The sequence below is a fragment of the Dankookia rubra genome, from assembly GCF_004355005.1.
Classification (GTDB): domain Bacteria; phylum Pseudomonadota; class Alphaproteobacteria; order Acetobacterales; family Acetobacteraceae; genus Paracraurococcus; species Paracraurococcus ruber_A.
In genome coordinates this window covers 167726-223630 of the sequence record NZ_SMSJ01000003.1, presented here as the reverse complement: position 1 = coordinate 223630, position 55905 = coordinate 167726, and the positions used below count along the sequence as shown (strand labels likewise).

Annotated in this window: 50 protein-coding genes and 2 tRNA genes (2 of these 52 only partly in view); 38 read left to right on the top strand and 14 right to left on the bottom strand. The window is 72.2% G+C overall.

The window, feature by feature from the left end:
• The 3 genes from E2C06_RS04140 to E2C06_RS04130 all read left to right on the top strand — a co-directional run.
• Window positions 1-253 carry the 3' portion of an enoyl-CoA hydratase/isomerase family protein gene (locus tag E2C06_RS04140; protein ID WP_133287296.1) on the top strand. 554 nt of this gene lie to the left of the window's left edge, so the window shows 253 of its 807 coding nt (coding positions 555-807); its start codon lies off the left edge, out of view; it ends in the stop codon at window positions 251-253.
• Between the two features lie 117 nt (window positions 254-370).
• Window positions 371-1477, top strand: coding sequence for an NAD(P)/FAD-dependent oxidoreductase (locus E2C06_RS04135; RefSeq protein ID WP_133287295.1), 1107 nt, complete (start codon window positions 371-373; stop codon window positions 1475-1477).
• Between the two features lie 261 nt (window positions 1478-1738).
• A complete protein-coding gene (locus E2C06_RS04130) occupies window positions 1739-2032 on the top strand; it encodes a hypothetical protein (RefSeq protein ID WP_133287294.1) in 294 nt (97 codons plus the stop codon).
• A gap of 133 nt (window positions 2033-2165) precedes the next feature.
• Here the strand turns inward: E2C06_RS04130 and E2C06_RS04125 are convergent, their stop codons facing one another.
• Window positions 2166-2990 (bottom strand): substrate-binding domain-containing protein, encoded by an 825-nt coding sequence (locus tag E2C06_RS04125; RefSeq protein ID WP_456305169.1) that lies wholly within the window; start codon window positions 2988-2990, stop codon window positions 2166-2168.
• Window positions 2991-3075: 85 nt separating this feature from the next.
• Between E2C06_RS04125 and E2C06_RS04120 the strand changes: the two genes are divergently transcribed.
• Window positions 3076-3957, top strand: coding sequence for a helix-turn-helix transcriptional regulator (locus tag E2C06_RS04120; protein ID WP_165982203.1), 882 nt, complete (start codon window positions 3076-3078; stop codon window positions 3955-3957).
• A 3-nt stretch (window positions 3958-3960) separates the two neighbouring features.
• On the opposite strand, the gene E2C06_RS40200 is transcribed toward E2C06_RS04120, so the two are convergent.
• Window positions 3961-4095 carry a hypothetical protein gene (locus tag E2C06_RS40200; protein ID WP_277751784.1) on the bottom strand — a complete coding sequence of 45 codons (135 nt, stop codon included), beginning with the start codon at window positions 4093-4095 and terminating at the stop codon, window positions 3961-3963.
• Between the two features lie 347 nt (window positions 4096-4442).
• Between E2C06_RS40200 and E2C06_RS04115 the strand changes: the two genes are divergently transcribed.
• From E2C06_RS04115 to E2C06_RS04050, 15 genes are all read left to right on the top strand, one after another.
• Window positions 4443-5192 (top strand): sugar transferase, encoded by a 750-nt coding sequence (locus tag E2C06_RS04115; protein WP_241671108.1) that lies wholly within the window; start codon window positions 4443-4445, stop codon window positions 5190-5192.
• Window positions 5193-5316: 124 nt separating this feature from the next.
• Window positions 5317-6837: a flippase gene (locus E2C06_RS04110; RefSeq protein ID WP_165982202.1), complete on the top strand. Its 1521-nt coding sequence runs from the start codon at window positions 5317-5319 to the stop codon at window positions 6835-6837.
• Window positions 6837-7916, top strand: coding sequence for a glycosyltransferase family 4 protein (locus E2C06_RS04105; protein WP_133287291.1), 1080 nt, complete (start codon window positions 6837-6839; stop codon window positions 7914-7916). The genes E2C06_RS04110 and E2C06_RS04105 overlap by 1 nt, the downstream gene beginning before the upstream one ends.
• Window positions 7913-9031 carry a glycosyltransferase gene (locus E2C06_RS04100; RefSeq protein ID WP_133287290.1) on the top strand — a complete coding sequence of 373 codons (1119 nt, stop codon included), beginning with the start codon at window positions 7913-7915 and terminating at the stop codon, window positions 9029-9031. Before E2C06_RS04105 ends, E2C06_RS04100 begins: the two co-directional genes overlap by 4 nt.
• On the top strand, window positions 9028-9900 hold the full coding sequence (locus tag E2C06_RS04095; RefSeq protein WP_133287289.1) for a glycosyltransferase family 2 protein: 873 nt from the start codon (window positions 9028-9030) through the stop codon (window positions 9898-9900). Before E2C06_RS04100 ends, E2C06_RS04095 begins: the two co-directional genes overlap by 4 nt.
• Window positions 9901-9902: 2 nt before the next feature.
• Window positions 9903-10766 (top strand): glycosyltransferase family 2 protein, encoded by an 864-nt coding sequence (locus E2C06_RS04090; RefSeq protein WP_133287288.1) that lies wholly within the window; start codon window positions 9903-9905, stop codon window positions 10764-10766.
• Window positions 10767-10769: 3 nt separating this feature from the next.
• The gene (locus E2C06_RS04085; RefSeq protein ID WP_206664424.1) at window positions 10770-11567 is read left to right on the top strand and encodes a YdcF family protein; all 798 of its coding nucleotides are present in this window, start codon (window positions 10770-10772) and stop codon (window positions 11565-11567) included.
• A 76-nt stretch (window positions 11568-11643) separates the two neighbouring features.
• Window positions 11644-12267 (top strand): sigma-70 family RNA polymerase sigma factor, encoded by a 624-nt coding sequence (locus tag E2C06_RS04080; protein WP_206664423.1) that lies wholly within the window; start codon window positions 11644-11646, stop codon window positions 12265-12267.
• Window positions 12264-12686, top strand: a complete 423-nt coding sequence (locus E2C06_RS37370) for a hypothetical protein (protein WP_165982201.1) — start codon at window positions 12264-12266, stop codon at window positions 12684-12686. The genes E2C06_RS04080 and E2C06_RS37370 overlap by 4 nt, the downstream gene beginning before the upstream one ends.
• Before the next feature lie 47 nt (window positions 12687-12733).
• Window positions 12734-13147 (top strand): periplasmic heavy metal sensor, encoded by a 414-nt coding sequence (locus E2C06_RS04075; protein ID WP_165982200.1) that lies wholly within the window; start codon window positions 12734-12736, stop codon window positions 13145-13147.
• A gap of 7 nt (window positions 13148-13154) precedes the next feature.
• On the top strand, window positions 13155-14582 hold the full coding sequence (locus E2C06_RS04070) for an efflux transporter outer membrane subunit (protein ID WP_133287286.1): 1428 nt from the start codon (window positions 13155-13157) through the stop codon (window positions 14580-14582).
• A 31-nt stretch (window positions 14583-14613) separates the two neighbouring features.
• Window positions 14614-15879, top strand: a complete 1266-nt coding sequence (locus tag E2C06_RS04065) for an efflux RND transporter periplasmic adaptor subunit (protein ID WP_133287285.1) — start codon at window positions 14614-14616, stop codon at window positions 15877-15879.
• Window positions 15876-19088, top strand: a complete 3213-nt coding sequence (locus tag E2C06_RS04060; RefSeq protein WP_133287284.1) for an efflux RND transporter permease subunit — start codon at window positions 15876-15878, stop codon at window positions 19086-19088. Before E2C06_RS04065 ends, E2C06_RS04060 begins: the two co-directional genes overlap by 4 nt.
• 1 nt (window position 19089) lies before the next feature.
• Window positions 19090-22185, top strand: coding sequence for an efflux RND transporter permease subunit (locus E2C06_RS04055; RefSeq protein ID WP_133287283.1), 3096 nt, complete (start codon window positions 19090-19092; stop codon window positions 22183-22185).
• Window position 22186: 1 nt separating this feature from the next.
• Complete coding sequence (locus tag E2C06_RS04050; protein WP_133287282.1) at window positions 22187-25276, top strand: efflux RND transporter permease subunit; 3090 nt, start codon at window positions 22187-22189, stop codon at window positions 25274-25276.
• A gap of 125 nt (window positions 25277-25401) precedes the next feature.
• Here E2C06_RS04050 and E2C06_RS04045 read toward each other — a convergent pair whose 3' ends face one another.
• A complete protein-coding gene (locus E2C06_RS04045; RefSeq protein WP_165982199.1) occupies window positions 25402-26772 on the bottom strand; it encodes an MmgE/PrpD family protein in 1371 nt (456 codons plus the stop codon).
• 67 nt (window positions 26773-26839) lie between these two features.
• On the opposite strand from E2C06_RS04045, the gene E2C06_RS04040 reads away from it, so the two are divergent.
• Window positions 26840-27382, top strand: a complete 543-nt coding sequence (locus E2C06_RS04040) for an MOSC domain-containing protein (protein ID WP_133287280.1) — start codon at window positions 26840-26842, stop codon at window positions 27380-27382.
• Between the two features lie 12 nt (window positions 27383-27394).
• Here E2C06_RS04040 and E2C06_RS04035 read toward each other — a convergent pair whose 3' ends face one another.
• A complete protein-coding gene (locus E2C06_RS04035; protein ID WP_165982198.1) occupies window positions 27395-28045 on the bottom strand; it encodes a YidB family protein in 651 nt (216 codons plus the stop codon).
• Window positions 28046-28136: 91 nt separating this feature from the next.
• Between E2C06_RS04035 and E2C06_RS04030 the strand changes: the two genes are divergently transcribed.
• Window positions 28137-30344 carry an ATP-binding protein gene (locus E2C06_RS04030; protein ID WP_165982197.1) on the top strand — a complete coding sequence of 736 codons (2208 nt, stop codon included), beginning with the start codon at window positions 28137-28139 and terminating at the stop codon, window positions 30342-30344.
• Between the two features lie 3 nt (window positions 30345-30347).
• On the opposite strand, the gene E2C06_RS04025 is transcribed toward E2C06_RS04030, so the two are convergent.
• A complete protein-coding gene (locus E2C06_RS04025) occupies window positions 30348-31505 on the bottom strand; it encodes a deoxyguanosinetriphosphate triphosphohydrolase (protein ID WP_133287277.1) in 1158 nt (385 codons plus the stop codon).
• 131 nt (window positions 31506-31636) lie between these two features.
• Between E2C06_RS04025 and E2C06_RS04020 the strand changes: the two genes are divergently transcribed.
• Together E2C06_RS04020 and xth are read left to right on the top strand one after the other, a co-directional pair.
• On the top strand, window positions 31637-31987 hold the full coding sequence (locus tag E2C06_RS04020) for a HesB/IscA family protein (protein ID WP_133287276.1): 351 nt from the start codon (window positions 31637-31639) through the stop codon (window positions 31985-31987).
• A 45-nt stretch (window positions 31988-32032) separates the two neighbouring features.
• Window positions 32033-32803, top strand: a complete 771-nt coding sequence (gene xth / locus E2C06_RS04015) for an exodeoxyribonuclease III (protein ID WP_133287275.1) — start codon at window positions 32033-32035, stop codon at window positions 32801-32803.
• 30 nt (window positions 32804-32833) lie between these two features.
• Here xth and E2C06_RS37365 read toward each other — a convergent pair whose 3' ends face one another.
• The 3 genes from E2C06_RS37365 to ilvD form a co-directional block, all read right to left on the bottom strand.
• Complete coding sequence (locus E2C06_RS37365) at window positions 32834-33007, bottom strand: hypothetical protein (RefSeq protein WP_165982196.1); 174 nt, start codon at window positions 33005-33007, stop codon at window positions 32834-32836.
• A gap of 92 nt (window positions 33008-33099) precedes the next feature.
• Window positions 33100-33297, bottom strand: a complete 198-nt coding sequence (locus tag E2C06_RS04010; RefSeq protein ID WP_133287274.1) for a hypothetical protein — start codon at window positions 33295-33297, stop codon at window positions 33100-33102.
• Between the two features lie 106 nt (window positions 33298-33403).
• Entirely contained in the window at window positions 33404-35122 is a 1719-nt protein-coding gene (gene ilvD, locus E2C06_RS04005) for a dihydroxy-acid dehydratase (RefSeq protein ID WP_133287273.1), read from the bottom strand.
• Between the two features lie 219 nt (window positions 35123-35341).
• On the opposite strand from ilvD, the gene E2C06_RS37360 reads away from it, so the two are divergent.
• Window positions 35342-35875: a hypothetical protein gene (locus tag E2C06_RS37360; protein ID WP_165982195.1), complete on the top strand. Its 534-nt coding sequence runs from the start codon at window positions 35342-35344 to the stop codon at window positions 35873-35875.
• An 89-nt stretch (window positions 35876-35964) separates the two neighbouring features.
• A complete protein-coding gene (locus E2C06_RS37355; RefSeq protein WP_165982194.1) occupies window positions 35965-36948 on the top strand; it encodes a Bug family tripartite tricarboxylate transporter substrate binding protein in 984 nt (327 codons plus the stop codon).
• A 6-nt stretch (window positions 36949-36954) separates the two neighbouring features.
• Here E2C06_RS37355 and E2C06_RS03995 read toward each other — a convergent pair whose 3' ends face one another.
• The 4 genes from E2C06_RS03995 to E2C06_RS03980 form a co-directional block, all read right to left on the bottom strand.
• Complete coding sequence (locus tag E2C06_RS03995; RefSeq protein WP_133287271.1) at window positions 36955-39657, bottom strand: valine--tRNA ligase; 2703 nt, start codon at window positions 39655-39657, stop codon at window positions 36955-36957.
• Window positions 39658-39709: 52 nt separating this feature from the next.
• Window positions 39710-40324, bottom strand: coding sequence for a DUF2497 domain-containing protein (locus E2C06_RS03990; protein WP_241671107.1), 615 nt, complete (start codon window positions 40322-40324; stop codon window positions 39710-39712).
• On the bottom strand, window positions 40324-41784 hold the full coding sequence (locus tag E2C06_RS03985) for a TolC family outer membrane protein (protein WP_133287270.1): 1461 nt from the start codon (window positions 41782-41784) through the stop codon (window positions 40324-40326). Before E2C06_RS03985 ends, E2C06_RS03990 begins: the two co-directional genes overlap by 1 nt.
• Window positions 41785-42025: 241 nt before the next feature.
• A complete protein-coding gene (locus E2C06_RS03980) occupies window positions 42026-42682 on the bottom strand; it encodes a protein-L-isoaspartate O-methyltransferase family protein (protein WP_133287269.1) in 657 nt (218 codons plus the stop codon).
• A gap of 140 nt (window positions 42683-42822) precedes the next feature.
• Here E2C06_RS03980 and E2C06_RS03975 point away from each other — a divergent pair.
• From E2C06_RS03975 to E2C06_RS03960, 4 genes are all read left to right on the top strand, one after another.
• Window positions 42823-42896 (top strand) — tRNA-Cys (locus E2C06_RS03975).
• Between the two features lie 70 nt (window positions 42897-42966).
• Window positions 42967-43041, top strand: a tRNA-Asn gene (locus E2C06_RS03970).
• Between the two features lie 76 nt (window positions 43042-43117).
• Window positions 43118-44770, top strand: coding sequence for a hypothetical protein (locus E2C06_RS03965; RefSeq protein ID WP_133287268.1), 1653 nt, complete (start codon window positions 43118-43120; stop codon window positions 44768-44770).
• A gap of 57 nt (window positions 44771-44827) precedes the next feature.
• Window positions 44828-46945 carry a molybdopterin-containing oxidoreductase family protein gene (locus E2C06_RS03960; RefSeq protein WP_133287267.1) on the top strand — a complete coding sequence of 706 codons (2118 nt, stop codon included), beginning with the start codon at window positions 44828-44830 and terminating at the stop codon, window positions 46943-46945.
• Between the two features lie 119 nt (window positions 46946-47064).
• Here the strand turns inward: E2C06_RS03960 and E2C06_RS03955 are convergent, their stop codons facing one another.
• Together E2C06_RS03955 and phnF are read right to left on the bottom strand one after the other, a co-directional pair.
• Window positions 47065-48210 (bottom strand): alpha-D-ribose 1-methylphosphonate 5-triphosphate diphosphatase, encoded by a 1146-nt coding sequence (locus tag E2C06_RS03955; protein ID WP_133287266.1) that lies wholly within the window; start codon window positions 48208-48210, stop codon window positions 47065-47067.
• Window positions 48211-48212: 2 nt separating this feature from the next.
• On the bottom strand, window positions 48213-48959 hold the full coding sequence (gene phnF, locus E2C06_RS03950) for a phosphonate metabolism transcriptional regulator PhnF (protein ID WP_133287369.1): 747 nt from the start codon (window positions 48957-48959) through the stop codon (window positions 48213-48215).
• Between the two features lie 93 nt (window positions 48960-49052).
• Here phnF and phnG point away from each other — a divergent pair, with 93 nt between their 5' ends.
• The 9 genes in view from phnG to E2C06_RS03905 are tightly spaced (at most 58 nt apart) and all read left to right on the top strand, a layout consistent with a single transcriptional unit that may run on beyond the window.
• Window positions 49053-49529: a phosphonate C-P lyase system protein PhnG gene (phnG, locus tag E2C06_RS03945; protein ID WP_133287265.1), complete on the top strand. Its 477-nt coding sequence runs from the start codon at window positions 49053-49055 to the stop codon at window positions 49527-49529.
• Between the two features lie 22 nt (window positions 49530-49551).
• Window positions 49552-50139, top strand: coding sequence for a phosphonate C-P lyase system protein PhnH (gene phnH, locus E2C06_RS03940; RefSeq protein WP_133287264.1), 588 nt, complete (start codon window positions 49552-49554; stop codon window positions 50137-50139).
• Window positions 50139-51218, top strand: a complete 1080-nt coding sequence (locus E2C06_RS03935; protein WP_133287263.1) for a carbon-phosphorus lyase complex subunit PhnI — start codon at window positions 50139-50141, stop codon at window positions 51216-51218. The genes phnH and E2C06_RS03935 overlap by 1 nt, the downstream gene beginning before the upstream one ends.
• Complete coding sequence (locus E2C06_RS03930) at window positions 51215-52135, top strand: alpha-D-ribose 1-methylphosphonate 5-phosphate C-P-lyase PhnJ (protein WP_133287262.1); 921 nt, start codon at window positions 51215-51217, stop codon at window positions 52133-52135. Before E2C06_RS03935 ends, E2C06_RS03930 begins: the two co-directional genes overlap by 4 nt.
• On the top strand, window positions 52132-52905 hold the full coding sequence (phnK, locus tag E2C06_RS03925; protein WP_133287261.1) for a phosphonate C-P lyase system protein PhnK: 774 nt from the start codon (window positions 52132-52134) through the stop codon (window positions 52903-52905). The genes E2C06_RS03930 and phnK overlap by 4 nt, the downstream gene beginning before the upstream one ends.
• Window positions 52902-53600, top strand: a complete 699-nt coding sequence (gene phnL, locus E2C06_RS03920) for a phosphonate C-P lyase system protein PhnL (RefSeq protein ID WP_133287260.1) — start codon at window positions 52902-52904, stop codon at window positions 53598-53600. The genes phnK and phnL overlap by 4 nt, the downstream gene beginning before the upstream one ends.
• Window positions 53597-54736 (top strand): alpha-D-ribose 1-methylphosphonate 5-triphosphate diphosphatase, encoded by a 1140-nt coding sequence (locus E2C06_RS03915; protein ID WP_133287259.1) that lies wholly within the window; start codon window positions 53597-53599, stop codon window positions 54734-54736. Before phnL ends, E2C06_RS03915 begins: the two co-directional genes overlap by 4 nt.
• 22 nt (window positions 54737-54758) lie before the next feature.
• A complete protein-coding gene (locus tag E2C06_RS03910) occupies window positions 54759-55454 on the top strand; it encodes a DUF1045 domain-containing protein (protein ID WP_241671106.1) in 696 nt (231 codons plus the stop codon).
• Window positions 55455-55512: 58 nt separating this feature from the next.
• Window positions 55513-55905, top strand: partial view of a gamma-glutamyltransferase family protein gene (locus E2C06_RS03905; RefSeq protein WP_133287258.1) — the start only. Its footprint extends 1392 nt past the window's final position; 393 of the gene's 1785 nt are visible here — the first part of the coding sequence; the start codon lies at window positions 55513-55515; its stop codon lies beyond the right edge, outside the window.

Below are 55905 nucleotides of genomic sequence, written 5' to 3'. Positions count from 1 at the left end.
GATCGGCTACCTGACCGACCTGGTCGCCCCGGGCGAGCTCGACGCGCGGATCGACGCCATCGCCGGCCGGCTCGGCGAGCTGGCGCCCCTGGCGGTGCAGGGCGCCAAGCGGGCGATCAACGAGATCGGCCACCAGGCGCTCGACGTCCCGGCGCTGGAAGCGCGGATGAAGGTGGCGAAGGACAGCGCGGATATCCGCGAGGGGCTGGCCGCCTTCCGGGAGAAGCGGAAGCCGGTCTTCACGGGGCGCTGAGCGGAGCGTCGGTGCCACTCGCCCCCGCGGCGTGTGTGGGCCCGGCCCGGCGATGACGTGGCGCCGGTGACGTCGCCGAAGGGCGCACCAGATATCCGCCAGTCAGGCGAGGAAACGATGGACAAATTCGATTGTGTCGTGGTCGGCGCCGGGGTTGTCGGTCTCGCGGTGGCCCGCGCCCTGGCGCTTGCGGGGCGCGAGGTGCTGGTGCTCGACGCCGCCGAGGGGATCGGCACCGAGACCTCCTCGCGCAACTCGGAGGTCATCCATGCCGGCATCTACTACCCCGCCGGCAGCTTGATGGCGCGAGCCTGCGTCGAGGGCAAGCACCGGCTCTACGACTATTGCCGGGAGCGCGGCATCCCGCACGCCAATTGCGGCAAGCTGATCGTCGCCACCGACGAGGCCGAGGCCGACAAGCTCGGCTCCATCCAGGCCCGCGCCGCCGCCAATGGCGTGCCCGACCTGACCCGGCTGACGCGCGACGAGGCCTTGGGGCTCGAGCCGGAGCTGCATTGCACCGCGGCGCTGCTCTCGCCCTCGACAGGCATCATCGACAGCCACGCCTACATGCTGTCCCTGCAGGGGGATGCCGGGAATGCCGGTGCGGTCTTCGTCTTCCACGCCCCCGTGCTGGGCGGGCGGGTGACGGAAGACGGCGTCGTCATCCAGGTCGGCGGCGATGAGCCGATGGCGCTGCGCTGCCGCAGCCTGGTGAACGCCGCCGGGCTGCACGCGCCGAAGCTGGCGCGCAGCCTGCAAGGCATGCCGAGCCAGCTGGTGCCCACCGCCTATTACGCCAAGGGCAACTACTTCACCCTGACCGGGCGCAACCCCTTCTCCCGCCTCATCTACCCGGTGCCGGTGCCGGGCGGGCTCGGCACCCACCTGACCATCGACCTCGGCGGCCAGGCGCGCTTCGGGCCCGATGTCGAATGGGTGCAGGAGATCGACTACGAGGTCGACCCGCGCCGCGGCGACAGCTTCTACGCCGCCATCCGCCGCTACTGGCCGGCGCTGAAGGATGGCGTCCTGGCGCCCGGCTACAGCGGGATCCGCCCGAAGATCGTCCCGCCCGGCGCGCCGGGGCAGGATTTCACCATCATGGGGTCCGCCGCGCACGGGGTGCCGGGGCTGGTGCACCTGTTCGGGATCGAAAGCCCCGGGCTCACCGCCTCGCTCGCCCTGGGCGATATGGTGCGGGATGTCGTCGTGGCTGGATGAAAGCCGGGGCAGGAAGGAAGGCCTGGCCTGCGGCCCCTGGCAGCGAGGCGCCGGATGGCCTCCGGCGGCCGCGGGGTAGGAAGGTGGAGCCCGCATGCGCTTGTTACGCATGCTTGAGGCGAAGCTCGCGTAAACGTCAGAAAACCGCCGAAAAGATGCGAAAACAGACCTATATTCGCCATGTGTTTGTCATATGGTGCGGCAATACTCCACCGGACAGGTTCGAAGCGTCGGACCGGGTGACCGCACAGGAATAAGCACGTGGCGCAGGGCCTTGATTTTCTTACTTATCTGACGGGCGAGCCGGGGCCCGGGGTTACCTCGCCGCGGGTCGGCGATGCGGTCGAGCTGCGGATGCTGAGCGGCGGCCAGGCGGTCGGTGCCTTCTCCGCTGCCGGCCAATGCCTGGGCCGGCTGCCCCCCGCCGAGCGCAACGCCTTCGCCGAGCTAGTGTCCAAGGGTCGGCTCTCCTATCCCGGCCGCATCTCCGCGCTGGTCCCCCGGCCGCGCCTGCAGGGCGCCGGGCGGATCCATATCCGGGTCAGCGCCGGCTGACGCGCGGCGACCGGGCCAGAGGCTCGGCTCGGGCGGCAGGACAGGTCGGAACGCGCCGGGCTCCCCGCGCCAGGATCGACATGCACCGCGATCGGTGACGCCGGCAGTCCGGAGGCCCGGCCGCTGCCTTGCCTCAGGTGCCCGGGCGGCCGGCATTGGGGAAGAAGAGCGATTCCCCCTCGATCCGGTAGGCGGCGATTGCCGCCTGGCCCGGCGGGCCGACCAGCCAGGCGACGAAGCGCTCCGCCTCGGCCGATTTCACATGCGGGTGCCGGGCCGGGCTCACCGCGATCACGCCATACTGATTGAACAGCCGCCGGTCGCCCTCGACCAAGACCCGGAGGTCCTGGCGGTTGCGAAAGGCCAGCCAGGTACCGCGATCAGCCAGCAGGTAGGCCCTCTGCGCCGCCGCGGCATTGAGCGCCGGGCCCATCCCCTGCCCCACCTCCCGGTACCAGGCGCCGCGCCCGGCCGCGGCGTCGATCCCGGCGAGATGCCAGAGCCGCAGCTCCGCCGCATGTGTGCCGCTGCGGTCGCCGCGGGAAACGAAGGGCACGCCAGCGGCGGCGATCCGCCGCAGCGCCGCGGCACTGTCCCGCAAGCCGGCGATGCCGGCCGGGTCGGCGGCCGGGCCGATGACGACGAAGTCGTTGTACATCACCGCGTGGCGCGGCCCGCCCCAGCCCTCCGCGACGAAGGCCTCCTCGGCCGCCCGGTCGTGCACCAGCAGCACATCCGCGTCGCCGCGCCGGCCGACATCCAGCGCCTGCCCGGTCCCGAGCGCCACCACGCGCACGCCGATCCCGGTCGCGGCGGTGAAGGCCGGCAGCAGGTGCGCGAAGAGGCCCGACTGCTCGGTGCTGGTCGTCGAGGCTAGGGTGATGAAGCGTTCCTGCGCCGCCGCCGGCAGGGCGGGCAGCAGGAGCAGGAGGACGAGCAGGCCGTGGCGCATGGTCATGCCGCCCAGATGCGGCCGCCAGCCAGCCGCGACAACGCCGGCGGCGCTTGACCCCGCGGCGTTTCCTGCCGGAATTTGCCGCCCGATGCCGGACGTCCTGACCCTGCGCGAGGCTGCCGCTTGGCTGCGCCTCTCCGAACGATCGCTCTACGAGCTGGCCCGCCAGCGCCGGGTGCCGGCAGCGCAGCTCGGCGGCAAGTGGCTCTTTCCCCGCGCCCTGCTGGAACGCTGGCTTGCTGGCCAGGCCGACCCGCCCGGCATCGCTTGCGGCATCGCCCCGCCCGCCATCCTGGCCGGCAGCCATGACCCGCTGCTTGACTGGGCGGTTCGGCAATCCGGCTGTGGCCTGGCGCTGCGCGGCGGCGGCAGCCTGGACGGGCTGGAGGCCCTGGCCCGCGGCGAGGCCGCAGTCGCCGCCAGCCATCTGATCGACCCCGATACCGGCGCCTTCAATGAGCCGGCGGTGCGCACGGCGCTCGCCGGCCGCGGTGCGGTCGGACTGGTCTGGGCTTGGCGCGAGCAGGGACTGATCGTCCGGCCGGGCAATCCGCTCGGCCTTGGCAGCGTCGCCGACCTGGCCCGGCCCGGGCTTGCGGTGATCGGCCGGCAGAGCCGCGCCGGCAGTCATGCGTTGCTGCTCCACCTGCTGGCGGAAGCCGAGCTGCGGCTCGACGATGTCGGCTTCCTGCCCGCGCCGGCCATGGCCGAGGATGAGGTGGCGGCAGCGGTGGCGGATGGCCGCGCCGCGGCCGGCTTCGGCATCCGTGCCGCCGCCGCGGCCCGAGGCCTCGGCTTCGTTCCGCTGCTGCGGGAACGCTTCGACCTGGTGATGGACCGGAGGACCTATTTCGAGCCGCCGATGCAGGCGCTTCTCGGCTTCGCCGGCGACCCGGCCTTCGCGGCCCGCGCCGCTCGGATGGGCGGCTACGACACCCGGGGGACGGGGAGCGTCGCCTTCAACCTCTGACCATCAACACAGGGTCCAGACGCTCAGGGTGAGGCCGACCCAGAGGACCGAGGACAGCATCGCCGCCAGCAGGATACCCCGGGCGGCGGCATCGGGCGGGGCCGTGTCAGCCGGTCCCGGGAACGACATCAATTGCATGACGCGGTCTCCGCTCGTTGGCCGAGTCTCCCTCTCATCCCCTGCGCATCCGGGAATGCCACGGTGAGGCGCCTGGCCCGGTGCGCCGGGTCTCGTCGAAAGCTCTACAGGACATGGGCTTATAAAACTGTGAACGCCCTGCCAGCGCCTTCCACACCCAGGTTAGGTCGCTGACTTGTGCGCCGCCACAATCCGGCCGCAAGCGCGTCGCAATCCGGCACCTCCCTTGGGGCACAAGACGTCTATCCGGAAGCGAACCGGCCGTTCGGCCAGCCCGCCTTCGGTCGGATTTGGACATGCCAGCCGCGGCCGCCCGGCCGCCTGGTACGAGGAAGGGTCAGGCCGCCATGCTTGGCGTTGATGTCTACGAGCCGATGATCTCCAAGGTTCCCGGCCCGGGTCTGGGACATGCCAGCCTGGGACATGCCAGCCTGGCACATCCCGGCCTGGCCATGCGGCGGGGTGCGACGGCCCGGCCGGCCGGCTTCGGGCCGTGGTTGAAGCGCGGGCTCGACATCCTCGGCGCCGGCCTGCTGCTGCTGCTGACTGCCCCGGCCTTCGCGCTGATCGCGCTGCAGGTCAGGGCGGATGGCGGCCCGGTCTTCTATGCCCACGAACGGGTCGGCCGCGGCGGCCGCCGCTTCGGCTGCCTGAAGTTCCGCTCCATGGTCACCGACTCGCAGGCCCGCCTTGCCACGCTGCTGGACGCCGACCCAGCCGCCCGGGCGGAATGGGAGGCGACCCGCAAGCTGCGCGACGACCCGCGCATCACCCGCATCGGCCGCCTCCTGCGCGCCACCAGCCTCGACGAGCTGCCGCAGCTGATCAACGTGCTGCGCGGCGAGATGAGCCTGGTCGGCCCCCGCCCGGTGGTCGCCGCCGAACTGGCGTCGCACTACGGCACGGCGGCGGAACACTACCTTTCGGTGCGTCCCGGCATCACCGGGCTCTGGCAGATCAGCGGCCGCAGCGAAACCAGCTACGACACGCGGGTCGCGCTCGACACCCAGTATGCCACCAACCCGTCGATCTGGACCGACCTCCGCATCCTGCTGCGGACCCCCGTGGTCGTCCTGTCGCGCCGCGGCGCCTATTGATCCGGGGCGCCTGACCCGCGGCTATTGACCTTGGCGGACGGGGCTGCCACGCCCCGCCCACCCTCCGTTTGGCATGGACCCTCGGCCCGCCCCCCTGGCCCGGCCCCGCGCCGGAAAGGTATCGATGGACCACCCAGAAGCCCGCACCCAGGCGCGCGCGATGATTACGGGGATCGCCTGGAACGCCGCCGGCCGTGGCCTGCCGCTGATCCTCGCCCTGCTGCTCACGCCGTTCCTCGTGCACCAGCTCGGCCTGGAACGCTGGGGCCTCTTCACCTTGGCGCTGGCGCTGGTGGGCGTCTTCGGGGTCTTCGATTTCGGCGTCGGCCAGGCGCTGACCCGGGCCCTGTCGGAACGCATCGGCGCGGGGCGCGGCGAGGAAGCCGCCGGCTTGGTCGGCGCGGCGCTGGCCTGGCTCGCCGGGTTGAGCCTGCTGGTAGCCGCCGGCCTCTGGCTCGGCGTGCCGCTGCTGGTCGAGCGTGTGCTGAACGTGCCCGCGGCGCTGCAGCCGCAGGCGATCGCCGCGATGCGGGTGCTGGCCGCGGCGGCGCCGCTGGTGGTGCTGAACGCCGCGCTCTGGGGCGTGCTGGCGGCCTATCAACGCTTCCGCGCCGCCAACCTGGCGACGATCCCGGTCAATGTCTTCTACTACCTCGGCCCGGTCCTGGTCCTGCTGGTCTGGGACGACCTGATGGCGGTGATGCTGACGCTGGTCGCGGTGCGGCTGGCCAATACGATCTCCTACCTCTTCCTGCTGCGCGACCTGGTGCGCCGGGTGCTGGCGACGCCGCTGCGGCTTGGCCTGGTGCTGCCGCTGCTGCGGCTCGGCGGCTGGATGACCTTTTCCGGCCTGCTGGTGCAGGCGCTGCTCTACGCCGACCGCTTCCTGATCGGCGCGCTGCTCTCGCTCGCCGCCGTCGCCTGGTACGCCACCCCGCTCGATCTCGTGCTGCGCGTCTGGATGGTGCCGGTCGCGGTGTCGCAGACCCTGCTGCCGGCCTTCGCCTCGGCCTATGCCACGCTGCCGCAGCAGACCGTCGCCCTGCTGCGTCGCGGCAGCCTGCTGGTGATGGGCCTCGTGCTGCCGATCGCGCTGGTGCTGGCCGGAGCCGGCGACCGCATCCTCGGCCTCTGGCTCGGGCCGGAATTCGCCTCCGGCGGCGGGCTGGTGCTGCGGATCCTCGGCGTCGGGATCTATTTTTCCTGCCTCGCCTACGTGCCCGGCGCGCTGATCGACGCGATCGGCCGGCCCGACCTGACGGCGCGCTTCGCGCTGCTCCAGGCTGTGGTCTACCTGCCGCTCGCAGCGCTGCTGCTGGTTTGGCAAGGGATCGAGGGCGCCGCCCTCGCCTGGACGCTGCGGTGCCTGGTCGACTGCCTGGGCCGGTTCTGGCTCGCCACGCGGATCTACCCGCTGGCGCGGGAGGCAGCGATGCGGCTGGTGCCGGCCCTGGCCGTCGCCGGGGCCGGCTTGGCGCTCCTGCCCGCCATGGCCTCGTCCCCGGCGATGCTCGCGGTCGGACTGCTGGCGCTCGGCAGCTTCGCCGGGCTCGCCCTCCGCTCGCTCGACCCGGGCGAGCGCGGCAGGATCCGCGACCGGCTGCGGCATCCGGGCGGGCTGCTGCGCCTCGGCGGGGCCGGCTGATGCCGCTGGCGATCAATGGCCGCTTCCTCGGCCAGCGGGTGACCGGGGTGCAGCGCTTCGCCACCGAGATCTGCCGCGAGCTCGACGCCCTGGCCGGCGCCTTCCGGTTGGCCGATGCGAGGCTGTTGCGGCCGGCCGGCGGGCCGCCCTCCCCCTTTCTCCACCTGCCGGAGGACGCCTCCGCCCTGCTGCGGGGCCAAGCCTGGGAACAATCCGAGCTGCCTCTGCGCGCTCGCGGCCGCACCCTGGTCAACCTTGGCAATACCGCGCCGCTCGCCGCCGGGCGGAGGCAGCTCGTGGTCATCCACGATGCCGGCGCCTTCGACACGCCGGAAAGCTATTCCACCGCCTTCCGTGCCTGGTACCGCGCGCTGCACCTGGCGCTGCCGCGGGTCGAAGCGCGGATCGTCACCGTCTCGAAATTCTCGCGCGGGCGGATCGCGCATCACCTGAAGCTCGACCCTGCCCGCATCGGCGTCATGCCGGAAGGCGCCGAGCATATCCTGCGCGCGCCGGCCGCATCCGAGGTGCTGGCGCGCAACGGCCTCGCCCCGGGCCGCTACGCGCTGGTGGTCGGCAACCCGGCGGCGCACAAGAACCTGGCGACGCTGGCGGAATGCGCCGGGCTGCTCGGCCGGCATGGCTGCGTGCTGGCGGTGGCCGGCGCGGCCGACCCGGCGGTGTTCCGCCAGGGGAGCGCCCCGACGACCAGCGAGTCGGTGCGGGCGCTGGGCCGGGTCAGCGATGCCGAGCTGCGGGCGCTGTACGAATCGGCGATCTGCCTGCTCTTCCCCTCCCGCTACGAGGGCTTCGGCCTGCCGCCGCTGGAGGCCATGGCCTGCGGCTGCCCGGTGATCGCCGCCGCCGCCGGGGCGGTGCCCGAGGTCTGCGGCGAGGCGGCGCTCTGGTTCGACACCGACGGGCCGCGCCGCCTGCCGGACATGCTCGCCCGCCTGCTGGAGGAAGAAGGCCTGTACGACACCCTGCGCGCCCGAGGCCTCGACCGGGCCGCGCGCTACACTTGGCGCGGCGCCGCCGAGCGGCTGCTGGAGCTGCTGCCCGAGGAGCGCGGCGCGTGAAGGTCGCGATCATCCACGAATGGCTGGAAAGCTATGCCGGCTCCGAGCGCGTGGTGGAGCAGCTTCTGGAGATCTGGCCGGACGCCGATCTCTTCGCCGTCTGCGACGTGCTGCCGGACACCGAGCGCGGCTTCCTGCGCGGCCGGCCGGTCCGCACCAGCTTCATCCAGCGGCTGCCCTTCGCCCGCAGGCACTTCCGGAAGTATCTCGGCCTGATGCCGATCGCGGTCGAGCAGTTCGACCTGGCCGGCTATGATCTGGTCGTCTCCTCCAACCACGCCGTCGCTAAGGGCGTCATCACCGGGCCGGGCCAGCTACATGTCAGCTACGTCCACAGCCCGATGCGCTATGCCTGGGACCTGCAGCACCAGTACCTGCGGCAGGCCGGGCTCGAGCGCGGGCCGATGTCGCTCTATACCCGCTGGCTGCTGCACAGGATGCGTCACTGGGACCGGTCATCGGCCGCCGGCGTGGATAGCATCGTCGCCAATAGCCGCTACATCGCCGAGCGGGTGGAGAAGGTCTGGCGCCGCCCTGCCGCAGTTATTCACCCGCCGGTCGACGTCGAGGGCTTTCCGCTGGGCGAGGCACGGGAGGGGCATTACCTCATCGCCGCCCGCATGGTGCCCTACAAGCGGGTCGAGCTGGTGGTGGAGGCCTTCCGCGCCATGCCGCAGCGCCGGCTGGTGGTCTGCGGCGACGGCCCCGGCGCCGCCCTGGTGCGGCAGGCCGCCGCCGGGGTGCCCAACATCACCCTGCGCGGCCGGGTGCCGCAGGACGAGCTGGTGCGGCTGACTCGCACCGCCCGTGCCTTTGTCTATGCCGCCGAGGAGGATTTCGGCATCGGCATGGTCGAGGCGCAGGCCTGCGGCACGCCGCTGATCGCCTATGGCCGCGGCGGCTCGCGCGACATCGTCCGGCCGGAGACCGGCATCCTCTTCCCCGAGCAGAGCACGGCCGCGATCGCCGCGGCGGTCGAGCGCTTCGAGGCGCTGTCGCCCGCCATCGACCCGGCGGCCTGCCGGGCGAACGCGCTGCGCTTTTCGGCCGCCACCTTCCGCGAGCGGTTCCGCCGCCATGTCGAGGGGCTGCTCGCGGAGTGCGCGGCGGCATGAAGGTCAGCCTGATCGTGGCGACGCGCGGCCGCGACCGCGAGCTGGACGCGTTGTTCGAAAGCCTGGCGGCGCAGGGCCAGCCGGATCTCGAGGTGATCGTCGTGGACCAGAATGCCGACGACCGCCTGGCGCCGGTGATGGCCGCCTGGCGCGACCGGCTGCCGCTGCGCTGGGAGCGCACGACGCGGGCGCATGCCAACCACGCGCGCAACCTCGGCCTCGCCCTGGCGCGGGGCGACATCGTCGGCTTCCCGGACGACGACTGCACCGTCCCGCCCGGCCTGCTGGCGCGCGTGCTCGACGGCTTCGCCGCCGAGCCGGCGTTGGCGATCCTGACCGGCCCGGCCGCCTCGCCGGAGGGCGGGCTCGGCTCCGGCCGCTGGCGCGCGGATGCCGGCCCGATCGATGCGGCCAATGTCTGGACCAGCGTCATCGAGTTCAACCTTTTCCTCCGGCGGGAGGTCGCGCTGCGGCTCGGCGGCTTCGACGAGCGGCTCGGCCCCGGCACGCCGCTCGGCTCGACCGAGGGCAACGACCTGGTGCTGCGCGCCCTCCGCGCCGGGCATGCCGCGCGCTACGACCCGGCGCAGCGGATCGTGCATCCCGACAAGCGGCTGACCCCGGTCGCGGTGGAGCGCGCCGCGCTCTATGCCCGCGGCATGGGCTTCGTGCTGCGGCGGCATGCGGTGCCGGCCGGCGTCTGGCTGCCCTTCATGGTGCGGCCGCTCGGCGGCATCCTGGTCAGTGCGCTGCGCGGCCGGTGGCTGGCCGCCCGCTACTACGCGGCGACGCTGCGCGGCCGGCTGGAGGGCTTCCTGACGCCGGACGCGCCGGCGGGCCTGCCCTTGCCCGCGCTGGCGGAGGGCTGACCATGCGCCTCGCCATCGGCATCGCCACGCGCGGCCGCGCCGCCATCCTGGCCGAGACCCTGGCCGAGCTCGACCGGCAGACCCGTCGGCCCGACCGCATCATCGTCTGCCACGTGACGCCGGAGGATATCGGCCCGCCGCACCCGGGGGTCGACTACCTGCTCTCCCCGGCCGGGCTGCCGCGGCAGCGCAATGCCATCCTCGACGCTGCGGCGGAGTGCGACCTGGTGCTCTTCCTCGACGACGACTTCCTGCCGGGGCCCGGCTATTGCGCGGTGACCGAGGCGGTGTTCACCGCCCGGCCGGACTGCGTCGTCACCACCGGCACCGTGCTGGCCGACGGCGCCAATGCGCCGGGCTATTCACCGGCCGAAGGCCGGGCGATCCTGGCGCGGGATCGCTATGACGGCGACCCGCTGGCCGTCGCGCCGCACTTCAACGGTTATGGCTGCAACATGGCCGTCCGGCTGGAGGTGGTGCGCCGGCACGGCATCCGGGTCGATGAGGCCCTGCCGCTCTATGCCTGGTACGAGGATATCGACTTCACCCGCCTGCTCGGCCGGCATGGCGCGATCCTGCGGCTGGCCGGCGCCCGCGGCGTGCATCTCGGCACCAAGCTGGGGCGGACGCCGGGACGCCGGCTCGGCTATTCGCAGGTGGCCAACTCGGTCTACCTCGCCCGCAAGGGCACCTATCCCTGGTCGCATGCGCTGCCGAGCCTGCTGCGCCACACGCTGAAGAACGCCGTCCGCGCGCCCTGGCCGGAGCCCTGGGCGGACCGCTTCGGCCGCCTCCGCGGCAACCTGCTTGCCCTGGCCGATTGGGCGCGTGGCCGGATCTCGCCCGGCCGGGTGCTGGAGCTCTAGCCCGTGCAGGACATCGCCTTCGTCGTCTCGAAGCTGCTCTGGTGGCCGCTGCGGCCGGGCACGGCAGCGATCCTGCTTGGCCTGCTCGGCCTCGGGCTGCTCTGGCGTGGCCGGCGCTGGGGGCGCTGGCCGGCGCTGGCCGGGATCGGCTTCCTCGGCCTGCTGGCGCTGCTGCCGCTCGACCAGCCGGTGCTGCGGCCGCTGGAGGACCGCTTCCCCCGCCCAACCGTGGAGCCCGCCCATATCGACGGCATCGTCGTGCTCGGCGGCGCGGTTGAGCAGCGGCTGACCGAGGCGCGCGGCCTGCCGGCGCTGAACGGGGCGGCCGAGCGGATGACCGAGCCCGTCGCGCTGCTGCGCCGCCATCCCGAGGCGCGGCTGGTCTTCACCGGCGGCACCGCCAGCCTGGCGCCCGGTGCGCTGAGCGAGGCCGACGTGGCGCGGCAACTCTGGTCCGACCTCGGCGTACCGCCCGAGCGGATGGCCTTCGAGCAGGAATCGCGCAACACCCACGAGAATGCGGTGAACACGTTCCGTCTGGTCGGGCCGAAGCCTGGGGAGACCTGGCTGCTGGTGACCTCTGCCAGCCACATGCCGCGCAGCATGGGGGTTTTCCGCAAGGCCGGCTGGCAGATCACCGCCTGGCCGGTGAACTACCGCACCGGGTCAGGCAGCGGGATCTGGCTGGAGGTCTCCTTCCCCGTCCGGCTGCAGGAATTCGAATGGGGAACCAGGGAGTGGATCGGCCTCGTCGCCTACTGGCTGATGGGCCGCACGGACGCGCTTTTTCCGGCGCCGTGATCGGCCGCGTTGCGGCCGCGCGCCTGGGCGGCGCGTGGGTTCGGCCCATGCCGTGCGTACCATGCCGCACCAGCCGATGCCGATCGCCCTCGTCCTTCCCCGCCTGCCGCAGGCGGCTTCGCCCGATGCCCCCGGCAGGCCCGCCGGGCTGATGACGCACGCGGCCGCGTCCGATGCCGAGTTGATGCGCGGGGCCGCCGCGGGCGACCGTGCGGCCTTCGGCCTGCTGGTCGAGCGCCATGGCGAGCGGGCGCTGCGGGTGGCGCTGCGGGTGTTGGGCGACGGCGCCGAGGCCGAGGAGGTGGCGCAGGAGGCCTTCCTGCGCGCCTGGCAGGCCGCTGCCAGCTTCGATCCGGACCGGGCGCAGTTCACCACCTGGCTGCACCGCATCACGCTGAACCTGGCAATCGACCGCACCCGCCGTCGCGGCAGCGCGCCGGCGGCCGGCGAGGCGGCGCTCGCGGCGCTGCCCGATCCGGGCCCCGGCCCCGAGGCCAGTGCCGCCGCGGCGGAGGACCGCGCTGCGCTGGCCGCCGCCCTGGCCCGGTTGCCGGCGCGCCAGCGCGCCGCCATCGCCCTGGCCTATGAGGAAGGGCTGAGCGGCGCCGAGGCGGCCGCTGCCCTCGATGTTTCGGAACGGGCGCTGGAAGGCCTGCTGCGCCGCGCCCGGCTGATGCTGCGGAGGATCCTGTCGCCATGACGCCCGCCCGCTTTGCCCGCCTGCTCGATGCCCATGGTCCGCATCCGGACGGCTGGCCGGCCGGCCAGCGCGCCGGCGCCGCCGGCCTGCTCGCCGTTTCGGCGGAGGCGCGGGCGCTGCTGGAGACGGCTCGCGGGCTCGACGCCCGGCTTGAGAAGGACCTCGCGCAACCCTCGCCGGAGGCCGTCGCCCGGCTGCGCCTGGCGGTGGCCCGGCGGATCGCCCGCAGCCCCTTACCCGCTCTGCCCGGCCGCTGGCCGCGGTTGCGGGAATGGCTTCGCCCCGCCGTGCCGGCCGGCTGGGGCGCGCTGGCCGCCATGGCAACCTGCGCGCTCTGGCTCAGCCTCTCGGCCGGCCCCGCGGTGGGCGACCCGCTGGCGCCGCTGCAGACCCTGCCGATCGCGGAGGACCCGCTCTGATCACCCGGTCTGTCACTTGGCCCGTCGCCTGGCCGTCCGGCCGCGCCATGCTGGCCGCGGTCCTCGGCGCCTCGCTGGTCGTCAACCTCGTCCTAGCCGGCCTGCTGCTCACCCGTCCGGCGGCGCAGGAGCATCGCGGGCGGGGGCTCGACCGCATGGTGAACCGGATCGAGGCGGCGCTGCCGGCCGAGGACCGGCCGAAATTCCGCGCGGTCCTGGACGCCGAGCGGCCGGACTACGCGCAGCAACTGGCCGCGCTGCGGGCCGCCGGCCAGGCGGTGGATGCCGCCATGGCGCGCGACCCCTTCGATGCCGCGGCGCTGCGGGCGGCGCTGGCGGAATGGTCGGCGCGCTGGGCCGACTTCAACAATGCCTTCACCGGAACGATGGTGCATGCCATGCAGGCGGTCTCCCCGGCCGGCAGGGCGCAGATCGCCGCCGCACGGCAGCAGGGACGATAGGAGAGACATGGCGTCTGCCACCTCGCGCCGCGCGGCCCTGCTGGCCGCCGCGGCGCTGCTGCCCGGCTGCACCTGGCTGACCCCGCCCGCCACCTCCTCCGGGATCGGCCTGCCGGACCGGCTGGCGGCCAGCGACCCGGCCCTGGCGGCGAATTGGCCCGACCCCGCCTGGTGGCGCGGCTTCCGCTCCGCCGAGCTCGACGGGCTGATGGCGGAAGCCATGCTGGCCAATACCGACATCGCCGGCGCCGCCGCCCGGGTGCGGCAGGCGGATGCGCAGCTCCGCATCGCCGGCGCCACGCTGCTGCCGACGCTGGACGGCTCGGCGCAGGCGCTGCGGTCGCAGACCGGCAGCGTCAACACCGCCAGCATCACCGGCCTGACCAGCCGCCGGGTCCGAGTGACCTCCAGCAACCGCGCCCTGCTCTCGGCCAGCTACGAGGTGGATTTCTGGGGCAAGAACCGCTCCCAGGTGGAGGCCGCGCAGCAATCCGCCTTCGCCAGCCGCTTCGATGTCGGCACGGTGACGCTGACCACCCAGGCCTCCGTCGCCAATACCTATTTCGCCATGCTCGGGGCGCAGGAAAGGCTGGCGATCCAGCAGCAGAATCTGGAGATCGCCCAGCGCGTGCTGCGGGTGATCCGCGACCGGGTCGCGGTCGGCACCGGCACCGGGCTGGAACTGGCGCAGCAGGAAACCGTGGTGGCGCAGCAACAGGCGCAGGTCCCGCCGCTGGTGCAGGAGGTCGAGACCAACCGGAACTCGCTCGGCACCCTGGTCGCCCGGCCGCCGCAGGGGATCGTGCTGCGCGGCGGCACCTTCAACAAGCTCGATGTCCCGCGGGTGACCCCCGGCCTGCCGGCCGAGGTGCTGGCCCGCCGGCCGGACGTACTCAATGCCGAGGCGACGCTGGCGGCGGCCAATGCCAATATCGTCGTGGCGCGGGCGCAGCTGCTGCCCTCCGTCACCCTGACCGGCTCCGGCGGCTATGCCAGCCTGGCGCTCGAGACGCTGACCCGGCCGCAGAGCCTGATCTTCAACCTGGCGGCCGGGCTGACCCAGCCGATCTTCCGCGGCGGCGCCCTGCGCGGCCAGGTCCAGCTGACCGAGGCGCAGGCCGAGGAGCTGCTGGCGACCTACCGCTTCGCCATCCTCAACGCCCTGGTCGATACCGAGAATTCCCTGGTCGCGCTGCGCCAGACCACCGAGCAGGAGACGCTCCAGGCCAATGCGGTGCGGATGGCCGAGCGCGCCTATGCGATCAGCGAAGCGCAACTGCGGGCCGGGACCATCGATATCGTGACCCTGCTAATCACCCAGCAGCAGCTGTTCTCGGCGCGCAATTCGCTGGTGCAGGCCCGGCTGGCCCGGCTGCAGGCGGCGGTCGGGCTGTTCCGGGCGCTCGGTGGCGGCTGGGGCACCCCGACAGCGTGACACGCTTCGTCACCCGAACGGCGTATGGGAAATGCAGCCGCCGCGCGTATCTGAAGCACCCAGCCCCGAGGTCATCCCCCTGTCCAAGCGCCGCGTCTCCCTGATTCTCCTCGCGCTTGCGCTGCTGGCCGGCGCCGGCGGCGGGGCCTGGTACTGGCGGCAGCGGCAGGCGACGGCCGAAGCACAGGCGGCCGCACCTGTTCGTCCCGGCCGTGGCGGCGCCCCGGTACCGGTCACCGTGGCCGCGGCGCAGCAGCAGGACGTGCCGATCCGGCTGGATGCCATCGGCACGGTGCAGGCCTTCAACACCATCACCGTCCGCGCCCAGGTCGACGGCCAGCTGCTGGAGATCGCCTTCAAGGAAGGCCAGATGGTCAAGCAGGGCGATGTCCTCGCCCGCATCGACCCGCGCAGCTACCAGGCGGCGCTCGACCAGGCGGTGGCGAAGAAGGCGCAGAACGAGGCGCAGCTGGCCAATGCCCGGCTCGACCTGCAGCGCTACACCACCCTGGCGCGGAACGAGGGCGTCTCGAAGCAGCAGCAGGACACCCAGCGCGCCCAGGTGGCTCAGTTCGAGGCGCAGGTAGCCGCCGACCAGGGCGCGATCGACGCGGCGCGGACCCAGCTTTCCTTCACCACCATCCGCTCCCCCATCAATGGCCGGGTCGGGCTGCGGCTGGTTGACCAGGGCAACATCGTCCGGGCCGGCGACGCGACCGGCATCGTCACGGTCTCCCAGCTGCAGCCCATCGCCCTGGTCTTCACCCTGCCGCAGCAGGAGCTCGGCCGGGTGCAGGAAGCGATGGCCCGCGGCCCCGTCCCGGTCCAGGTGGTGCGTGCCCCCGGCGCGTCGCAGCCGGAGGGCGAGCTGCTGACCATCGACAACGCGGTCGATGCGCAGACCGGCACGATCCGGCTCAAGGCCTCCTTCGCCAATGAGGACCTGCGGCTCTGGCCCGGCGCCTTCGTCAACGTACGGCTGGAGGTGGACCGGCTGCGGGGCGTCACCACCTTGCCGCTGGTCGCGGTGCAGCGCGGGCCGGAGGGTGCCTTCGCCTTCGTGCTCAAGCCCGACCGCACGGTGGAGCAGCGGCCGCTGCGGCTCGGCGCGCTGACCGCGACCGAGGCGGTGGTGCGCCAGGGCATCCAGCCCGGCGAGCGGGTGGTGACCTCCGGCGCGCTACGGCTCAGCCCCGGCGCCGCGGTGACGCCGACCGAGGAGGGCGAGCCCGCCCCCGGCCCGGCCCCCGGCGAGCGGCGGCTGCGGCCGCGCCAGGCCGCGGACGCCAGGCCGTGAGCCCGGCGGCTGACGGGGGGGCGGGCCGCCCGGTCCCACCGCCCTCGCCGCAGCGCTTCGGCGGCGTCTCCGCCCCCTTCATCGCCCGGCCGATCGCCACGACGCTGCTGGCGATCGCGGTGCTGCTGAGCGGGTTGTTCGGCTACCTGCGCCTGCCGGTCTCGGCCCTGCCGGAGGTCGACTTCCCGACCATCGAGGTGACGACCACCCTGCCCGGCGCCTCCCCGGAGACCGTCGCGCTGCTGGTCACGGCATCGCTGGAGCGCCAGCTGGCGCAGATCGCCGGGCTGACCGACATCGTCTCGACCAGCGGGCCGGGCACGTCGCGGATCACCCTGCAGTTCAACCTCGGCCGCAGCATCGACGACGCGGCGCAGGACGTGCAGGCGGCGATCAACGCCGCTAGGGGCACGCTGCCCGGCAACCTGCCCTACCCGCCGACCTATGCGAAGGTGAACCCGGCCGACCCGCCGATCATCACCTTCGCCCTGACCAGCGACACGCTGCCGATCTTCCGCCTCTCGGATGCCGCCGACACGCTGCTGGCGCAGCGGCTATCGCAGGTCACCGGGGTCGGCCGCGTGCTAGTGCAGGGCACGATGCGGCCGGCGGTGCGGGTGCAGGCCGATCCGGTGCGGCTGGCGGCCTACGGCCTCTCGCTCGAGGATGTGCGGACCGCGATCGCCGCCGCCAACGTCAACACGCCGAAGGGCAGCGTCGACGGGCCGCGCCAGGCCTCCTCGGTCATGGCGAACGACCAGCTGAAGGACCCGGCCGACTTCGCCCGGCTGATCATCGCCTGGCGCAATGGCGGGCCGGTGCGGCTGGCCGATATCGGCGCCGCGGTGCAGGACCTCGAGAACACGCTGAACGGCGCCTGGTACAATGGTGGGCCCGCGGTGCTGATCGACGTCCAGCGTCAGCCGGGCGCCAACATCGTCTCGACCGTCGAGGACGTCAGGGCCCAGCTCCCCCTGCTGCAGAAGGCGCTGCCGCAGGGGGCGACGCTTTCGATCGTCTCCGACCGGACCGCGACGATCCGCGCCTCGGTGCACGACGTGCAGTTCACCCTGGTGCTGGCGGTGGCGCTGGTGGTGGCGGTGATCTTCGTGTTCCTGCGCAGCGGCCGGGCCACGCTGATCCCCGGCATCGCCCTGCCGCTGTCGATCATCGGCACCTTCGGGGTGATGGCGCTCTGCGGCTTCTCGCTCGACAACCTCTCGCTGATGGCGCTGACCATCGCCACAGGCTTCGTGGTCGACGACGCCATCGTCATGATCGAGAACATCGTCCGGCTGATCGAGGAGGGGAAGCGCCCGCTCGAGGCGGCCTACGAGGGGGCGGCGCAGATCGGCTTCACCGTGGTGTCGCTGACCGTCTCGCTGGTCGCGGTCTTCATCCCGCTGCTCTTCATGCAGGGCGTCGTCGGGCGGCTCTTCCAGGAATTCGCCCTGGTGCTGACCATCAGCGTCGTCGTCTCCATGGTCGTCTCGCTTACCCTGACGCCGATGATGTGCGGCTACCTGCTGAAGCCGGCCGCGGTGCAGCGTCCGGGGCGGCTGTCCCGGATGACGGAGCACGTTCTGGACGGCATGCGCGATGCCTATGGCCGCAGCCTTCGCTGGGCGCTGCGGCACGAGGCGCTGATGCTGCTGCTGGCGACGCTGACCGTCGCCGGGACGGTCGCCATGTACATGGTCATGCCGAAGGGCTTCCTGCCCTCCCAGGACACCGGCCTGATCGTCGCCACCATGGAGGGGCCGGAGGATGCCTCCTTCAGCCGCATGGCGGCGTTGCAGCGCGGCGTGGCCGAGGCGATGCGGGCCGACCCGGACGTGCTCTCCGTCACCTCGGTGATCGGCGCTAGCATCGTCAACCCGGCGCAGAATACCGGGCGGCTAACCGCCGTGCTGCGGCCGCGCGATGACCGTGCGCTGGATGCCGCCCGCATCATCGCCCGGATGCAGCCCGGCCTCGACGCGCTGCCGGGCGTTACCGTCCACCTTTCCCCGGTGCAGGACATCCAGATCGGCGCCCGGCCGGGCAGCACCGCCTTCCAGTACACGCTGATGGACCCGGACCCGGTCGAGCTGGGCCACTGGGCCCCGATCCTCGAGCGCCGGCTGATGGCGTTGCCGATCCTGCGCGATGTGTCCTCGGACCGGCGGGACGGCGGGCTGCGTGTCACGGTCGATGTGGACCGAGACAAGGCCGGCCGGCTCGGCGTCACCATGCAGGCGATCGACGACATCCTGTACGACGCCTTCGGCCAACGGCAGATCAGCACGATCTACACCCAGAACAACCAGTACCGCGTGGTGCTGGAGGCCTCGCCCGAATTGCGCGACGACCCGTCCATGATCGGCCTGCTGCGGGTTCCGGCCACCGCCGGCCAGGCGGCGACGGCGCAGGGCACGCCGGTGCAGTCGCCGGCCGGCACGCCGCAGGTGCCGCTGTCGGAATTCGCCACGATCGGCCGCGGCCCCGGACCGCTGACTGTGACCAAGCAGAGCCAGTTCCCCGCGGTGACGCTCGGCTTCGACCTTGCCCCCGGCGCTTCGCTGGGCGAGGCCGTCACGGCGATCCGCGCGGCGGAAGTCGAGATCGGCCTGCCCGACACCATCGCCGGCAGCTTCGCCGGCGATGCCGCCGAGTTCCAGCGCTCGCTGCGCGGCGAGCCCTGGCTGATCCTCGCCGCCATCATCGTCATCTACATCGTGCTTGGCGTGCTCTACGAGAGCGTGATCCACCCGATCACCATCCTCTCGACCCTGCCCTCGGCGGGCATCGGCGCGCTGCTGGCGCTCCGGGCCTTCGGGCTCGACCTCTCGGTCGTCGGGCTGATCGGCATCGTGCTGCTGATGGGCATCGTCAAAAAGAACGCGATCATGATGATCGACTTCGCGCTCGAAGCGCAGCGCGACCATGGCCGCACGGCGCGCGAGGCGATCGAGGAGGCCTGCCTGCTGCGCTTCCGCCCGATCATGATGACGACCCTGGCCGCCCTGCTCGGCGCCCTGCCGCTGGTGCTGGAAAGCGGCACGGGGTCGGAGCTGCGCCTGCCGCTCGGTGTCTCGGTCGTGGGCGGGCTGCTGCTAAGCCAGGTGATCACGCTCTACACGACGCCGGTCATCTACCTGGCGATGGAGTCGCTGCGGGACCGCGCCCAGCGCCTGGTGCAGCGCCGCGTGCCGGTGCCGGCCGAGTAGCATGTCGATCAGCGCTCCCTTCATCCTGCGGCCGGTCGGCACCGGGCTGCTGGCGATCGGGCTCGCGCTGGCCGGCTTGCTTGCCTATGCCTGGCTGCCGGTGGCGCCGCTGCCGCGGGCCGAGATGCCGACCATCGCGATCGGCGGCGGGCTGCCGGGCGCGGACCCGGAGACCATCGCCGCATCGGTCGTCGCCCCGCTGGAACGCCGGCTCGGCGCCATCGCGGGCCTTGCCGAGATGACCTCCTACTCCGCGCTCGGCGCTTTCTACATCGTACTGCAATTCGAGCTGTCGCGCGCGATCGACGGCGCGGCGCGCGACGTGCAGGCGGCGCTGAACGCCGCCGGCACCGACCTGCCGCCACTGCCCAATCCGCCCTGGATGAACAAGTTCAACCCGGGCAGCGCGCCGGTGATGGTGCTCGCGATGAGCGCCGGGACGCTGACCGCCGGGGCCGTCTACGATGCGGCGGACAGCATCGTCGCACCGCGCATCGCCCGCATCCCCGGCGTCGCCGCGGTGCAGATCCAGGGCGCCGAGCAGCCGGCCATCCGCGTCACCATCGATCCTGCGGCAGCGCGCGCCGCCGGCGTCGGGCTGGAGGCGGTGCGCCAGGCGATCGCCGAGAACAACGTGACGCAGGCGACCGGGCTGGTGGACGGCGCGCTGCAATTCGCCCCGGTCTCGGTCAACGACCGCATGGCGGCGCCCGAGGATTACGGCCGCATCGTGGTCAGGCGGCAGGGCGATGCCATCGTCCACATCGCCTCGATCGGTCGGGTCGACGTCGATGCCCGCGACCGCCGCCAGGGCGGCACCGTGGATGGCCGCCAGGCGGTGACGCTGACCGTCTTCAAGCAGGCCGATGCAAACGTCATCGAGGTCGCGGACGGCATCCGCGAGGTGCTGCCGCAGCTCAGGCGCTGGCTGCCGGGCGGCGTGGTGGTCGACACCATCCGCGACCGGTCGGAAACCATCCGCGCCAGCGTGCACGACGTGCAGCAGACCCTGATGGTCTCGGTCGCCCTTGTGATCCTGGTGGTCGCCATCTTCGTGCGCCGGCTCTCGGCGGTGGTGGCGACCGGCGGGGCGGTGCCGCTCTCCCTGCTCGGCACCCTGGCCGCGATATGGCTGGCCGGCTTCTCGCTGAACAACCTGACGCTGATGGCACTGACCATCTCGGTCGGCTTCGTGGTCGATGACGCGATCGTCATGATCGAGGCCATCGCCGTGCTGCGCGACCGCGGCATGCGGCCGCTGCAGGCGGCGCTGGCCGGGGCGCGGCAGATCGGCTTCACCGTGGTCTCGATCACCGTCTCGCTAATCGCAGTCTTCATCCCGCTGGTCTTCATGGATGGCGTGCTCGGCCGCATGTTCCGCGAATTCTCGGCGACGCTGGCGATCGCGGTCGCGCTCTCGGGCCTCGTCTCGCTGACCGTCACCCCGATGCTGGCGGCGCATATGGCGCGCCGCGCGCCACCGCCGCCCGGCCGGCTCGGCCAGGCGATCGAGCGCGCCATCGCGGCGCTCACCGGGGCCTATGTCCGGAGCCTCGGGCGCGTGCTGCGCTGGCGGCGGGCGATGCTGCTGGGGACGCTCGGGCTGATCGGCACCACCGTCTGGCTCTATGTCATCGCGCCGAAAGGCTTCTTCCCGGACCAGGATACCGGGCTCGTCATGGGCAACACCAAGGCGCCGCCTGACATATCCTACCGCGCCATGCTGCATCGGCAGGAGAGCGTCGCCGAGGTGCTGCGGGCGGATCCGGCGGTGGCGCACGTCGTCTCCGTCATCGGTGTCGGCAACGGCAACGGCCTGGTCAGCTCGGGCCGGCTGATGGTCAGCCTGAAGCCGCGCGCCCAACGCCCCGGCGTCTCCGCGGCCGAAGTGGTACGGCGGCTGCGGGCGCCGCTCGGGGCAATTCCCGGTATCGATGCCAGTCTCTGGGCGGTGCCGGAGATCTGGGTCGGCGGCCGGCCGGATGCCTCCTCCTTCCAGTTCGTGCTGCTCTCGACCGACGTCCCAGCGCTGCAGACCTGGGCGGAGGCTCTGGTGCAGAAGCTGCGGACCCTGCCCGGCATCGAGGACGTCTCCTCCGACCAACAGAACCCGGGTCTTGTCACCCGGCTCGCCATCGACCGGGATGCGGCATCGCGGCTCGGCGTCTCGGTGCAGGCGATCGCCCAGGCGCTGAACAGCGGCTTCTCCCAGCGCCAGGTCTCGGTGATCTACCGCGACCGCAACCAGTACCGCGTGGTGCTGGAGATCGAGCCGGCGCTGCAGCAGCACCCCGAACAGGTGGACGATATCTGGCTGCCCGGCAGCGGCGGCGTGCAGGTGCCGCTCGCCTCCCTCGTCACCGCCGCGCCCGAGACGGCACAGATCTTCATCACCCATCGCGGCCAGCTGCCGGCGGCGACCATCGGCTTCACGCTAGGCCAGGGCATGTCGATCGGCGAGGCGACGGCGGCGGTGGAGCGCGCCGCGGCCGAGATCGGCCTGCCCGACAGCATGCGGACCGAATTCGCAGGCAGCGCCCGCGCCTTCCAGTCCTTCACCCGAAGCCAGCCGCTGCTGATCCTGGCGGCGCTGCTGACCATCTATGTCGTCCTCGGCGTGCTCTACGAGCACCTGCTGCACCCCATCACCATCCTGTCCACCCTGCCGACCGCCGGCATCGGCGCGTTGCTGGCGCTGCGGATCTTCGGGCTCGACTTCTCGGTGATCGCCCTGGTCGGCGTCATCCTGCTGATGGGGATCGTCAAGAAGAACGGCATCATGATGGTCGACTTCGCGCTGGAGCACGAGCGCAGCCAGGGCCTGGGCGCCGAGGCTGCCATCCTGGAAGCCTGCCGCGAGCGCTTCCGGCCTATCCTGATGACCACGCTCGCCGCCGTCTTCGGCGCCGTGCCGCTGCTGTTCGAGAACGGCGCGGGGTCGGAGCTGCGGCACCCGCTCGGCGTCGCGGTCATCGGCGGGCTGCTGCTGAGCCAAGTGATCACGCTCTACACCACGCCCGTCATCTACCTGGCGATGGACGGGCTGCAGCGGCGCGCCTTCCGGACTTTTGCGCGCGCGCCGGTGGCGGCGGAATAGCATGTCGATCAGCGAACCCTTCATCCGGCGGCCCATCGGCACGGCCCTGCTTGCGATCGGCATGGCGCTGGCCGGGATCGTCGCCTATTTCGCCCTGCCCGTGGCGCCGCTGCCGAGCGTCGACCTTCCGACCATCGTGGTCGGCGCCACCCAGCCGGGCGCCGACCCCGCGACCATGGCCTCCTCCGTCGCGGCGCCGCTGGAACGCCGGCTCGGCGCCATCGCCGGGGTGTCGGAGATGACCTCGACCTCCTCGCTCGGCACCACTTCCATCGTCGTGCAGTTCGACCTGTCGCGCAGCGTGGAGGGCGCGGCGCGCGACGTGCAGGCGGCGATCAACGCGGCGGGGTCGGACCTGCCGGCCGGCCTGCCCAACCCGCCCTATTTCCGCAAGGCCAATCCAGGCGACGCGCCGGTGCTGATCATGTCGATGGCTTCCGGCACGGCGACGCCGGGCGCCGTCTACGATGCCGCCGACAGCGTGGTCTCGCCCCGCATCGCCCAGGTGCCGGGCGTCTCCCAGGTGATCATCGCCGGTTCCGAGCAGCCGGCGATCCGCGTCACCGTCGACCCGGCCGCGGCCAAGGCGGCGGGGGTGGGCCTGGAGGCGATCCGCCAGGCGATCAGCCAGAACAACGTGACCCAGGCGACCGGGCTGATCGATGGCCGGGACCAGGCCTCCGCCATCGCGGTCAACGACCGGCTGAACACGCCGCTCGACTATGCCGGGATCATCGTCAAGCAACAGGACGGCGCCATCGTCCGCCTCGCCTCGGTCGGCCGCGTTGCGCTCGATGTCCGGGATCGCCGCCAGGGCGGCACGGTCGACGGCAAGCCGGCCGTGGTCATGATCATCTTCAAGCAGTCGGACGCCAACGTCATTGAGGTGGTGGACGGCGTGCAGAGGCTGCTGCCGCAGCTTGAGCGCTGGCTGCCCGGCGGCATCACGGTCAGCACCATCCGCGACCGGTCGGAGACGATCCGTGCCAGCGTGCACGACGTGCAGCAAACCCTGCTGATCTCGATCGCCCTGGTGATCCTGGTGGTGGCGATGTTCCTGCGGCAGACCTCGGCGGTTGCCGCCGCCGGCGCCGCGGTGCCGCTTTCGCTGCTCGGCACGCTCGGGGCCATGTGGGTGCTGGGCTACTCGCTCGACAACCTCTCGCTCATGGCGCTGACCATCTCGGTCGGCTTCGTGGTCGACGACGCCATCGTCATGATCGAGAACATGGCGCGGCTGACCGAGCGGGGGATGAAGCCGCTGCAGGCGGCGCTGGTCGGCGCCCGGCAGATCGGCTTCACGGTGGTCTCCATCACCGTCTCGCTCATTGCCGTCTTCATCCCGTTGCTCTTCATGGGCGGCATCGTCGGCCGGTTGTTCCGTGAATTCTCGGTGGTGCTGGCGATCGCCGTGGCGATCTCAGGCATCGTGTCGCTGACTCTGACGCCGATGATGGCCGCGCACCTCGCGCGCAGCGCACCGCACCGGCCAGGGCGCATCGGCCGGGCGATCGATGCCGGCATGGACGGGCTGACCCGCGCCTACCTCTGGAGCCTGCGGCGCGTGCTGCGCTGGCGGCGCGCCATGCTGGTCCTCACCCTCGGGCTGATCGGCCTGACGGTCTGGCTCTACGTGATCGTGCCCAAGGGCTTCTTCCCGGACCAGGACACCGGTCTCGTCATCGGCACCACCCGGGCGCCGCCGGATACCTCCTACCAGGCCATGCTGCAGCTGCAGGACAAGGTCGTCGCGGTGCTGCAGAAGGACCCGGCGGTGGCCAGCATCGCCTCCTCGGTCGGCGGCGGCAACGGCAATGCCTCGGTCAGCCAGGGCCGGATCTTCCTCAGCCTGAAGCCGCTGAACGAGCGGCCGGGCGTGACCGCGAACGACGTCATCAACCGGCTGCGCCGGCCGCTCGGCGCCATCCCCGGCATCCAGACCTTCTTCCGCGCGGTGCAGGACATCGGCATCGGCGGCCGGGCGGGCAATGCCGCGGTGCAGTTCGTCCTGCTCTCGCCGGACCTGGAGGGACTTGAGGTCTGGTCGGAGAAGCTGGTCAACCGGCTGCGGACGGTGCCCGGCATCCAGGACGTGTCGTCCGACCAGCAGCGCGCCGGGCTGGTGGCGCGGCTGACCATCGACCGGGAGAAGGCCGCGCGCCTCGGCGTCAGCGTGCAGGCGGTGACCAGTGCGCTGAACAGCAGCTTCGCCCAGCGCCAGGTCTCGGTGATCTACCGCGCCCGCAACCAGTACCGGGTGATCCTCGAGGTCGAGCCCGGCCTGCAGCAGCACCCTGAACAGGTGGACGAGATCTGGCTGCCCGGCAGCGGCGGCGTGCAGGTGCCGCTCGCCTCCCTCGTCACGCTGGAACGCACCACGGCGCCGCTGGCCGTCACCCACCAGGGCCAGTACCCCGCGGCCACCATCACCTTCAACCTCGCACCGGGCGTCGCGCTCGGCAATGCCACGGCGCTGGTGCAGCAGGCGGCCGACGAGATCGGCCTGCCCGACGGCATGCGGACGGAGTTCGCCGGCAATGCGCGGGCGTTCCAGTCCTTTGCCCGCGACATGCCGCTGCTGATCCTGGCCGCGCTGCTGACTATCTACATCGTGCTCGGGGTGCTTTACGAGCACCTGCTGCATCCGATCACCATCCTGTCGACGCTGCCCACCGCCGGCATTGGCGCCCTGCTGGCACTGCTGGTCACCGGCACGCCCTTCACCGTCATCGCGCTGATCGGCGTCATCCTGCTGATGGGCATCGTCAAGAAGAACGCCATCATGATGGTCGACTTCGCGCTGGAGCATGAGCGCGAGCAGGGCGTCGGCGGCGAGGTGGCGATCCTCGAGGCCTGCCGCGAGCGTTTCCGGCCGATCCTGATGACGACGCTCGCCGCGGTCTTCGGCGCCATTCCGCTGGCGCTGGCTCATGGCGCGGGGTCGGAGCTGCGCCAGCCGCTCGGCGTCGCCATCATCGGCGGTCTGCTGCTGTCGCAGCTGCTGACGCTCTACACCACGCCGGTGGTCTACCTGGCGCTGGACGGGTTCGGGCGGAAGCAGCGGGTGCCGGTGCTGGCCGCGGCGGAGTAGCGGCGCCCAAGGTCCGGGCCCCGTCCTGCCAGTCCCTGGGCTCGGCACCCGCCGTGCGACGGAAACCGATTTGCAAGCATGGACGAAGGATCCGGGAAGGATACCTCCGCCCCGGCCTGCCTTCCTCAGCCCGGCGTCATCGGCGCCAGCAGCGCGCGCACATCCGGCAGCGCTTCCAGCACGTCCATCATCCCGACCAGACTCCCGGCGCCCGACGGTTCCAGCGGCGCGGCGGCATGCGCCCAGCAGCCATGGAACTTCGCCAGCTGCGCCTCGCGCGACAGCGGCCGTGCCGGGCTGGCCAGCATCGCCTCCACCCGGTGCGACAGCACCCGCCCGTCGCGCAGCCGCACCTCCACCTGCTGCGGCAGCAGGGCATTCGGGTTCGCATCCTCCACCCGGGTCACCGTCACCCGCCGCGCCAGGGCGTAGGTCGCCGGGTCCGCCAGCGCCGTGCCGCGGAACTGCGCCAGCTCGATCCGGCCATGCTGCAGCAGCTTGGCCAGGACGAAGGGCAGGCAGAGCCGTGCATAGGCGGCGGTCGGCGCCGGCAAAGCCGGGCGGTTGACCAGCTGGTTGATCAGCGGCGGCGCGGCGACCGTGATCGCCTCCACATCCTCCGGCCCGAAGCCGTGCGCCGCGCGCAGCGCCATCACCGCATCGATGCCGCCGTGGGTCGCCCGGCCGCTCGGGAAGGGCTTGTGGCTCAGCTCGGTCACCCGCCAGACCTGGCCGAGTTCGGCCAGCACCGGCGCGCAGTCCCAGGCGCCCTCGAACAGCGGGAGATAGCCAAACGTTCCCTCGAAGGGTGCGTCGAGGCCGGGGAAGCCCGCCGCCGCCAGGTCGCAGCTCTGGATCGCGGCGCGGGCGTTGAAGCCGATCTGCAGCGGCAGCAGCGGGCTGCCCTCGGCATGCGCCTGCATGGTGCCGCTGGCCTGGCCGAGCTGCATTCCGAAGGCAGCCAGGGTGCGTGCGGCGTCGAAGCCGCGCAGCCGCGCCAGCCCGGCCACCGCGCCGAAGCCGCCCGAGGTCGCCGGGCGGAAGAACCGCCAGCCCTGCCGCGCCGCGAGCCCGAGGCTGCAGGCGACATCGACGCCGGCCACCACGGCGGTGATCAGGTCCTGGCCGGAGGCGCCGCCGCGGAGCTCGGCCTCGGCCAGCAGCACCGGCAACAGCGTCGCCATGCTGTGCAGCACGGCGCCCTCATGCAGGTTGTCGTATTCCTGGCAGTGGATCTGGAAGGCATTGACCAGTGCGGCGGCGCTCGGGGCCAAGCGTTCGGCGGTGCCCCAGACGGCGGCGCCGGTCCTCTGCCCCCAACCACGCGCGGTGGCCAGCAGCGGCGCTGCCTCGGGCACGCTGCTGCCGGCGATGCCGACGCCGAGCGTGTCCAGGATGAAGATCTTGGCCTTCTCCACCACCTCCGGTGGAAGCCCGGCGAAGCGCAGCCCGGCGGCATGGGCGGCAAGGCGATGGGCGGCGTCGGGCTGGCTCATGCCGGGCATGATGCCGGGACGCGGCGGAAGCTGCTATCCCACCCGCGATGGGTTTGGGGAATGCGGGATGGATCCGGTGGTGGTGGCGGTGGCGCGGAGCGCCTCGCATGACTTCAGCAAGCCGGTCGCGCCGGAGATCACCCTGCTGGCCGGCCTTGGCGTGGCCGGAGACGCGCATGCGGGCGAGCGAGTGAAGCACCGCTCGCGCGTGGCCCGCGACCCGACGCAGCCGAACCTACGCCAGGTCCATCTGCTGCATGCGGAGCTGCTGGAGGAGCTGGCCGGGCGCGGCTTCGCGCTGGGGCCCGGTGACGTGGGGGAGAACCTGCTGACCCGCGGCCTCGACCTGCTCGGCCTGCCGGCCGGTACCCGGCTTCGGCTCGGCGGAACGGCCGAGATCGAAGTGACCGGGCTGCGCAATCCCTGTGCCCAGCTTGACCGGTTCCAGGCCGGCCTGACCGCGGCGATGCTGGACCGCGCGCAGGATGGCGGGCTGGTCCGCAGGGCCGGGATCATGGCGGTGGTGCTGGCGGGCGGAGTGGTGCGGCCGGGCGACCGGATCGGCGTGACCTTGCCGCCCCGCCCGCACCGGCCGCTCCTGCCGGTCTGACCGAATCCGCCGTCAGCGGTGGCGCGCCGGGTCCTGTCCCTGGCCGAGGAGGCTGCCGATCAGCCCGCCGATGCCGCCGCCGCCCAGATCCGCCTCCTGCTGCGGCACCCGGCCCTGCGGCGTCATGCGGTCCACGGCCTGCGGCAGCATGGCGCTGAGTTCCTGCAGCAGGGTGCCGCGATCGGTGCCGGCGCGCTGCGCCGCCTCGTCCAGCTCATGCGGGTCGAAGCCACGCTCCAGCTCCTGCGGGGAGACCGGCTGGTTCGTGCCGGGCTGCACCCAGCTGTCGACCTGCTGGCCAAGGCCATGGTTGCGCAGCCCGGCGAGCAGCCCGCCGAGGCCACCGAGCAGGCCGCCGCCGGCGCCGCTCCCGAGCAGCCCGCCGAGCACCCCGCCCAGACCGCCACCCATGCCGCCGCCAAACCCGCCGCCCTGGCTGGTCCCCTGGCTGGCCGGCCCGCTGGCGCCGCCGCCAAACAGCCCGCCCAGCAGCCCGCCGAGGCCACCGCCGCCTTCCGGCTGCGGCATCGCGTCGCCCTGCCGGTGCTTCATCAACTGATGGATCAGCAGCGCCACCGCCGCCAGCTTCACTCCGTTCGGCAGGCCGCCGCCCAGGCCACCCGTATGGCCGTTGCCCGACCCGCCGGAAAAAAGATCGCTCATCCTGGCATGCTCCGTTGTCTGCGTCGGGGTGCCAACGCATCCGGTGCCGAATGAATTGGCACACGGGCGCGTGAATGCTAGAATGTATACCATGCTTCGTAGCCGGGTATCGGACTGCCCCACCAAGATCCCGCGGCCCGGCACCCCTGCCGGCGCTCCTCCCGGGCAGCGCCGCCACGCGTTGGTCCAGGTGCTGCTGGTCTGCCTGTCGGTCCTCCTGCCCCTCGGGCTGTTCGGCTGGACCGCCTTCGGCGAACGGCAGCAGGCGATGCAGGATGCCGGGCATTCCGCGGACCGCACCATCGCCGTGCTGCACGAGCATGCCGCCCGGGTGCTAGAGACCAATGAGCTGGTCCTGTCGGAGGTGATGCGGCAGACCGAGGGCCGCAGCTGGGACGAGATCGGCCGCGACAGTCGGCTCTGGACCTATCTGCTGCGGGTCGCCGCCGATCTCGGACAGCCGACCGACATCACCCTGGCGGATGCCACCGGCCGGGTGCGGATGACCACCACCCGCTTCCCGGCGGCGCGCGACGACAGCCTGGCGGGACAGGAGGATTTCGCGGCGTTGCGCCGCCGGCAGAGCTGGACCCATGTCGCGGTGCTGCCGGAGACCGCGCTGACGCCGCGGCAGATCACCCTCAGCCGCCGGCGGGTCGCCGCCGACGGCAGCTTCGACGGCATCCTGCGCATCGGCCTGCCGGTCAGCCAGTTAAGCGCCTTCTGGGCCCGCTATGCGCCGAATACCCGCTACGTCGTCACCCTGGTGCGCAGCGACGGGCGCGTCGTCACCCGCTGGCCCAGCGCGACTTTGCCGGAATGGGTTTCAACCGACGGCCTGCTGCTCCGCAGCGCCCTGGTGCAGCGGGACGGGCATTTCGCCGGGATCTCCGGCATCGATGGCGTCGAACGGGTCAGCGCCTTCAGCCAGGTGCGCGACTACCCGCTGCACCTGGTCTTCTCGGTCGAGAAAACCGCCGTGCTGCAGGAATGGCGCGAAAGGGTGACGCTGCTCGGCCTCTATACCATGCTCGCCGCCGCGGCGCTGCTCGGCATGGCGCTGATGACGGTGCGGCAGTACCGCGAGCAGCGGCAGGATTCCGGCCGCTGGCGCGAGATGGCGGAACAGCTGGCGGCGGAGAGCGCGCGGCGGGAACAGGCTGAGGCAGCGCTGCGCCGGGCGCAGACGCTTGAGGCGGTCGGCCAGTTGACCGCCGGCGTGGCGCACGACTTCAACAACCTGCTGCAGGCGATCCGCAGCGGGCTCTTCCTGCTGGCACCGCGGGTGCCGGAGGCCTCCCGCAAGGTGGTGGATGCCAGCCTGCAGGCAGTCGACCGCGGCGCCAAGCTGGTCCGGCAGCTGATGGTCTTCTCGCGGCGGGAGGCGCTGCAGCCCCGCCCCGTCGATCCCCGCGCGCTGATCGCCGGCGTTGGGGAGTTGCTGCAGAAGGCGGTCGGCGCGCCGGTGGCGATCGAGACCGCGATCGCGCCGGACATCGCCGCTGCCATGGTCGACCCGACCCAGGCCGAGCTCGCGGTGCTGAACCTGGCGATCAACGCGCGCGACGCCATGCCGCAGGGCGGCACGCTGACGATCGGCGCCCGCAACGCGAGGCTGGCGGCCCCGCAGGGCGCCGCCCCGGCCGGCGACTATGTCGTGCTCTCGGTCGCTGATACCGGCATCGGCATGCTACCCGAGGTGCTGGAGCGGGTGCTGGAGCCCTTCTTCACCACCAAGGCGGTGGGCAAGGGCACGGGGTTGGGCCTGTCCATGGTGCATGGCTTCGTCACCGGCTCCGGCGGCGACATGCAGATCGAGAGCCGGCCGGGGATCGGCACCACGGTCAGCCTCTGGCTGCCGCGCGCCGAGGCGCCGGCGCTGCCCGAGGAGCGGCCGGCCCAGCAGGCGCGGGCGGCGGCCGGCGGCGCCGGCTGCAGCCTGCTGCTGGTGGACGACGACGCCCTGGCCCGGCTGGCGACCGCGGCGGCGCTGCGCGAGATGGGGCATGAGGTCGCCGAGGCGCGCGACGGCGAGGAGGCGCTGATCGTGCTCGGCCAGCGGCGCGACCTGCGGGTGGTGGTGACCGATTACGCCATGCCGCAGATGAACGGTGCCGAGCTGGCGCTGGCGGTGCGGCGGCAATGGCCGGCGCTGCCGGTGATCATGATCACCGGCTATGCGGCCGGCCTGCCCGGCGGCAAGCCGCTGGGCGTGCGGGCGCTGCTGCGGAAGCCGTTCCGGATGGAGGAGCTGGACGGCGCGGTGCGCAGCGCGGCGGGGCTGGAGGCGGTGGCCTGACCCCTATCCCGGGATGTTCGGGTCCGTCAGCCGCCGGTGTTCCTCGAGCGCGTAGCGGTCGGTCATCCCGGCGATGTAGTCGCAGACCACCCGCGCCGCCTGGGCCGAGCCCGGCTCCCCCGCCCGGTCGCGCCATTCCTGCGGCAGCATCTGCGGCCCGCCATGCAGCAGTTGGAAGATCATCTGGCTGGCCCGCTTCGACTTCTGCATCGCCCGGTTCACCCGCCAGTGGCGGTACATGCGGTGGAACAGGAAGTCGCGGATCAACAGGTTCGCCTCGAGCATCGGCGCCGAGAAGGCGACCACCGGCTCGGCCGCGGCGCGAATGTCGTCGGCGCTGCGCGGGGCGATCGCCTCGATCCGCCGCGCCGATTCGGCGACCACGTCCTGCACCATGGCATTGATCACCCGGCGCACCGTCTCGGTGATCATCCGGTCGCGGGCGATGTTCGGGTAGCTGGCCCGCACCTCCTGGTAAGCATCGCCGATCAGCGGCAGGGCGGCCGCCTCCTCGATCGTGAAGAGCCGGGCGCGGATGCCGTCGTCGAGGTCGTGGTTGTTGTAAGCGATGTCGTCGGCCAGCGCCGCGACCTGTGCCTCGGCGGAGGCATGGGTGCCGAGGTCGAGCGAATGCCCGGCGCTGTAATCCGCGAGGTAGCCGGCCGGGCGGCGCACCGGGCCATTGTGCTTCGCCAAGCCCTCCAGCGTCTCCCAGGTCAGGTTCAGCCCGTCGAAGGCGGCATAGCGGGCCTCGAGCAGGGTGACGACCTTGAGCGACTGGGCATTGTGGTCGAAGCCGCCATAGGGCCGCATCTGGCTGTCGAGCGCCTCCTCGCCCGCATGGCCGAATGGCGGGTGGCCGAGGTCGTGCGCCAGCGCCAGCGCCTCCGCCAGATCCTCGTCCAGCTGCAACCGGCGGGTGATGGCGCGGGCGATCTGCGCCACCTCTATGCTGTGGGTCAGCCGGGTGCGGAAGTAGTCGCCCTCATGGAAGACGAAGACCTGGGTCTTGTACTGCAGCCGCCGGAAGGCCCCGGTATGGATGATCCGGTCGCGGTCGCGCTGGAAGGGGGAGCGTGCGTCGCCGCCCGGCTCGGCATGCAGCCGGCCGCGGGAGGATGAGGGCTGGACGGCCCAGGGCGCGCGCGCCTCGCTGGTCATCCGGATTGCCTAACAGCCCCCATCCCGGGCCGCAACCGCGGGGATGGTTGGAAATCCGGGCCCCGCTGCCCTATCTTCCGGGCCATGATTTGCGGCGGCCCGCCCGTGGGCGCGGCTGCCAGGAGAGAGCGATGCCCGACGGTTCCGACCTGCCCCGCTTCCGCGTCACCCCCGGCGCCGCCGCCCAGGTGGCGGATATCGCGCGCCGGCAGGGCAAGCCCGGGGCCGGGCTGCGCGTCTCGGTCAGTGCCGGCGGCTGTTCCGGCTTCCAGTACGGCTTCGAGCTGGAGGACGCGCCCGCCGCCGACGACCTGGTGGTCGAGGCCGGCGGCACCCGGGTCTTCGTCGACCCGGTCTCGCTCGACCTGCTGGCCGGCTCCGAGCTCGACTGGAACGAGGCGCTGATCGGTGCGCATTTCGTGGTCCGCAACCCGCAGGCGGTGTCCGGCTGCGGCTGCGGGGTCAGCTTCGCGGTGGCCTGAGGGCACGCCCTTACCAAAGCCGGCCGGACGGGCGATGCTGCGGGGATGACCCGCCTCGCCACTTTCAACGTGAACTCGATCCGCCGGCGCGTGCCGCACCTGCAGCGCTTCCTCGCGCGGCATAGTCCCGACCTCGTCTTTCTGCAGGAACTGAAGTGCCGGACGGAGGAGTTCCCGGCGATCGAGCTTGCCGGCACCGGCTACGAGATGCGCGCCGTCGGCCAGCCCGGCGGCCGCAACGGCGTGGCGGTCCTGGGCCGCATCCCCTTCGAGGTAACGGCCGAGGCATTGCCGGGCGAGGACGGCGATTCCCATGCCCGCTTCGTCGCGGTGCGCGCCGCCGGGATGGAGGTCGCCGGGATCTACCTGCCGAACGGCAATTCCGGCGGTGAGGACGGCTATGCCTACAAGCTGCGCTGGATGGAGCGGCTGGGCGAGTGGCTGCAGGTGCGGCTCGACGCCTTTGCACCCGTCGCGGTCCTGGGCGACTTCAACGTGTGCCCGACCGATGCCGATCTCTCGCCGGGAGCCCTGCCCGCGACCGATGCGCTGGTCCGGCCGGAAACCCGCGCGCGTTACCGGACGCTGCTGCATGCCGGGATGACCGACGCGCTCGCGGCCCTGCATCCGTCGGATGCAGCCTTCACCTATTGGGACTATGGCCCGGCCTTCGAATCCAACCGCGGCCTGCGGATCGACCATATCCTGCTCAGCCCGGAACTGGCCGAGCGGCTGGTCGAGTGCGGCGTCGACGTCGCCGCCCGGGCCGAGGAGCAGCCGAGCGACCACGCCCCGGTCTGGTGCGACCTGCGCTGATGCCAGCGCCGACCGGGGCGCGGCCTGCCGTCAGTAGCTCGGGCGGACAGTGACCGTAGACGGCGGCGACTGCAGCACCATGGGCTGCTGGGCCGGCTGCTGCACGACCACCGGCGCGGGCGCCGGGCGCTCCCGCTCGACATAGGTGCAGGCGGTGACCGCGAAGCCGGCGGCGAGCATGGCAATGGCGGACAGGATACGCATGGCGGGTGCCTCCTTTGCTGGACCAATCCCATCCGACAACGAAGTACCCGCCTTCCGGTCGCGTGCCGGAAAGGCAACGTCAGCGTGAGGCGCTACCAGCGCCGATAGCCGTACCCATAGCCATAGGGACGGTAGCCATAGCCGTAGCCATAGGGCCGCGGCGCGTAGTAGGGCCGTGGGGCGACGTAGACGCTGGCCGCCGGCGGGTAGTAGGCCGGGGCGGCCGGATAGGCCACGCAGCCGCCGAGGGCGGCCAGCACGGGCAGCAGCAGGATACGCAGCGAACGCATCGGGGGGCTCCTTCGATCGGTGATGAAACACCGGGCTTGCGGCGAAACGCGGGCGGAACCGCGTTGCCCCCCCTTACGATTGCGTCACCCCTGCCCCATCGCCGGGCTACTGATCGGCATAGACATGCGTCTCCGCCGCGCCGCCCGGGTGGGTGACGGCACCGAGATGCGCCGGACCGACCAGTTGCGCATACTTCCACAGCGCGCCGGCATTGTAGTCGGTGCGGCGCGGCTGCCAGGCGGCGCGGCGGGCGGCCAGCTCGGCCTCCGGCACCAGCGTGTCGATGCTGCCCTTCTCCGCGTCGATCACGATCCGGTCGCCGTTCCGCAGCAGCGCGATCGGGCCGCCCACCGCCGCCTCCGGCCCGACATGGCCGATGCAGAAGCCGCGCGTGGCGCCGGAGAACCGCCCATCCGTGATCAATGCCACCTGCTCGCCCATGCCCTGGCCATAGATGGCCGCGGTGGTGGAGAGCATCTCCCGCATGCCGGGACCGCCCTTCGGGCCCTCGTAGCGGATGACGATGATGTCACCCGGCTTGTAGGCGCGCTGGTCGACTGCGGCGAAGGCCTCCTCCTCGCTGTCGAAGCAGAGCGCGCTGCCCTCGAAGCGCAGGGTCTTCATGCCGGCGATCTTCACGATTGCGCCGTCCGGCGCCAGGTTGCCCTTCAGCCCCACCACGCCGCCGGTGGTGGAGATCGCCTTGCTGACCGGGAAGATGACGTCCTGATCGAGCGGGAAGACCACGTCCTTGTGGTTCTCCGCCAGCGTCTTTCCGGTGACCGTCATGCAGTCGCCGTGCAGCAGACCGGCATCCAGCAACGCCTTGATGATGACCGGGATGCCGCCGACCTTGTAGACGTCGAAGGCGACGTATTTCCCGCCCGGCTTCAGGTCGGCGATATAGGGCGTGCGGCGCATGATCGCGACCACGTCGTCCATGGTGAAGTCGATGCCGGCCTCATGCGCCATCGCCGGCAGGTGCAGCCCGGCATTGGTCGAGCCACCGGTGGCGCCGACGACGACCGCGGCATTCTCCAGCGACTTGCGGGTGACGATGTCGCGCGGGCGGAGGTTGAGCTTCACCAGGTTCATCACCGCCTTGCCCGATTCGACGGCCCAGCGGTCGCGCTCCTCATAGGGGGCGGGCGTGCCGGCGGAGCCGGGCAGCGCCAGGCCGATCGCCTCGCTCACCGTCGCCATGGTATTGGCGGTGAACTGCCCGCCGCAGGCACCGGCACTCGGGCATGCCACGCATTCCAGCTCGTGCAGCTCCTCGTCCGACATGTTGCCGGCGGCGTGCTGGCCGACCGCTTCGAAGACGTCGACGACGGTGACGTCCTTCCCCTTGTACTTGCCGGGCAGGATCGAGCCGCCATACATGAAGACAGAGGGGATGTTCAGCCGCAGCATGGCCATCATCATCCCCGGCAGCGACTTGTCGCAGCCGGCGAGCCCGACCAGCGCGTCGTAGCAATGCCCGCGCACGGTCAGCTCCACCGTATCGGCGATCGCATCGCGCGAGGCGAGCGAGGACTTCATACCCTGGTGGCCCATGGCGATGCCGTCGGTCACCGTGATGGTGGTGAATTCGCGCGGCGTGCCTTCGGCCTCCTTGACGCCCTGCTTGACGCTCTGCGCCTGGCGCGAGAGGTCGATGTTGCAGGGCGCGGCCTCGTTCCAGCAGGTGGCGACGCCGACGAAGGGCTGGTCGATCTCCGCCTCGGTCAGCCCCATGGCGTAGTAGTAGCTGCGATGCGGCGCGCGGTCCGGCCCCACGGTGGTGTGGCGGCTGGGCAGCTTCGACTTGTCCCACTTGGTCATCGTCATCCTCCACGCCGGGCCCGCGACGGGGCGTGCCCCGCTGCACCGCCCGCTTGGGGCCGAATGGCCCTTGGAAACCTTAAGTTTCCCGGGGCCGTGTTGCCAAGGGACGACCGGGCGGCGCGAAGGGCGCGCGCCCACGCCCTCGTGACGCGTCCGAGCCGCAGCGGCCCACCGCCCCGGCCCTAGGATCGGCGGAACGGACGGGAGGATCGCAGCATGGCGGACAGGTGGATCGCGGCGCTTTGCGCCGCATGGATCGCAATGGGCACCGCCCAGGGCCAGGTGCCCGGGCCGGTGCCTGGCCAGGCGCCCGCACCACTGCCGGGCCAGCTCCCGGCGCCCGAGCCGGAGGTCTGGGAGCCGACGAGCACCACGGCCATGGCGATCACCGGGCGGATCACCCTCGCCCCCGACCGCATCACTTTCGCCAACCGCGCCTCGCTGCCGCTGGAGCCGGCGGGCGAGGTTCCGGATTTCCTCGCCGATGGCCAGCGCGTCACTGCCACGCTCTACAGGGTGACCGAGCCGGGCAACCCCGTGCTGCTGCGCGGCGGCCGGCTGTGCAGCAACGGCCGGCCGGTCCGCACCATCGCGGTCTGGCAGCCACCGCCGATCGGCAATACCGCGCCCGGCCAGGGCCGCTCGCTGGCCGCCTTCAGCGGCACCGCGCTACCCAAGGGGGCCGAGGATCCCGGCAGCTGCGGCACCTTCCAATACGAGCCGCCGGCCGCCCCGCGTGGCCGGCGCTGAGGCTGGCCCTTTCCGCTGGCATCGCGGGCCACGGGCACCGCAGACTGGGCGCGGAGACGGCCGCAGAGCCGCGCCGAGGGAGACCCAGGATGCCCCAGCCGACCCGCCGCCTGCTGCTCGCCGCCGGACTTGCCGTGCCGGGCCTGGCGCTCGCCCAAAGCAATTCCACGGCCGGCGACTGGCCGCGCCAGACGGTGCGCTACATCAACCTCTACGCCCCTGGCGGCGCCAACGACATCCTGTCGCGCGCCTTCTGCCAAGCGATGACGCAGATCACCGGCCAGCAATTCGTGGTGGAGAACCGCACCGGCGCCGGCGGCACCGTGGGCAGCGACGCGATCGCCAAGGCGCGGCCCGATGGCTACACCATGGGCCTCGGCGGCGCCGCCAACCTGGCGATCGCGCCCTCGCTCTTCCCCAGCCTGCCCTACGACCCCGCGCGCGACTACACGCACCTGACCGGCCTCTATCGCCAGCCCAACGTGCTGATCGTGAATACCGCGGTCCCGGCGCGGACGCTGCCGGAGTTCATCGCGCTGCTGCGGGCCAATCCCGGCCGCTACAACTACGCGACCGGCGGCGCGGGCACGACGCCGCACCTCTCGGGCGAGCTGTTCAAGCAGCGCACGGGCACCGAGATGCCCTTCGTGCAGTACCGCGGCGGCGCGCCCGCGCTGGTCGACCTGATGGCCGGGCAGGTCCAGGCGATCTTCGACAACCTGGCCGGCCCCTACGGCAGCATCCGCGACGGCAAGGTGCGGGCCCTGGCGGTGACCAGCCCCGAGCGCAGCCCGGTGCTGCCGGACGTGCCGGCCATGGCGGAATTCCTGCCCGGCTTCGACCTGACCAGCTGGAACGGCATGGTCGCGCCGGCCGGCCTGCCGCAGGCCATGGTGCTACGCATCGCCGAGCTCTCGCACCGCGCGCTGCAGAGCCCGGAGGTGGTGCGGGTCTTCACCGAGAACGGCGCGACGCCCTGGCTGGCGGGACCGGAGGACTATGCCGCCTATACCCGGGCGCAGGAACCGCTGATGCGCCAACTGGTGAAGCTCAGTGGCGCATCGGCAGGATAGCCAGGGTCAGGCGCTGATCCGCGCCAGCGCCGCGTCGAGCCGGGCGATCTCCGCCTGGAAGGCGACGAGGCGCTCGCGGTTCTCCTCGACCACCTCCTCCTTGGCGCGGGCGACGAAGTCGGGATTGCCGAGCTTGGCCTGAACCTTGCGGATCTCGCCTTCGGCGGCGCCGCGGGCCTTGGCCAGCCGGGTGCGCTCGGCGGCGAAGTCGATGACGCCCTCGAGCGGCAGCATCACCGTCGTCTCGCCGACCACGACCTGCGCCACGCCCTTTGGCGGATCGCCCTGCAGCGGCGCGATCTCGGTCACCCGGCCGAGCCGGCGGATCGCCTCGATCCAGCGCGCCGCCCGCGCCAGGCTCTCCGGCGTCGCGTCGCGCAGCAGCAGGGGCGTGGTGATGGAGGGCGCAACGTTCATCTCGGCCCGCATGGTGCGGACCTCGGAGACGAGCTTCACCACCCAGTCCAGTTCCTCCCGCGCCGCTTCGGCCTCCGCCACCGCCACCGCCTCCGGCCAGGGTGCCCGGATCAGGCTGTAGTCCGGCCCATAGCCGAAGTGGTCCCAGAGCTCCTCGGTGACGAAGGGAATGGCCGGGTGCAGCAGCCGCAGGATGGTGCCCAGCACGTGCTGCGCCGCGCCCTTCACCTCGTCCTTCTCCGCCCCGTCCGGGCCGTTCAGCACCGGCTTGGCGAATTCGATGAACCAGTCGCAGTAGCTGTTCCAGACGAAGCGGTAGCACGCGCTGGCATAGTCGTCGAAGCGATAGGCCTCGAGCGCCGTGGTCGCCTCCGCCACCGCGCGATTCGCCGCATCCAGGATCCATCGCGCCAGCGGCGATGTCGCCGAAGCCGGGTCCCAGGTTGCGTTTGGCGCGACGCCGTTCATCTCGAGGAAGCGCGACGCGTTCCAGATCTTGGTGACGAAGCTGCGGTGATCCTCGACCCGCTTGCGGCCGAGCTTCACGTCGCGGCCCGGCCCGGTCAGCGCGCAGATGGTGAAGCGGAGCGCGTCGGCGCCATAGGCGTCGATCAGCTCCAGCGGGTCCATGACGTTGCCCTTCGACTTCGACATCTTCTGGCCCTTCTCGTCGCGGACGAGGCCATGGATGTAGATGTCCCTGAACGGCACCTGGCCGTCCATGAAGTGCTGGCCCATCATCATCATCCGGGCGACCCAGAAGAAGATGATGTCGAAGCCGGTCACCAGCACGTCGCCGGGGTAGTAGCGCGCCACCTCGGCCGTCCGCTCCGGCCAGCCCAGCGTGCTGAAGGGCCAGAGCGCGCTGCTGAACCAGGTGTCGAGCACGTCGGGGTCGCGCTCCAGCGCGACCTCCGCACCGAACTTCGCCCGCGCCGCGGCCCTCGCCTCGTCCTCGGTCCTCTCGACGAAGATGGTGCCGTCCGGCGCGTACCAGGCGGGGATCTGGTGCCCCCACCAGAGCTGGCGGGAGACGCACCAGGGTTGGATGTCGCGCATCCACGCGAAGAAGGTGTTCTCCCACTGCTTCGGCACGAAGCGCATGCGGCCGGTCTCGACCGCCTCGATGCAGGGCTTCGCCAGCGTCCCGGCATCGCAGTACCACTGCCAGGTCAGCCGCGGCTCGATCGGCACGCCGCCGCGGTCGCCGTGCGGCACCTGGTTGCTATGCGGCTCGACCTTCTCGAGCAGGCCGAGTTCCTCCAGCCTGGCGACGATCGCCTTCCGGGCGACGAAGCGGTCCTGGCCGGCGAGGCCGCGGACGAAGTCCGGATCGGCGACGCCCTCGACCGCGCGCAGGTCGGCCGCGATCTCATCCAGGCTCACCCGCGCCTCGGGGTCGAGCACCGTCGGCATCGCCACGCCGTGCCGGCGACCCACCTCGAAATCGTTGAAGTCGTGCGCCGGGGTGATCTTCACCGCGCCGGTGCCCTTCTCCGGGTCGGAGTATTCGTCCGCCACCACCGGGATGGCCCGGCCGACCAGCGGCACGATGACGCGCTTGCCGACCAGCGCGGCGAAGCGCGCATCCTCCGGATGCACCGCGACGGCGGTATCGCCCAGCATCGTCTCCGGCCGGGTGGTGGCCACGGTGATGAACTCGCCGGGCTTGCCCTCGACCGGGTAGCGCAGGTACCAGAGACTGCCCTTCATCTCCCGGCTCTCGACCTCGAGGTCGGAGATCGCGGTCAGCAGCTTGGGGTCCCAGTTCACCAGCCGGCGGTCGCGGTAGATCAGCCCCTGCTTGTGCAGGGTGACGAAAACCTCCCGCACCGCGACCGAGAGCCCCTCGTCCATGGTGAAGCGCTCGCGCGGCCAGTCGAGGCTGGCACCGAGCCGGCGAAGCTGCTGGGTGATGGTGCCGCCGCTCTCGGCCTTCCACTGCCAGACCCGGTCGGTGAAGACCTGGCGGCCCATCGCCCGGCGATCCGGCTTGCCCTCGGCCGCCAGCAGGCGCTCGACCACCATCTGAGTGGCGATGCCGGCATGGTCGGTGCCCGGCTGCCAAAGCGCGTCGCGGCCCTGCATCCGCCGCCAGCGCACCAGGGTGTCCTGGATCGTCATGGTCAGCGCGTGGCCGATATGCAGGCTGCCCGTGACGTTGGGCGGCGGGATCATGATGGTGAAGGGGACGGCGTTGCTCGCCGGATCGGCGGCGAAGGCGCCCGAGCGTTCCCAGCCTTCGTAGAGGCGGGTCTCGAAGGCACCGGGGTTCAGGGTCTTGTCCAGCATGGGCGCATCCGTGTTCCGCGGCCCGCCCCCCGTCAAGGGGGCATGGTCGCGTTCAGGAGAGCCCGCGGCCGACCACCCGTTCGATCTCGGCCCGGACCAGGCGTTCCACCAGCGGCGGCAAGTGCGCGTCCAGCCAGTCCTTCAGCAGCGGCCGCAACTCCTCGCGCACCACGTCCTCGATGCTCGGGCCGCCGCGATGGACCGAGCTGGACCGGTCGGCGGCGACCGCACGCAACAGGCTGCCGACGGAGGCGGCGGCCGCCGCGGCGGCAGCGGCGCCCAGCAGCGCCCGGTCCTCCGGCGGCGAAGCCGGCGCGCCGGCGGGCTCCGCGGCCGGCGGGGCGGCGGGCTCGGGGGCCGGTTCGGCGACCGGCAGAGCCACCACCGCCGGGGGCGGCGAAGCATCGACCACCGGAGCGACGGGGACCGGTGCGGAGGGGGCGGGGGCCGGGACCAGCATCTCCTCGGTCAGGTCGAGCGGCTCGTCCTCGGCCGGGGTCACCGCCGGCTGGGCTGCACCGGCACCGGCCTCCGGCTGGGGCGCCGGGCTCGCCTCATCCTCGCTCAGGATCCGGCGGATGGAGGCCAGGATGTCCTCCATGCTCGGATCGGCGGTCGCGCCGGATGCCGGCACCGCATCGGGCGTTCCAGGGCGTTCCTCGGCCATCAGCGCTTCTCCGCGACGTTCGAGTAGTCGCCCAGCCCAAACCAGCGGTTGCGGACCGCATTGTAGTAGGCCCGCATGTCGTAGGGGTCGACGTCCAGGCCGAGATCCTGCGCCGTCAGCCGGCCGACCGCGCCGGCCAGGGTATAGGATTGCGACACCACGGTCGCCAGCGCCTGCACCAGGTCGGTCCGGTTGCCCAGCAGCTCCTGCTCCTGGTTCAGCACCTCGAGGGTGGTGCGGCTGCCAACGATTGCCTCCCGCTGCACGCCGTCGAGGGCAATCTCGGAGGCCCGGATCGCCGCCCGCTGCGCCTCGACCTGCGCCTTCGCGCTCTGCAGCTGTTCCCAGGCCTGGGCCGCCTGCTGGGTCACGGTGCGGCGCTGGTCGTCGACCAGCTGCCGCGCCTGCTGTGCCGACTGCCGCGCCTGACGGATGACGGAGTATTCCGAGCCGCCCTGGTAGAGCGGCATGGTCACCTGGCCGAGCACCTGCGCGCCGGTGATGCGGGTGTGGTTTCCGGTCGAATTGTCCGAACGGAAGGCCTGGCCCTGGACCGACACCTGCGGATAGAGCTGCGACATCTGGACGTCGATGGCGTCGCGCGCCGCGGCCTCGTCGAACAGCGCGGCGACGACGGCCGGGTTGTTGGTCGCGGCGGCGAGCCCGGCCTCCTGCGCATTGACGACCGGCGGGCGCAGCGGCTGCGGCGCCACCAGCTGCGACGGCGTCGTGCCGACGACGCGCAGGTAGGTCGCCCGGGTGATCTGCAGCTGGCCTTCGGCCTGCGACCGGAGCGAGCGGGCATTGGCCAAGCGGCTTTCCGCCTGCGCCACGTCGGTGCGGGTGATCTCGCCGACCCGGAAGCGCTCGTTGGTGGCGCGCAGCTGCTCGGTCAGCACCTGCTCGTTGTTCACCCGCAGCCGGACGATCTCCTGGTACAGGATGACGTTGACGAAGGCATTCACCGTGTCCGACATCACCTGCTGCTCCTGCGTGAGGAGGCGGGCGCGCTGGGCGAGCACCTGATTCTCGGCCCGTCGGGTATTGGCGACGGTGCGGCCGCCGCGAAAGATCGGCTGGGTGACGGTGACCTGGCTGGTGAAGAGCTGCCGCTCGATATGCGTGGTGACGCCGCGCTGGTTCCGCGGGCTGAAGTTGTTCTCGATGCTCGGGACGCCGTTCGGGTCCGGGAAGGTCTGCAGCGTCCGCGCCCGCCCGTCGAGCGGCCCGGCGGAGGCGGTTACGCTGACGGTCGGCCGCCAGCCGGCCAGAGCCTGCGGCACGTTTTCATCGACCGCGCGCAGGTTGGCCCGCGCGGCCAGCAGCGAGGGGTTGCTGGCATAGGCCTGGGCCATCGCCTCGGAGAGGGTCTGGGCCATCGCCCGCGGCGTGCCGAGGAACAGGATTGCCGGCGCCAGGAGCGCGGTAGCCAACGCCAGGGCCGGGCGAATCGGTGTCATCGTAGCCATGTCCTTCCGTCGCGGCGGGGCCGCCAGTCACTTCCCAAACTAGCCGAGCCAAGTGAAACTGCCATACCGCACTGCACGCCTGGAACAAGAGCGGTGCCGGCCGCCGAAACCGAATGCAACATACCGGTCATCCCCGGCGCAGCCGCGGACCGGGATGCCCATCCCAGGTTAGCCCAAGAATGGGTGAACCCTTCGTGACCCGTCCGCGGCGACGGAGGCCGCGGCAAAACCTTCAGAATACAAAGCCTGGTGCCGGCTGGAACTCCGGCAGGGCGACGGTGGCGCAGTCGAAGACCGGGGTCACGCTCACCGCGCCGCCGATCCGCCGCGCCAGCACCGCCACGCCGCCGCGCCGCCCATTGCCGAGCACCGTCACCAGGCGGCCACCCTCGGCGAGTTGCTCGGCGATGGTGGCCGGCATCTCCGGCACCTCGCCCTCGATCAGGATGACGTCGTAGGGCGCGCCGGCGGCAAAGCCCTCGGTCGGCCGCCCCGGCTCGATCCGCACCGCGCCGGCCGGCAGGTTGGCCGCCAGTGCCCGGCCGGCGATCGCCGCCAGGGCCGCGTCGGTCTCGATCGCGGTGACCCGCGCGCCGCACCGGGCCAGCACCGCGGCGCCGTAGCCGGTGCCGGCACAGACCACGAGGGCGCGGTCGCCCGGCCGCACCGCGGCGACCTGCGCCAGCCGGGCTATCACCATTGGCGCGACCATGCTGCGGCCGCCGGGCAGCGGCACGTCCTCGTCCGAATAGGCGCGCGCCCGGGCGCCGGCAGGGAGGAAATCCTCCCGCGGCAGCTCGCGCATCGCGTCGAGCACGCGCGGGTCGGTCACCCGGTTGGGACGAAGCTGCCCGTCCACCATGCGCTTGCGCGCATCCGCATAGTCCATGAAGCCGATACCTTCTCGGGGCCGCGGGTTTATAGTGTCCCTCGCGCCGCCTCGCCAAGCCGGCGTGTTGCGGCGCACGCTTGACCTCCGCCGGGCGCGGCGCCAAAGAGGCGCACGCCCGGGGTGATCCCCTCTCAGGCGGTCCGGTGGCCGAGTGGTCAGGCACAGGTCTGCAAAACCTGCTACGGCGGTTCAATTCCGCCCCGGACCTCCAGGAGAGGAAATCGTCCTTCGGGGGCTTACAAAGCGTGGCGGCCCTGCTATACGCCCGCTCCCTTGGCTGATCCGGCGTGGCGCAGCGGTAGCGCAGCGGACTGTTAATCCGTTGGTCGTTGGTTCGAATCCAACCGCCGGAGCCATCTTTTCTCCCCATTTCGGCCATGACACGGCTGTGCGGCCGCGCTTCCTTCCGGCTGCGTGTAGCGGGGGAACGGCATGAGTCGCAGCGACGGTAGGATGGGACGCGCGGTGGCGGCGGTGCTCTGCGGCGCGCTCTGCCTCGGCGTCTTCTTCCGCGGCCAGCTCGGCGACGGCTTCACCCTGCTGCTGGGCGACCGGCATGACGGGGTGATCGCGCTCTCGATCCTCGAGCACTGGTACAACGTGCTGCGCGGGATCGAGCCCTGGGACCGCACCGCCTATTTCGTCCCGGTCCCGGCGACGCTCGGCTACAACGACGGCTACCTGCTGTTCGGCCTGCTGCATGCAGCCTTCCGGTCGCTTGGCGCCGATCCCTTCCTGTCGGGCGAGTTGGTGAACGTGGCGACCCGGGCGATCGGATTCGCCGCCACCCTGGCGCTCGCGCGGCAGGTCTTCGGCCTCGGCTTCGGCTGGGCGCTGCTCGCGGCGGCGCTTTTCACGCTGAGCAACAACCTCTTCATCCGCGCCAGCCATGTGCAGCTGTTCAGCGTCTCCTTCGTGCCGCTGCTGGCGCTGCTGGCGCATGGCGCGCTGCTTGGCCTTTGGGACGGCCGGCGCGGCGCCCTGCTCGGCTGGGGCGGCGGGTTCTGCGTCCTGTTCGCCGCCTGCCTGATGACCGGCTTCTACATGGCCTGGTACAGCGCCTTCCTCGGCGCCGCGCTGCTCCTGGCCTGGCTGTTGGTGGCTGGTGGCGCGGCGCGGCGGCACTTGGCCGGTGCGCTTCGGGCAGAGGCCTGGCCGCTGGCCGGGCTGCTGGCGCTGGCCGTGCTGGTGAACCTGCCCTTCCTGGCGCTCTACCTGCCTAAGGCCGCCGAGACCGGCATGCACCCCTGGGCCGATGTCGTCCGCAACGCGCCGGAGCCGCTCGACATGGTGAATGTCGGGCCGGAAAACCTCCTATGGGGCTGGCTGGTGCGGGCCTTGAACGACGCCCTCCGCCCCGGCTTCCCGGCCTGGAGCGAGCGGATGACCGGTCTGCCGCCGCTGCTGCTGGGAACCTATGCGGCGGCGCTCGTCTGGCTGGCACGATGCCCCGCCCTGCCCCCGATCCGCCTGGCGCTGCTCCGGGCCTTGGGCCTGGCGAGCCTGGCGACCTGGCTGCTGACCATTCAGGTCGACGGCAACACCGCTTGGTCGCTGGTCTACCAGTATGTCCCGGGCGCCAAGGCGCCGCGGGTGGTCGCGCGCTACCAGCTTTTCCTGACGCCGAGCGTCATCCTGCTGGCGCTGGCCTTCCTGGCCTCCCGCCGCTGGGGGCGGCTGCCGGTGGCGCTGGTGGCGGCCGTGCTGCTGCTGGAACAGCTGAACGGCTACGCGCCCCGCTTCCTCGACCGGCCGCTGGAGGCTGGCCGGCTGGCCGCGGTGCCGCCGCCGCCCGCGGCCTGCCGCGCCTTCTACGTCTCGGCCGCAAGGACCGAGAGCCGGTTCGGCGAGGCGGTGGCCGATCCCTACAACCACAATGCCGAGGCGATGATCGTCGCCGCCGCCAGGCATGTCCCCACCGTCAACGGCATCTCCACCTTCAATCCGCCGCATTGGCCGGACGGCATCCCGGACGATCCCGGCTACCGTGCGGCGGTCGAGGCCTATGCCAAGGCCTGGGGGGTCACCGGGCTTTGCGCGCTCGACCTGCAACGGATGGAATGGAGCGGGCCGGAGGACCGGTAGCGGGCTCCCCCTGCGCTGCCTATGCTGCGTCGCTTCGGGCGAGGCGGAACGGCGGGCATGACGACGGCGAGCACCACTGGCGGCGACTACCAGGGCAGCGTCTGCCCGCATGACTGCCCTTCGACCTGCGCGCTCGAGATCGAGGTGCGGCGCGACGAGGCCGGGCTCGGGCGCGGCATCGGCGCCGTGCGCGGCGCCGAGGCCAATAGCTACACCGCCGGGGTGATCTGCGCGAAGGTCGCCCGCTACGCCGAGCGGGTGCACCACCCCGACCGCCTGACGCGCCCGCTGCTGCGGACCGGGCCGAAGGGGTCCGGCCAGTTCCGCGAGATCGGCTTCGAGGAAGCGCTGGACCGCGTCGCCGCCGCCTTCATGGAACGCACCGCGCAGCACGGCTCGGAGACGGTCTGGCCCTACTACTACGCCGGCACCATGGGTCTGGTGCAGCGCGACGGCATCCACCGGCTGCGCCATGCCATGGGCTATTCCGGCCAGCTCAACACCATCTGCACCGCGCTCTGCGAGGCCGGCTGGATCGCCGGCGTCGGCAAGTACGGCGGCCCGGACCCGCGCGAGATGGCCGAGTCCGACCTGATCGTCATGTGGGGCGGCAATCCGGTGGCGACTCAGGTCAACGTGATGACCCATGTCACCCGCGCCCGGAAGGCGCGCGGGGCGAAGCTCGTCGTCGTCGATCCCTATCGCACCGGCACCGCCGCGGCGGCCGACATGCACCTTGCGGTGCGGCCGGGCACCGACGGCGCGCTGGCCTGCGCGGTGATGCACGTCGCCTTCCGCGACGGCCATGCCGACCGCGACTACATGGCGCGGCTGTCGGACGCGCCGGCGGAGCTGGAAGCGCACCTGGCGGCACGCGGCCCGGACTGGGCCAGCGCCATCACCGGGCTGAGCGTCGCCGAGATCGAGGCCTTCGCCGCGCTCTATGGCCGGACCGAGCGCGCCTACATCCGCTGCGGCTACGGCTTCTCCCGCAGCCGCAACGGCGCCGCCTCGCTCCATGCCGTCACCTGCCTGCCGACGGTGACCGGCAAGTGGCGCCACTTGGGCGGCGGCGCCTTCTGGAGCAACCGGGCGATCTACCACTGGGACAAGTCGCTGATCGAAGGGCATGACCTCCGCGACCCCAGGATCCGCATCCTCGACCAGAGCCGCATCGGCGCGGTGCTGACCGGCGACCGGTGCGACCTCGGCGCGAGACCGCCGGTAACCGCGCTGCTCATCCAGAACACCAATCCGGCAGTGGTGGCGCCCGCCAGCGAGAAGGTCCGCCGCGGCTTCCTGCGCGACGACCTCTTCACCTGCGTGCACGAGCAGTTCATGACCGAGACGGCGAAATACGCCGACGTGGTGCTGCCGGCGACGATGTTCGTGGAGCACGACGACCTGTATCAGGCCGGCGGCCACAGCCACATCCAGCTCGGCCCCAAGCTGGTCGAGCCGCCGGGCGAATGCCGCTCGAACCACGAGGTGCTGCAAGGGCTTGCGCGGCGCCTCGGCGCCCGTCACCGCGGCTTCGACATGACGGCGCGGGAGATCGCCGATGCGACGCTCCGCGCCTCCGGCTGGCCGGGCTGGGACGAGATTGCCGCCGGCCGCTGGCTGGACGTGCAGCCGGGCTTCGCCGAATCGCATTTCATCGAGGGCTTCGGCCACAAGGACGGCAGGTTCCACTTCGCCCCGGACTGGGCGGCGATCGGCCCCGACCACACGGTCATGCCGGATCTGCCGGACCACATGGCGGCAATCGACGCGGCGGATGACGACCATCCCTTCCGCATGGTGACCGCGCCGGCGCGGCAATTCCTCAACACCACCTTTACCGAGACGCCGGGGTCGCGGAAGCGCGAGATCGAGCCCAAGGCGATGCTGCACCCGCGCGATGCCGAACGGCTCGGCGTCGCCGATGGCGGCCGGGTGCGGCTCGGCAATGCGCGCGGCGAGGTGGTGGTAACGGCCAAGCTGGCCGAGGGCCAGCAAGAAGGCGTCGTCATCGTCGAGAGCGTCTGGCCGAATGCCGATTTCGAGGGCGGCGTCGGCATCAACCTGCTGGTCAGCGACGACCCCGGCCCGCCCAAGGGCGGCGCGGTCTTCCACGACACGGCGGTCTGGGTGCGGCCAGCGGTGGCGGCGGTGGAGAGCCTGGCGGCGGAGTAGAAGGTATATTCTCCCCCGGCCCCCTCATCTATTCCTGTGAGTCGGTACCCTCCGCGCGACGAGTGCCGACCCACAAAAAGAAAGGTTGGGGAGGGAATGCTTTTCCCTCCCCAACCTTCCTAGCCCAGCCGCGCCGCGCCCGCCGCCGTCAACTGCGCCAACCGCCCGGCGCTGAACACGGCGACCACGCTGGGCCCGGCCGGATCGACCACCACCACATCGCCCCGCAGCCCCGGCCGCAGCGCGCCGCGGTCCCCCAGCCCGGCCGCCGCGGCCGGGTTGGCCGAGACCAGCGCCCAGGCCGCCGCCAGGTCCATCCGGCCGCGCCGCGCCATGGCGAAGGGCGCCTCCAGCAGCGCCGGCCAGTGATAGTCGCTGGCCAGCACCGTCACCAGGCCGCGTTCGGCCAGCGGCGCGGCGCTGGCCCAGCCGAGATGGCTGCCGCCCCGCACCACGTTGGGCGCGCCCATCACCACCGCCTCGCCATGCACGCGGGCATCGGCGGCGACCGCCTCGGCCATCGGGAATTCGCAGATGCGGGCGCCATGGCCGCGGTAATGCGCGCGGTCCTCGAGCGACGCGTCGTCATGGCTCAGCATGGGCAGGCCCGCCGCCCGTGCCGCCGCCGCCAGCCGTTCGCGCGCCGCCGGCACCTCGCCCCGGCGCGCCGCGACCCGCTCGGCCAGCACGCGAAACTCGGCGGGCGCCATGCCGGCGCGGCCGGCATATTTCGCCACCTCCTTCTCGCTGCCGAGCTTTCGGACGATCGAGGGCGTGTGGTCATTGAAGCCGAGCAGATGCACCCGGCCCGCGGCGATGTCGGCCAGCGCGTCGTCCAGCGCATCCAGGTTGTCGGCCTCGAACCGCAGATGCACCCGCAGGTCGGGCGCGAGGCCCGGCCGCGCCGCGTCGAGCGCCGCCATCAGCAGCCGCCAGGTCTCGAGCGAGCGCAGCCCCGGCTCCCAGGACAGGGTGACGCCGAGATAGGCCGTGGTGATGCCGCAGCCCAGCAACTGCGTCGCGGTGTCGCGCAGCGCGAGATCCACGGGAAAGCCGATGCCCGGCCGCGGCTGCAGGCTGCGCTCATGCGCGTCGCCATGGATGTCGACCAGCCCGGGCAGCACCAGCAGGCCGCGCGCATCCAGCAGCCTCGCATCCGGCGCGGCCTCGGCAACCAGGCCTTCCGCCAGCGCCAGGTCAGCCCGGCGCAGCGCGCCGTCCAGCAGCGCGGCGCCGCCGGCAATCCGCCAGGCCCGTTCTTCCATGCTCAGCTTTCCACCAGGATCTGCATGCGGCCCGCGGCATAGCAGGCGACGCTCAACTCGACGGGCTCGCCGGCATTGTCCACGTTGACCGCCTCGGTCACCAGCACCGGCCGGGTGCGCGACTGCTCCAGCACGGTGGCTTCCTCGGCGGTCGGCATGCGGGCGGTGATGCGGGTCGTGAGCCGCCGGTAGTCGGCGACGCCGAGCGCGGCCAGCGCATGGGTGATGGAGGCGTTCTCGGCCAGCAGGCGGGCGATGCCGGGGAAGCGGGCGACGGAGAAGTAGTGCGCGCCGAGCACCACCGGGCGGCCGTCCACCAGGCCGAGCCGCTCGGCGATGACCACGGGGCGGTTGCGGCGCAGCTTCAGCGCCTCGGCCACCAGGCCGTCCGCGTCGATCTCCTCCAGCCGCAGGATACGGCCCTGCGGCTCGCGGTTCTGCCGGCGGATGGTCTCGGAGAAACGGGTGCGCGGGCCGAGCGGGTATTCCAGCACGTCCTCGGCGACGAAGCTGCCGCGGCCCTGCTCGATCCGCACCAGGCCGCGGGCCTGCAATTCCTCCATGGCGCGGCGGACGGTGTGGCGGTTCACGCCGAAGCGGGCGGAAAGCTCCGCTTCCGTCGGCAGGCGCGTGCCGGGCAGCAAGGGGACGGCGCCGATCCGCTGTTCCAGCGCGCCGGCGATCTGCCGCCAGAGCGCGACGCCCTGGCCGCGCGCCAGCGGCGAGGCGCTGGCCTCCGCACCTGTCATGGAAGTTTCAAGCATGCGCGCAGCCTGCCATGGCACATGCCTGCTGGATATCCGGCTAGACATCTACTTGTCTAGACCTTTATAGACGAAGCCATGAGCCTGGCAGCCGACGCGCCGAACCCCGCCCCGACCGCGAGCGCCGCCCGGCGCTGCTGGATGGGCATCCTGGCACGGGCGAGCCGCGCCGAGATCGCCAGCCTGCTGCAGGCAGCCCCGCCCTTGCCGGCGCATCGCCGGCTGCGCGGCCCGGAGACCGGGCTGGTCATGGCCCGCGGCCGGCAGGGCGGCGACGGTGCGCCCTTCAACCTCGGCGAGCTGACGGTCACCCGCTGCAGCATCACCCTCGACGACGGCACGGTCGGCCATGCCTATGTCGCCGGCCGCGATGCCGGCCAGGCGGAGATCGCCGCGGTGCTCGACGCCGCGCTGCAGGATCCCGGGCGCCAGGCCAGCCTGCTGGCGGCGGTGATCGAGCCGCTGGCCGCCGCCCAGGCCGCCCGCGCGGCGCGGGACGCGGCCAGGGCGGCGGCGACGCGGGTGCAGTTCTTCACAATGGCAACCATGCGATGACCATCACAACGGCGACCATGCGATGACCGGCACATTGACCGCTGGCTTCGGCGAGCCGGTGCTCGATGCGCAGCGCTGCTTCCGCGCGGTGCTGGATGCCATGTCGCGGCCGGGCCGGGTGCAGCGGCTGGCCGGGCTCTCGCCGCCGCTGGCGCCGCCGGCGCCGCTCGGGGCCGCGGCGGCGGCGGTGCTGCTGACGCTGTCGGATGCGGATACCCCGGTCTGGCTGGATGCCGGTGCCGCGGCCGAGGCCTGGCTGCGCTTCCATGCCGGCGCGCCGATCGTCGCCGCCCCGGCCGAGGCCGCCTTCTTGCTGGCCAGCGGCCCGCCGCCGGCGTTGCGCGACCTCGCCCAGGGCACCGATGAGGAGCCGCACCGCTCCGCCACGCTGATCCTTGAGGTCGCGGCGCTGGAGGAGGGCGATGGGTGGCGCCTGACCGGGCCGGGAATCGAGCATGCCCACTGGCTGCGCGTCACCGGCCTGCCGGAGGGCTTCGCCGCGGCGTGGCAGGGCAACCGAGCGCGCTTCCCCTGCGGCATCGACCTCTTGCTCTGCGCCGGCGACCGGCTGGCCGCCCTGCCCCGCACCACCGCATTGGAGATCGGCTGATGGCCTATGTTGCCGTCAAGGGTGGCGAGGCGGCGATCGATGCCGCGCATGCCTGGCTGGCCGAGGAACGCCGTGGCGATCCGGCGCTGCCGGAACTGACGGTCGAGCAGATCGGCCAGCAGCTCGGCCTCGCGGTGGACCGGGTGATGGCGGAGGGCGCCTGCCACGACCGCGGCCTGGCAGCTCTCGCCATCAAGCAGGCGCGCGGCGACCTGATCGAGGCCGCCTTCCTGCTGCGCGCCTATCGCACCACCCTGCCCCGCTTCGCCGGGAGCGAGCCGCTCGACACCGGCGCCATGCGGATCCGCCGGCGGATCAGCGCCACCTACAAGGACCTGCCGGGCGGCCAGGTGCTGGGGCCGACCTTCGACTATACCCACCGTCTCCTGGACTTCGCGCTGGCCGCGGCCGGCGAGCCGCCGCCGCCCGCACCGCAGGCCGCGGCCGAGGCGGCGTCCATGCCGCGGGTCACCGGCATCCTGGCGCAGGAAGGCCTGATGCAGGCCGAGGCGGCCTCGGACGCCCCGCCACCCGACCTGACGCGCGAGCCGCTGGCCTTCCCCGCGGAACGGCCGCTGCGGCTGCAGGCGCTGGCGCGCGGCGATGAGGGCTTCCTGCTGGCGCTCGGCTATTCGACCCAGCGCGGCTACGGCAACGCACATCCCTTCGTCGGCGAGATCCGCATGGGCGAGGTGGCGGTCGAGATCACCCCGCCCGAGCTCGGCTTCGCCATCGAGATCGGCGACCTCACGGTGACGGAATGCCAGATGGTCAACCAGTTCGCGGGATCGAAGACCGAGCCGCCGCAATTCACCCGCGGCTACGGGCTGGTCTTCGGCCATGCCGAACGGAAGGCCATGGCCATGGCGCTGGTCGACCGCGCGCTGCGCGGCGCCGAGCTGGGCGAGGAAGCCGATGCCCCGGCCCAGAGCCAGGAATTCGTGCTCTACCACTGCGACAACGTGGAGGCGACCGGCTTCGTCGAGCACCTGAAGCTGCCGCACTACGTCGACTTCCAGTCGGAGCTCGAGAAGATCCGCCAGCTGAGGGCCACGGCGCTGCGGGAGGCCGCGGAATGACGGCGCCCATCCGATCGGCACAGGGCGGAGCACCTGCAGGCGTCGAGCACCGGAACCGTGGACCGGCCGGGCAGATATCCGGCTACAACGTCGGCTACCTCGACGAGAACACCAAGCGGATGATCCGCCGCGCCCTGCTGAAGGCGGTGGCGATCCCCGGTCACCAGGTCCCCTTCGGCAGCCGGGAGATGCCGCTGCCCTATGGCTGGGGCACCGGCGGCATCCAGGTGACGGCGGCGGTGATCGGCCCGGGCGACACGCTGAAGGTCATCGACCAGGGCGCCGACGATACCACCAACGCCGTCTCCATCCGCCGCTTCTTCGCCAAGGTGGCAGGCGTCGCCACGACCGAGCGGACCGCGGCGGCGAGCATCATCCAGACCCGCCACCGCATCCCCGAGACCCCGCTGCGGGAGGGGCAGGTGCTGGTCTACCAGGTGCCGATGCCGGAGCCGCTGTTCCGGCTGGAGCCGCGCGTGGCGGAGACGAAGCGGATGCACGCGCTGGCCGACTACAGCCTGATGCACGTGAAGCTCTATGAGGACATCGCGCGGCATGGCCATATCGCAACCTCCTACAACTACCCGGTCATGGTTGGCGGCCGCTATCTCATGTCGCCCTCCCCCATCCCGTCCTTCGACAACCCGAAGATGCACCGCATGCCGGCGCTGCAGCTCTTCGGCGCCGGGCGGGAGAAGCGGATCTACGCGGTGCCGCCCTACACGGATGTCCGCAGCCTCGACTTCGAGGACCATCCCTTCGAGCCGATCCGCGCCGACGCCGCCTGCGCGCTCTGCGGCAGCCGGGAGAGCTATCTCGACGAGGTGGTGACCGACGATGCCGGCGGCAGGATGTTCGTCTGCTCCGACACGGACTACTGCACCACGCGCCAGGCCGGGCGGGAGGCCGCGGAATGAGCGCGGCGCTGCTCGAGGCCACCGGCCTCTCGCTCCGCTACGGCCCGGTCGCCGCGCTCGACGACGTGGCCCTGTCGATCTGGCCGGGCGAGGTCGTCGCCATCGTCGGCGAATCCGGCTCCGGCAAGACCACGCTGCTGCGCGTGCTGTCCGGCCTGCTGCGGCCGGATGCGGGGGAGGTGCTCTACCGCGACCCCGCCGGCGCGGCCCATGCGGTGCAGGCCATGCCGGAAGCCGCGATGCGGCGGCTGCACCGCACCGACTGGGGCTTCGTCCACCAGAACCCGCGCGACGGGCTCCGCCTCGGCGTCTCCGCCGGTGGCAATATCGGCGAGCGGCTGATGGCCACCGGCGCCCGCCACTACGGCGCGATCCGCGCCGAGGCGGTCGAATGGCTGCAGCGGGTCGAGATCGACCCGGCCCGGATCGACGGGCTGCCGCGCACCTTTTCCGGTGGCATGCAGCAGCGGCTGCAGATCGCCCGCACCCTGGTGACGCATCCCCGGCTGGTCTTCATGGACGAGCCGACCGGCGGCCTCGACGTCTCGGTGCAGGCCCGGCTGCTCGACCTGATCCGCGCGCTGGTCGCCGATCTCGGCCTCGCCGTGCTGCTGGTGACGCACGACATCGCCGCGGCGCGGCTGCTGGCGCACCGGATGCTGGTGATGCGCCAGGGCCGGGTGGTGGAGGAAGGGCTGACCGACCGGGTGCTGGACGATCCGCAGCATGAGTACACCCAGCTCCTCGTCGCCTCGGTGCTGGCGGCATGAACTGGGCGCTGCGGACCGAAGGCCTCGGCAAGGGTTTCACCCTGCACCTGCAGGGCGGCACCCATATTCCGGTGCTGCGCGGGGTCGAGCTCGAAGTCCGGCCCGGCGAATGCGTTGCCCTGGCCGGGGCCTCCGGTGCCGGGAAGTCCACGCTGATGCGCTGCCTCTACGGCAATTACGGCGCCGGCGAGGGCCGCATCCTGCTCCGCCACCGGCACGCGGTGGTGGACCTCGCCGCCGCCGACGCGCGGCTGGTGCGGGAGGTCCGGCGCGACACGCTCGGTTACGTCAGCCAGTTTCTGCGCGTCATCCCGCGCGTGCCGACCCTCGACATCGTCGCCGAGCCGCTCGCCGCGCGCGGCCTGCCGCAGGAGCCGGCCCGCGCCCGCGCCGCCGCGCTGCTCGCCAGGCTGAACCTGCCGGCCCGGCTGCACGGCCTGCCGCCCGCCACCTTCTCCGGCGGCGAGCAGCAGCGGGTGAACCTGGCGCGCGGCTTCGCGCCGCACTATCCGGTGCTGCTGCTGGACGAGCCCACCGCCAGCCTTGACGCGGGCAACCGCGCCGTGGTCATCGGACTGATCGAGGAGGCCAAGCGCTCGGGCGCCGCCATCATCGGCATCTTCCACGACACCGAGGTCCGCGACCAGGTCGCCGACCGGCTCTTCGAGGTCACCCCCATGCAGGCCGCGGCATGAAGGAAACCATCCTCACCAATGCCCGGCTGGTCCTGCCGGCGGAGGTGATCGCGGGCACCATCCTGCTCCGCGGCAAGCTCATCGCCGAGGTCCAGCCGGGCCGCAGCCACCTGAGCGCGGCCGAGGATCTCGAGGGCAACCACCTGATTCCCGGGGTGGTCGACGTCCATACCGACAACCTGGAACGCCAGGTGCTGCCGCGCGCTAATGCCCGCTGGCCCAGCCGGTCCGCCATGCTGGCGCATGACGCGCAATGCGCCGCGGCCGGCGTGACCACGGTGCTGGACGCGCTCTGCCTCGGCGATCTCGGCTTCGATGCCGGGCGCGGCCAGACCTTCCTCGACGGCGTCCGCGACCTGGATGCGCTGGGCGATACCGGGCTGCTGAAGGCGGAGCATTTCCTTCACCTCCGCTGCGAGCTGCCGGCGCAGGACATGCCGCAGGCGCTCGACCCGGTGGCGGACCATCCGCGGGTGCTGATGGCCAGCCTGATGGACCATTCGCCCGGAGTCGGCCAGTACCGTGACATCGCCCGCTACCGCGCCATGCGGCAGCGCCAGATGCAGCTCTCGGAGGCCGAGGTGACTACCCGGATCGAAGCTTTGCTGGAGCAGCGCGCCCGGCTGCGGGAGCCGCAGCGGCGCTGGCTGCTGCGGCGCCTCGCCCATCGCGACCTGCCGCTCGCCTCGCATGACGACGACAGCGTCGATGCGGTGGCGCAGAATGCCGAGGACGGCATCCGCATCAGCGAATTCCCGGTGGTGATGGATGCCGCGCTGGAGGCGAAGCGGATCGGCGTCGCGGTCATCGCCGGCGCGCCCAACATCGTCCGCGGCGGCAGCCATTCCGGCAACGTCTCGGCCGCCGAGATGATCCGCGCCGGTGCGGTGGACGCGCTGGCCAGCGACTATGTTCCGGCCGCGCTGGTCGAGGCGGCCTGGCGCTCGGCCGCCGAGACCGGAATCAGCCTGCCCGCCGCGGTCGCCATGCTGACCGATGCGCCGGCGCGGATGGTGCGGCTTGCCGATCGCGGCCGGCTGGAGGCGGGGCTGCGGGCCGACCTGGCGCGTGTCGCCGCCATCGGCGAGCTGCCCTTCGTCCGCCAGGTCTGGCGGGCCGGGGAGCGGGTCGCGTGAACCACGCGCCGGGGACCATGCCGTGATCGGGGCGCCCCGGCCGGAGGCAAGGCTCGCGCTCTACTGGGCGCCCGAGCTCGACGACCCGCTGCACGCGCTCGGCTCCGCCTGGCTCGGCCGGGACGCCGAGACCGGCGCGCCGCTGCGGCAGCCCAAGCTGCCGGGCCTCGACATCGCCGAGCTCACCGCCGACCCGCGCGGCTACGGCCTGCACGCGACGCTGAAGCCGCCCTTCCGGCTCGGCCTGTCCTGGGCCGAGGCGGTCGCGGCGGCCGAGGCGCTGGCGGCGCGGCTGGCGCCCTTCGACCTGCCGCCGCTGGCGGTGCAGGACCTGCAGGGCTTCCTGGCGCTGCGCGAATCGGCGCCCTGCCCGGCCCTGCGACCGCTGGCCGACGCCTGCGTCGAGGCGCTCGACCCCTGCCGCGCGCCGCCCGCCGAGGCGGAGCTGGCGCGGCGGCGCAAGTCCGGGCTCAGCCCGCGGCAGGAGGCGCTGCTGGACCGCTGGGGCTACCCTTATGTCTTCGAGGAATGGCGCTTCCACGTCACCCTGACCCGGCGGCTGACGCCTGCCGAGAAGGCGGTGGCGCTGCCGGCGGTCACCGACTTTCTCGGCGATGCCCCGGCCCGGCCGCGCCGGGTCACGGCGATCTGCCTCTTCACCCAGGCGGCGGCCGGCGCGCCCTTCCTGATCGCCGAGCGCCTGCCGCTGGGCGGTTGACCGACGGGGCGCGGGCTGCGCCAATCCGGCCAGGAAGCGTCCCGCGGAGCCTGCCCCCATGTTCACCACCCGCCCCGAGATCGCCGGCACCTTCGGGGCCGTCGCCACCACCCATTGGATCGCCTCCCAGGTCGGGATGTCTGTGCTGGAGCGCGGCGGCAATGCCTTCGACGCCGCCGCGGCCGCCGGCTTCACCCTGCAGATCGTCGAGCCGCACCTGAACGGCCCGGGTGGCGACTGCCCGATCATCCTGCACAGCGCCGCACTCGGCACCCAGCAGGTGATCTGCGGCCAGGGGCCGGCGCCGCGCGCCATGACGGTCGGGAAGATGCAGTCGCTCGGGCTGGACATCGTGCCCGGCACCGGCTTCCTCTGCGCGCCGGTCCCCGGCGCCTTCGATGCCTGGGCGCTGATGCTGCGCGACCACGGCACCTGGAAGCTCCGCGACGTC

Excerpts from the sequence above, each read along its gene's own strand:
- E2C06_RS04035 (WP_165982198.1), bottom strand. The coding sequence starts at position 28,045 with ATGAGCGATCTTTTTTCCGGCGGGTCGGGCAACGGCCATACGGGTGGC.
- phnG (WP_133287265.1), top strand. The coding sequence starts at position 49,053 with ATGAGCCTGGCAGCCGACGCGCCGAACCCCGCCCCGACCGCGAGCGCC.
- E2C06_RS03985 (WP_133287270.1), bottom strand. The coding sequence starts at position 41,784 with ATGACACCGATTCGCCCGGCCCTGGCGTTGGCTACCGCGCTCCTGGCG.
- E2C06_RS04090 (WP_133287288.1), top strand. The coding sequence starts at position 9,903 with ATGCGCCTCGCCATCGGCATCGCCACGCGCGGCCGCGCCGCCATCCTG.
- E2C06_RS04040 (WP_133287280.1), top strand. The coding sequence starts at position 26,840 with ATGGATCCGGTGGTGGTGGCGGTGGCGCGGAGCGCCTCGCATGACTTC.
- E2C06_RS04135 (WP_133287295.1), top strand. The coding sequence starts at position 371 with ATGGACAAATTCGATTGTGTCGTGGTCGGCGCCGGGGTTGTCGGTCTC.
- E2C06_RS37370 (WP_165982201.1), top strand. The coding sequence starts at position 12,264 with ATGACGCCCGCCCGCTTTGCCCGCCTGCTCGATGCCCATGGTCCGCAT.
- E2C06_RS04055 (WP_133287283.1), top strand. The coding sequence starts at position 19,090 with ATGTCGATCAGCGCTCCCTTCATCCTGCGGCCGGTCGGCACCGGGCTG.
- E2C06_RS04070 (WP_133287286.1), top strand. The coding sequence starts at position 13,155 with ATGGCGTCTGCCACCTCGCGCCGCGCGGCCCTGCTGGCCGCCGCGGCG.
- E2C06_RS04010 (WP_133287274.1), bottom strand. The coding sequence starts at position 33,297 with ATGCGTTCGCTGCGTATCCTGCTGCTGCCCGTGCTGGCCGCCCTCGGC.
- E2C06_RS04105 (WP_133287291.1), top strand. The coding sequence starts at position 6,837 with ATGCCGCTGGCGATCAATGGCCGCTTCCTCGGCCAGCGGGTGACCGGG.
- E2C06_RS04045 (WP_165982199.1), bottom strand. The coding sequence starts at position 26,772 with ATGAGCCAGCCCGACGCCGCCCATCGCCTTGCCGCCCATGCCGCCGGG.
- E2C06_RS04110 (WP_165982202.1), top strand. The coding sequence starts at position 5,317 with ATGGACCACCCAGAAGCCCGCACCCAGGCGCGCGCGATGATTACGGGG.
- phnL (WP_133287260.1), top strand. The coding sequence starts at position 52,902 with ATGAACTGGGCGCTGCGGACCGAAGGCCTCGGCAAGGGTTTCACCCTG.
- phnH (WP_133287264.1), top strand. The coding sequence starts at position 49,552 with ATGACCGGCACATTGACCGCTGGCTTCGGCGAGCCGGTGCTCGATGCG.
- E2C06_RS04020 (WP_133287276.1), top strand. The coding sequence starts at position 31,637 with ATGCCCGACGGTTCCGACCTGCCCCGCTTCCGCGTCACCCCCGGCGCC.
- E2C06_RS04125 (WP_456305169.1), bottom strand. The coding sequence starts at position 2,990 with ATGACCATGCGCCACGGCCTGCTCGTCCTCCTGCTCCTGCTGCCCGCC.
- E2C06_RS04080 (WP_206664423.1), top strand. The coding sequence starts at position 11,644 with ATGCCGATCGCCCTCGTCCTTCCCCGCCTGCCGCAGGCGGCTTCGCCC.
- E2C06_RS03960 (WP_133287267.1), top strand. The coding sequence starts at position 44,828 with ATGACGACGGCGAGCACCACTGGCGGCGACTACCAGGGCAGCGTCTGC.
- E2C06_RS03930 (WP_133287262.1), top strand. The coding sequence starts at position 51,215 with ATGACGGCGCCCATCCGATCGGCACAGGGCGGAGCACCTGCAGGCGTC.
- phnK (WP_133287261.1), top strand. The coding sequence starts at position 52,132 with ATGAGCGCGGCGCTGCTCGAGGCCACCGGCCTCTCGCTCCGCTACGGC.
- E2C06_RS37355 (WP_165982194.1), top strand. The coding sequence starts at position 35,965 with ATGCCCCAGCCGACCCGCCGCCTGCTGCTCGCCGCCGGACTTGCCGTG.
- E2C06_RS03915 (WP_133287259.1), top strand. The coding sequence starts at position 53,597 with ATGAAGGAAACCATCCTCACCAATGCCCGGCTGGTCCTGCCGGCGGAG.
- E2C06_RS04115 (WP_241671108.1), top strand. The coding sequence starts at position 4,443 with ATGCTTGGCGTTGATGTCTACGAGCCGATGATCTCCAAGGTTCCCGGC.
- E2C06_RS04075 (WP_165982200.1), top strand. The coding sequence starts at position 12,734 with ATGCTGGCCGCGGTCCTCGGCGCCTCGCTGGTCGTCAACCTCGTCCTA.
- E2C06_RS03935 (WP_133287263.1), top strand. The coding sequence starts at position 50,139 with ATGGCCTATGTTGCCGTCAAGGGTGGCGAGGCGGCGATCGATGCCGCG.
- E2C06_RS03965 (WP_133287268.1), top strand. The coding sequence starts at position 43,118 with ATGAGTCGCAGCGACGGTAGGATGGGACGCGCGGTGGCGGCGGTGCTC.
- xth (WP_133287275.1), top strand. The coding sequence starts at position 32,033 with ATGACCCGCCTCGCCACTTTCAACGTGAACTCGATCCGCCGGCGCGTG.
- ilvD (WP_133287273.1), bottom strand. The coding sequence starts at position 35,122 with ATGACCAAGTGGGACAAGTCGAAGCTGCCCAGCCGCCACACCACCGTG.
- E2C06_RS37365 (WP_165982196.1), bottom strand. The coding sequence starts at position 33,007 with ATGCGTATCCTGTCCGCCATTGCCATGCTCGCCGCCGGCTTCGCGGTC.
- E2C06_RS04025 (WP_133287277.1), bottom strand. The coding sequence starts at position 31,505 with ATGACCAGCGAGGCGCGCGCGCCCTGGGCCGTCCAGCCCTCATCCTCC.
- phnF (WP_133287369.1), bottom strand. The coding sequence starts at position 48,959 with ATGACAGGTGCGGAGGCCAGCGCCTCGCCGCTGGCGCGCGGCCAGGGC.
- E2C06_RS03995 (WP_133287271.1), bottom strand. The coding sequence starts at position 39,657 with ATGCTGGACAAGACCCTGAACCCCGGTGCCTTCGAGACCCGCCTCTAC.
- E2C06_RS04120 (WP_165982203.1), top strand. The coding sequence starts at position 3,076 with ATGCCGGACGTCCTGACCCTGCGCGAGGCTGCCGCTTGGCTGCGCCTC.
- E2C06_RS03990 (WP_241671107.1), bottom strand. The coding sequence starts at position 40,324 with ATGGCCGAGGAACGCCCTGGAACGCCCGATGCGGTGCCGGCATCCGGC.
- E2C06_RS03980 (WP_133287269.1), bottom strand. The coding sequence starts at position 42,682 with ATGGACTATGCGGATGCGCGCAAGCGCATGGTGGACGGGCAGCTTCGT.
- E2C06_RS03955 (WP_133287266.1), bottom strand. The coding sequence starts at position 48,210 with ATGGAAGAACGGGCCTGGCGGATTGCCGGCGGCGCCGCGCTGCTGGAC.
- E2C06_RS04050 (WP_133287282.1), top strand. The coding sequence starts at position 22,187 with ATGTCGATCAGCGAACCCTTCATCCGGCGGCCCATCGGCACGGCCCTG.
- E2C06_RS04095 (WP_133287289.1), top strand. The coding sequence starts at position 9,028 with ATGAAGGTCAGCCTGATCGTGGCGACGCGCGGCCGCGACCGCGAGCTG.
- E2C06_RS37360 (WP_165982195.1), top strand. The coding sequence starts at position 35,342 with ATGGCGGACAGGTGGATCGCGGCGCTTTGCGCCGCATGGATCGCAATG.
- E2C06_RS04065 (WP_133287285.1), top strand. The coding sequence starts at position 14,614 with ATGCAGCCGCCGCGCGTATCTGAAGCACCCAGCCCCGAGGTCATCCCC.
- E2C06_RS40200 (WP_277751784.1), bottom strand. The coding sequence starts at position 4,095 with ATGCAATTGATGTCGTTCCCGGGACCGGCTGACACGGCCCCGCCCGAT.
- E2C06_RS04030 (WP_165982197.1), top strand. The coding sequence starts at position 28,137 with ATGCTTCGTAGCCGGGTATCGGACTGCCCCACCAAGATCCCGCGGCCC.